The sequence below is a fragment of the Streptomyces sp. NPDC021019 genome (assembly GCF_044333295.1).
In the GTDB taxonomy this organism is placed as follows: Bacteria; Actinomycetota; Actinomycetes; order Streptomycetales; family Streptomycetaceae; genus Streptomyces.
Window position 1 is genome coordinate 56,520 of the sequence record NZ_JBIRQR010000004.1, and the last position, 55,406, is coordinate 111,925.

Below are 55,406 nucleotides of genomic sequence, written 5' to 3' on the forward strand. Positions count from 1 at the left end.
TCTGGATGATCTACGACCAGTCCGGATCGCTGCTGACGATCTTCGCGGACAACAAGACGGACCGCTTCATCGGCGGCTGGGAGTTCCCGGCCTCCTGGCTGCAGTCGGTCAACCCCGCACTGGTCATCATCCTGGCCCCGATCTTCGCCACGATCTGGGTCAAGCTGGCCACGCGCAACCGTGAGCCCAGCACGCCGATGAAGTTCGCGCTGGCGATGCTCCTCATCGGCGGCTCGTTCGGCATCATGGGCCTGGCGGGCGCGGCCGCGGCGAACAGCGAGACCGGCAAGGTCACCGTCTTCTGGCTGCTCGCCGTCTACCTGGCGCAGACCATGGGTGAGATGTGCCTCTCCCCGGTCGGCCTCTCGCTGTCCACGAAGCTGGCGCCGAAGATGTTCATGGGCCAGATCATGGGCCTGTGGTTCCTGGCCACGTCGACGGGCAACGCCCTGAACGGCTGGACCACGAAGCTCAACGCCCCGCTGGGCGACGCCGCGTACTACACGCTGCAAGGGGTCGTGGCCGTCGCGGCGGGTATCGCCTTCATCGTGGCGGGACGCAAGATCCGCGCTCTCATGGGCAACGTCAAGTAGCTGCCCTGTTCCCGCTCGGGACCCGACAGCGGTGATGCGAGCACGTTCTGACCATGAGCGGGGCCCCACCCGGAGGAGTGCTCTCCGGGTGGGGCCCCGCTCGTGGTCCTGGCTCGTGGTCCTGGCTCGTGGTCCTGGCTCGTGGTCCCGGCTCGTGGGCTCCGCTCGTGGGCTCCGCTCGTGGGCTCCGCTCGTGGTCCCGGCTCAGCGGGCTCCGCGCAGCCTCCGCCACGGGGTGAACGTGAACACCGCGCCGCCCAGCAGGATCGCCGTGCCGGCGACCAGGCCGAGCGCCCTCAGCGCGCCGTCGTCCTCGGCCCCGGTGGCGGCCAGGCCGCCGCCGGAGTCCGTGCCGCCGCCGGACGCCGCGGCTCCGCCGGAGTCCGCCGCGCCGCCGCTCCCGCTGCCTCCGGACGCGCCGCCCGGCTGGGCGGAGGTGTCCAGCTCCAGGGAGACGGCCACGCCCGCGGGCGGTGTGCAGGTGGTCTTCGTACCGGCGGCCATCACGGTGAGGACGCCGGGGCTGAGCGTCGACCTGCCGCTCGCACCGGGCTTGTACGTGCCGGTGAGGTCGGGGATCTCGATCGGGGCGCCGGTCTTGATGACCTCCTTGTTCACCGGCCCTTCGACCTTGACCGTGCCCTTGTCCGCCCCGCCGAGCCCGACGTCCATGGACGGCTTCACCTGGCCCGCCGGGATGTCGATCGGGCTGTCCATCACGGACTTGCTGAACTCCACCGTCAGGTCGTAGTCGCCGCCGCTCTTCCTGGCGCTGATCCTGACCGGTGAGGTGGCGTTCTTGTCCCCGATCGGGGTCTTGCACGCGTAGGCGACGGACACCTCCTTGCCGGGGAAGTCGGTCTCCCCGCCCCCGCCGCCGGTGCTGCCGCCGGACGCGGCGCCCCCGGTGTCCGCGCCGCCGTCCGAGCCGCCCGACGTCGTGCCGCCGGACGTGGTTCCTCCGGACGTGGTTCCTCCGGTGTCGGCGCCGCCGGAGGAGGTGCCTCCGGCGTCCGTGCCGCCGCTGTCCGCACCTCCTGATGTCGCGCCTCCGGAGGTCGTGCCGCCCGTGGTGGAGCCGCCGCCCTCGGTGACCTTGATCGTGGCGCCCGCCCGCACCTCTTCCTGCGGCGCGCACTTGGTGTCCGTGGAGATCGGCTTGGACACGTTGATGGCGTACGCGCCCGGCGTCAGGGTGATCTCCCCCGCGGTCTCCAGCTTGAGCGTGCCCTTCATGTCGGGCAGCACCATGGGGCTGTTCTTGGGAATCGGCGGGTTCTTCCGCGGGCCCTCCAGCCTCAGTTCGCCGCTCGCCGAACCGCCCAGGGTGACGGTCCCGGTCGGCTTGACGGTGTCCGCTCCCAGATCCAGCACGTCCGGGTTCTTGGACGCGGCCTCGACCGTCTTCCAGACGATCTCGATCTCGTCGCCCACCTTCGCCTCGGCCGGAGCGGTCAGCTCCGCCTTCGTGTTGCCCTGCACCGCGGGCAGTCCCGAGATCGGCGGCGGAACGCACTCCGTCGCGTAACTGACCTCGGCGGCCCGGGCCGGACTCGCGGCCATCAGGATGCCCGCGCCGCCGAGCATCAGCGCGACTCCGGCCGCGCTCATCCTCCGTTGCGTGCTCACGTTTGTCCCTTCGTCGTAGGTCGGGGTCGGTTCTCGGACGGTGCGGAATCCGGGGTGAACCACGGCAGCACGGCCGTGGTCGCGTCTGTGGTCGGGTCCGTGGTCGTGGCGGCGTTCGTGGTCGCTTCAGTGGTCGCGCCCGGGGCCGTGATCGCGTCCCGGCCCGCGCCCGCGCCGGTGCGCCCGCGCCGCTTCGGCCTCCGTCGCGTGGCCGGCGTACGCGTACGGTGCGAGCCGGCGGGCCGCGGCCGGACCTTGTCCACGACCGCCATGCCGATACGGAAGACGGCCGCCGGGACGACCAGGCAGAGCAGGACCCAGAAGAGCGTGACCCCCCAGGGGCGGCCGACCCCCCACGGCTGTTCGGCCAGCACCTTCTGCCCGTAGCGCAGGGACACCTGGTAGTCGCCGTGCGCGCCCGCCGACAGTTCGACCGGCAACTCGATCCGCGCCTTGACGCCCGGGGCGACCGTGCCGCGCCACCGGCGCTCCTCCCACTGCGGCGCGTAGACGCCGTGCGCGGTGCCGATCTCGAAGACGGGGTCCTTGACGGGCGCGGAGCCGAGATTGCCCACGGTGAAGACGAGCCGGCGGGCCGGCGGGGCCCCGAACCAGGTGAGCAGGGAACTGTCGCCCTCCAGGCGGGTGGTGGCCAGCACCGCGAGCTTCCCGTCGCCGGTCTGTTCCGGCAGGTCCGCCGTGGGGTGGCCCGCCACCGTGAACACCGCGTCGGCCAGCGCCTGTTCACCGGTCACCGTGGCGACGTGCACCACGCAGGGGCACGGCTTCGGTGGCTCCGTGACCGGCAGCTTCTTGCTGAAGGCACCCTTCTCGTCGGTCGTGACGGCGCGGCCGTCGGCGTTGGCACAGGCATTGGTGCCGCCGACCACACCCCGCTCCGGCGCGGACTGACCGCAGATCAGCAGCATCAGCAACGCCTGGGCGCGCCAGCCGCTGCCGCTGACGGTGATCTCTCCGCCCTTGCCCGCCTCCTTCTTGGACAGGCTGACGGTGGGATCGCCGGCGGCCGCCCGAGCGCCCGGCGCCGTCAGGACGGACAGGGCGGGCAGGAGGGCCAGGAGAGCGGCCGCCAGGAGCAGGAGGACGGGCGACGCGGTGCGCCGGGAGGCCCGGGGGCCGGGCTGCCGCGTCACGATTCCGCTCCCGCCTTCACCAGGGGGCCTGCCGTCACCGGGGGCCCCGCCTTCACCGAGGGCCTCGTCCCTGTCAGCGGTCGCCCGCCGTCGGCTGTTTCCGCGGCCGCCGGTCCGGGGCCGCCCCGCCGGGTGCGTCGCCGTCGGTACGCGGCGGAGCCGAGCAGGGCCAGGCCGCCGAGGACCAGCAGTCCGGCACCGACGGCCGGGGCCACCGGGATGTACGTCGCCGACGCCTCGGCCTCGCCCCGGGCACCCCCCGGCGCGGTGACCGTCAGCCGTACGGTGACCGCGTCCAGGGCCGGGGCGTCGGGCCAGGGTTCGGCCCGCTCCACCCTCCGGCCGGGGGCCAGCTCCAGCGGCAGGGGGCGTTCCGGGCGGTCCAGCAGGGTGCCGAACATCCCGTCGGCACGTACCGCGAGCCGGGGCTCCAGCATCGCGTTGCCCCGGTTGACCAGGGCGTACCGGATGGTCCCGTCGGATATCTCGACGTCCTCGACGGTGAGCGCCGCCAGCGTCGGACCGCCGATCCGGACCCGGACCGGTACGCGGATCTCCTCGTCCCCGTCGTCGGCCACCACCTCCCCGGAAGCGTCGCCGGGCACCGCGGCGGGCGGCACCGTGAGGGCGAGCGGCACCTCGGCGCGGGTCCGGGGCGGGACGGTGACGGTGTCCGCGGCGAACCCGATCCAGGCGCCGGCCCGGCCGTCGCCCCGGAGCCGTACGGTCAGCGGGGCGCGGCCCGAGTTGCTCACCGCGAGACGGTCCTGGAGGGCCGTGCCGGGGGTGCCCTCCAGATAGACGTACGGCCTGGCGTCCCGGCCGGCGCCCGGGCCGGCGGGCCTGGCCGTCCAGCCCGCCGGGGCGTCCGCGGCGGTGTCGGCCCGAGCGGCGGTCACGGCCGGGGTGGCGGTGCCGGCCGGGGCGTCCGCGGCGGCCGGAAGCGGGGGGAGCGCGCACAGTTGCGCGGCGAGCACCGACGCGAGGACGAGCAGCGCCCGGCGGAGGCGCGGGGTGAGTGGCGACATGGGGCGGCTCCTCTGCCTTCCGGCGGCGATGCTGCGCTGGACCGTGCCGGTCTCAGCCCGTGGTGCCGGTCTCAGCCCGTGGCGCGCTGTCCTCGCCGGGTCAGCCAGAGCACTCCGGCCGCCCCGCTCAGCAGCACGGTGCCGCCGAGCGTGCCGAGCGCCGCCGCCGAGTCCAGCGGGCCGGTGCGGGGCAGCTCACCACCACCCGAAGCGCCGCCGGTCGAACCGCCGGTGGACGCGCCGCCCGTCGAACCGCCGTCGGTGGAGCCGCCGTCCGGTGAGGCGCCCGCCCCCTGGACGTCGAGTTCGAGGGAGGGGCCGGGGCTGTTCTTCGGCGTACAGGTGGTGGTCGTACCGAGGGCCTTGATGGTGAGGACCCCGGCGGTGAAGGTGACCTTGCCGCTCTTCTTCGGGGTGTACGTGCCCGACAGGTCGCTGATCTTGATCGGAGCGTTGGCCGGAATCGCCTCGCTGTTCGCCGGGCCTGCGACCTGGACCTTCCCCTGCTCCGCGCCGCCCAGTTCGATCACGGCGCTCGGGTTCATGGCCCCCTTGCCCAGCTCTACCGGGCTGGAGGAGACTCCCTTCCGGAAGGACATGGTGAGTTCGTAGCCGTCGCCGCTCTTCACGCCCTTGATATCGATGGGCGAGACCGCCCCCTTGGGCCCGATGGGCGTCACGCACTGGTAGTTGACGTCCACGACCTCGGCGTGCGCGGCGGGCGCGCCCGCGACCACGATCGAGCCCGCCAGCGCAGCCGCCAGCGCGAGAGTGGTCCGCTTCTGGTTCGACACCTCGTGTTCCCCTCATGCCGGACGCCGCCGCGCGCCACGCCCCTTACGGACGCACATTACTGACGGCACATCAGATTTGGCGCCCAAGGTACGCCCGGGGCCTGATGGAGGGAAGACAAAGAGCGCGCCGATCCGGCGCGCTCTTCGCGGTGCGGGTGAGAGGCACGCCCGAGGCGTACCGGTGGGGTGTACGGACGAGAAGTGCGGGGCCCGGCTAGGCGGGGGCGGCGAGCTCCGCCCAGACGGTCTTGCCGGGTGCGTCCGGGGTGCGCAGGACACCCCAGTCGAGGCAGAGGCGCTGCACGATGAACATGCCGTGCCCACCGGGCCGGCCGGCGCGGTGCGGCGTACGGGGGGCGGGCTGACCGGCTCCCCGGTCGACGACCTCCACTCGCAGGACCTTGGGTGTGTGGCCGATCCGGAGCTCCTCGGGGCCCTCCGCGTGCAGACAGGCGTTCGTCACCAGCTCGGAGACGACCAGCAGGACGTCCTCGGCGGCGGCCCTGCGGTCCGCGGTGGACGCCGGGAGCCAGCCCCAGTCCTGGAGCGCCTGCCGGGCGAAGTCACGGGCCATCGGGACGATGCCGCTGGCCTGTGCGAGTGAGAGGGTGCGCCACTGCCGCTCGGCCGGAGCGGGCGTGGCCGCGCCCGCTCCGTCCGGATCGCGACCGAGGTCGCCCGGCGGATGCTGCCGGGTGGTGCCCATCAGCGCTTCACCTCACCGATTCGCCATGTCGCCATGTCGCCTTCGAACAGATAGTGATCAGTTACCGAGTGTGCCGGAGCCTTCGCGCGGCGCCGCCGGGGTGTCTCCTGCCCTGCCGTGTCGCAACAACACACACTTGAGGCACACGATCGCGCGACACAGCCGACATCGGGGACGCCCGCGGTCGCGCACTCATGCCGGTTCAGTTGACCAGGGCCTCTTCGAGCGTGGCGTGGACGGTGAAGACCGCCTCCGCGCCGGTGATCTCGAACACCCTCGCCACTACGGGCAGCATTCCGGCCAGATGAACCCCTCCGCCGACCGCCTCCGCCTTGAGGCGGGCGCCGAGCAGGACGTTCAGTCCGGTGGAATCGCAGAAATCCAGCCGGGAGCAGTCGACCACCAGACGTGACCGCCCCTGCTCGACCGCACGCTCCAGGGGCTCGCGCAGCAGATCGGCGGTGTGGTGGTCGAGCTCACCCACCGGCGTCACGATCTCGCTGCGCCCCTCGGTCCGGGCCTCGACCTGAAGTCGACCCCGGTTAGCACTGCCGACCGTCCCGCGGTCCATGCCTGTCCCTCTTCGCCGTTCGTCACTGTGCGCGTCACTGCCTGTGCGGCTGTATGCATAGCTGCCGCCGACGTGCCTAAAACAGTACGCGTTCCGTTCGCCACGCGGTAGTCGGAGACCTCAACAAACCGGACATATGGCGGCATTTGGCGCTTGTCACTGCTGGCCACGACCGGGTATGGGTAGAGGGACACCAGAAACACGACCGGCTTTGGAGGCGCCGCTTCACCGCAGGAACACGTAGGGGCATCGGCAGCCATATGCCGAGAACGATGGAGGAGACCCATGTCACCCCGGCTCGACGAAGCGCGTACCCACAACGCGCCGTCGGCATGTCCTCAGGGACCGACCAATTCCGACTCCCCCGCCGCGAGCGCCGTTCCCGGCCCGCGCACCAGCAGCACCGGCACCACCGGCACCACCGGCACCACCTCAGACTTCTCCGGCGCGGTCGGCGAGGGACTCGAAGGACTTCCCGAGATCCCGCCCTACGCCGAAGTGGGCGCTCTCGACGCCAGGGCCCTGTCGAAGACGCTCTTCGAGCGGCTGGAGTCCCTCGACGAGGGCACGCACGAGTACAGCTACGTCCGCAACACCCTCGTCGAGCTCAACCTCGCGCTCGTCAAGTTCGCCGCCTCCCGGTTCCGCTCCCGCAGCGAGCCGATGGAGGACATCGTCCAGGTCGGCACCATCGGCCTGATCAAGGCGATCGACCGGTTCGAGCTGAGCCGCGGCGTGGAGTTCCCCACGTTCGCGATGCCGACGATCGTCGGCGAGATCAAGCGCTTCTTCCGTGACACCAGTTGGTCCGTGCGTGTACCGCGCCGGCTCCAGGAGCTGCGGCTCGACCTGGCGAAGGCCGGCGACGAGCTCTCCCAGCAGCTGGACCGCGCGCCCACCGTGGCGGAGCTGTCCGAGCGCCTCGGCATCAGCCCGGAGGAGGTCGTCGAGGGCATGTCCGCGAGCAACGCGTACACCGCGAGCTCGCTGGACGCCAAGCCCGAGGAGGACGACAACGAGGGCGCCCTCGCGGACCGCATCGGCTACGAGGACCACGGTCTCGAAGGAATCGAGTACGTCGAGTCGCTGAAGCCGCTGATCGCGTCGCTGCCCTCCAGGGACCGGATGATCCTCTCGCTCCGCTTCGTCAGCAACATGACGCAGTCGGAGATCGGCGAGGAGCTGAACATCTCGCAGATGCACGTGTCCCGGCTGCTCTCCAGGACGCTGGCCAAGCTCCGCAAGGGACTGACCGTGGAGGAGTGACTCCGACGCGGCCCGCAGTCCTCCCAAGGGGCTCCACGGCCGTTCGAGCAGCACCGCGGAAGGACCCGCCCCGGATGCCGGGAGCGGGTCCTTCCGCGTGCGGAGGCGCAGTGCCGGTGCCGGTGCCGGTTGCGAGCCCGCCCCGGGTGCTCGCTTGCCCCGGGTGCTCGCCTGCCCCGGGTGCGGCTGACGAGCCGATCCTCAGGTCGCCAGGCTCCGGGTGAGTTCGCGCACCTGCTGGCGCAGCGCGGCCGTCCACTCCTTCGCATGGGGTCCCGCGATCTTGAGGTGATCGCTCTCGGCACTCTCGGCGGCCCGCCAGTCCACCTCGATGTTCGCCTTCTCGGCCAGGGCCAGCACCGTGGCGACGAACCCTTGGGAGAGGGTGGCCATGACGGCGTGCCTCGTGACGCCGTGCCAGGCGAGCAGAGCGTCGGCGTACGCCGCGAATGCGCTGGGGTCGATCTGGCACTCGTCGGCCTCCATGGGGCCGATGCCGGCTGCCAGACCCAATTCGGCTTGATAAAGGGCTACCTGACGTGTGAACAGCTGAGATGCGCCGTTCGACGGGTTCCACAGGGTTCGGTCACCCATTTTGTAGTACTGACTCACGTCACCCTCTCGCTGGCCACCGGGCCGACCTTACGGCTCGTCAGGCCCCCACGGAAGGCGAGCCGGGGCCCGCTCCCGTGGAGCGTTCGATCATGAACGCGTCCCGGCCCCGGCCCCCCGGGGCGCCGTCACACCACCCGCTGTCCGCTCCGCCAGACCGCGCGGACCAGCGGGACGCCCGGGCGGTAGGCGAGGTGGACGTGGCTCGGAGCGTCGAGGAGGACCAGGTCGGCGCGGGCGCCGGGGGTGATCCGGCCGATGTCGGTACGTCGCAGGGCGGCGGCCCCGCCGGCGGTGGCGGACCAGATGGCCTCGTCCGGGGTCATCCCCATGTCCCGCACGGCCACCGCGACGCAGAACGGCATGGACGAGGTGAACGACGAGCCGGGGTTGCAGTCCGTGGAGAGCGCGACGGTGGCTCCGGCGTCGAGGAGGCGGCGGGCGTCGGGCCAGGTGGCGCGGGTGGAGAACTCCGCGCCCGGGAGCAGCGTGGCCACCGTGTCGCCCTGGCCGAGCGCGTCGACGTCCGCGTCGGTGAGGTGGGTGCAGTGGTCGGCCGACGCCGCGTCGAGCTCGACGGCGAGCTGGACGCCGGGGCCGTACGTCAGCTGGTTGGCGTGGATCCGGGGGTGCAGCCCCTTGGCGCGGCCCGCCGTGAGGATGGCGCGGGCCTGGTCGCCGTCGAAGGCGCCCTGCTCGCAGAACACGTCGATCCAGCGGGCGTGCGGGGCGCAGGCCTCCAGCATCGGGCCGGTGACCAGGTCGACGTACCCGGCGGGGTCGTCGGCGTAGTCGGGGGAGACGATGTGGGCTCCGAGGTAGGTGACCTCGTCGGTGTGGCGGGCCGCGACCCGCACGGCGCGGGCCTCGTCCTCGACGGTGAGGCCGTAGCCGGACTTGGTCTCGAAGGTGGTGGTGCCCTGGCTCAGGGCTTCGGCGAGGTAGCGGGCGACGTTGGCGGAGAGCTCCTCGTCGGAGGCGGCCCGGGTGGCGGCGACGGTGGTGCGGATGCCACCGGCGCGGTAGGGCCGCCCGGACATGCGGGCGTTGAACTCCTGGGTGCGGTCGCCCGCGAAGACCAGGTGGGAGTGGGAGTCGACGAAGCCCGGGATCACCGCGCGGCCGGCCGCGTCGAGGACGTTGTCAGTGGCGGGTGCTTTGCTGGATTCACCGGTCCAGACGATGCGGTCGCCGTCGATGACGACAGCCGCGTCCTGGATCAGGCCCAGGGGGGTCCCGTTGCCGAGGGAGGGGTCATTGGTGACCAGACTGGCGATGTGGGTGACGGCGGTGGTCGTCATCTGGAGAGTGTTCTCCTTGCGTTCCGGGGGTCCGGTTCCGGTTCTGCGGGCGGGTTCCGGTCCGGTTCTGCGGGCGGGGTCTCGGGCGGGCCCGAGGGCTCGGGCGGGGTCCGGTTCCGGTTCTGCGGGCGGGTTCCGGTCCGGGGGCTCGGGCGGGCCCGGGGTCAGTGGTGCAGGGCGGCCACGGCCTCGGCGAGCGCCCGGGGCACGTCCTCGATCCGGGTGTGACGGCCGTCCCGGACGATGTGCCGGCCCGCCACGACCGTGTGCCGCACATCAGCGGCGGAGGCGGCGAATACGGCGGTCTCCGCTGCCAGTCGGGGCACCGGCCCGGCCGTCCTGACGGAGTCCAGGGCGACGGTGGTCAGATCGGCGGGGGCACCCGGCTCCAGCACGCCCGCGTCGGGGCGCCCGAGCGCGGCGTGCCCGTCGGCGGAGGCGGCCCGGAGCAGGGCGGCCGCCGTCCAGTGGCCCCGGATGTGCGTGCGCAGCCGCTCGTTGAGCTCCATCGCGCGCGCCTCCTCGAAGAGGTCGATCACGGCGTGGCTGTCGCTGCCCAGCGAGAGCGGCGAGCCCGCCTTCTGGAGGGCGGCGGCGGGGCCGATGCCGTCGGCCAGGTCGCGTTCGGTGGTGGGGCACATACAGGTGCCGGTGGCCGAGGAGCCGAGCAGCTCGATGTCCGCCTCGGTCAGGTGCGTGTTGTGGATGCCGGTGGTGCGCGGGCCGAGGACCCCGTGGTCGGCCAGCAGCCGGGTGGGGGTGCGGCCGTGGGCGGCCCGGCAGGCGTCGTTCTCCGCCGTCTGCTCGGAGAGGTGGACGTGGAGCGGGGCGTTCCGCTCATCGGCCCACCGCACGACGGTGGCCAGCTGTCCGGCCGGGACCGCCCGGACGGAGTGGACGGCCGCGCCGATGAGGGTGTGGTCGTCGCCCTTGAGGAGGGAGGCGCGCTCCGCCCAGGCCTCGGCGGTGGTGTCGGAGAAGCGCAGCTGGTGCCGGTTGGGCTTCTCGCCGAATCCGGCGGCGAGATAGGCGGTGTCCAGCAGGGTGATCCGGATCCCGGCCTCGGCGGCGGCCGCGATCAGCGCTTCGCCCATGGCGTTCGGGTTGGCGTAGGGGGTGCCGCCGGGGGCGTGGTGCAGATAGTGGAATTCGCCGACGGAGGTGATACCGGCCAGGGCCATTTCGGCGTACGTGGCGCGGGCCAGGTCGAAGTAGGTGTCCGGGGTGAGCCGGGAGGCCGTCCGGTACATCAGCTCGCGCCAGGTCCAGAAGGTGCCCGAGCCGACCTGGACGGTGGCGCGCAGGGCCCGGTGGAAGGCGTGGGAGTGGGTGTTGGCGAGGCCGGGGAGGGTCAGGCCGCGCAGCACGGTCGCGCCGGGCGGCGGGGTCTCGACCCCGGTCCTGATCCCGGCGACGCGGCCGTCCGCGACGTCCAGGGTGACGCCCGGCTCGACGTGGGTGCCGAGCCAGGCGTGGTCCATCCAGTACGTCGCGGTGACGGGTGCGCCCGTCGTCCGGTGTGTCAGCTGCACGCGAGACCTTCCAGTACGTCGGCGAGTGCCTCGACGCCGGCCGCGCAGTCGTCCTCGGTGGCGTGCTCGGCGGGTGAGTGCGAGATGCCGGTGGGGTTGCGTACGAAGAGCATGGCGGTGGGCGCCGAGGCGGACAAAATACCCGCATCGTGGCCCGCGCCGGTGCCGAGGACGGGCAGGGGACGCCCCGTGTCGCCGCTCGCCTCCAGGATCTTGCCGAGCTCGTCGCGCAGGGCGTGCTCGAATGCGACGACGGGCGTGAACGACTCGCGGACGACGTCGAGGTCGATCCCGGCCCGCTCGGCGTACTCCCGGGCGGCCCGCTCGATTCCGGTGACGACGGCGTCGAGGGTGGCCTGGTCGGCGGCGCGGGAGTCGAGCCAGCCGCGTACGAGGGAGGGGATGGCGTTGACGCCGTTGGGCTCGACCGCGATCTTGCCGAAGGTGGCGAGGGCGCCGGTCAGTTCGGCCTCGCGGCGGGCGGCGAGGACGGTCTCGGCGTACGTGAGCATCGGGTCGCGGCGGTCGGCGAGGCGGGTGGTGCCCGCGTGGTTGGCCTCGCCCCGGAAGTCGAACCGCCAGCGGCCGTGCGGCCAGATGGCGGAGGCGATGCCGACGGGGTCGCCGGTCAGGTCGAGGGCGCGGCCCTGCTCGACGTGGAGTTCGACGAAGGCGCCGATCCGGGCGAGCCGTTCCGGGTCGGGGCCGATAACCCCGGGGTCGTATCCGGCGGCTTCCATGGCGGCGGGCAGGGTGGTCCCGTCCGCGTCGCGCAGCCGGTGGGCGTCGGCGACGGCGAGCTGTCCGGCTGCGAGCCGGGACCCGACGCAGGCCAGGCCGAAGCGGGCGCCCTCCTCGTCACCGAAGTTGGTGATCGCCAGCGGACGGGTGAACTCCACTCCCCTGCGGTGGAGTTCGTCGAGCGCGGCGAAGGAGGACACCACACCGAGCGGGCCGTCGAAGGCGCCGCCGTCCGGGACGGAGTCCAGGTGGGACCCGGTGACGACGGCGTCCCCGGCCAGGGGGTCGCCGAGCCAGGCCCACTGGTTGCCGTTGCGGTCGGCCTCGTACGCGAGACCGCGTGCCTCGGCCTGCGCGCGGAACCAGGCCCGGCAGTCGAGGTCCGCCGGCGACCAGGCGTAGCGCCGGTAACCGCCGCTGTCGGAGTGGCGTCCGACGGTGGCCAGCTCCCGCCACATCGAGAGGAAGGAGTCACCCGCGCGCCACTGCTCCCCCGAGGTACCGGGAGCGGTGGCGGGCTCGCCCCCGGGCGCGCCGGGGTTGTTCTCGGACATGCCGGGGTTGTCTCCGGGCCTGCCGGACGGCATCAGTTGCCCTCCGTCATGGGGACGCGTACGCCCTGGTCGGCTGCGACGTTCTCGGCGATGTCGTACCCGGCGTCCACGTGGCGGATGACGCCCATGCCCGGGTCGTTCGTCAGCACGCGGCGGATCTTCTCGCCCGCGAGCTTCGTGCCGTCCGCGACGGAGACCTGGCCCGCGTGGATGGAGCGGCCCATGCCGACGCCGCCGCCGTGGTGGAGGGAGACCCAGGAGGCGCCGGAGGCGACGTTGACCATGGCGTTGAGCAGCGGCCAGTCGGCGATGGCGTCGGAGCCGTCGAGCATGGCCTCGGTCTCGCGGTACGGGGAGGCGACCGAGCCGCAGTCCAGGTGGTCGCGGCCGATGGCCAGCGGGGCGGCCAGCTCGCCGCTCGCGACCATGTCGTTGAAGCGCTCGCCGGCCTTGTCGCGCTCGCCGTAGCCGAGCCAGCAGATGCGGGCGGGCAGGCCCTGGAAGTGGACGCGCTCGCCGGCCATCTTGATCCAGCGGTGCAGCGACTCGTTCTCCGGGAACAGCTCCAGCATCGCCTTGTCGGTCTTGTGGATGTCGGAGGCCTCGCCGGAGAGCGCGGCCCACCGGAAGGGGCCCTTGCCCTCGCAGAAGAGGGGGCGGATGTAGGCGGGGACGAAGCCGGGGAAGTCGAAGGCGCGGTCGTACCCGGCGAGCTGGGCCTCGCCGCGGATGGAGTTGCCGTAGTCGAAGACCTCGGCGCCGGCGTCCATGAAGCCGACCATGGCCTCGACGTGGCGGGCCATCGACTCGCGGGCGCGCCGGGTGAAGTCGGCGGGCTTGTCGGCGGCGAGACCTGCCATGTCGTCGAAGTCGACGCCGAGCGGCAGGTAGGCCAGCGGGTCGTGGGCGCTGGTCTGGTCGGTGACGATGTCGATGGGCGCGCTCTCGGCGAGCATCCGGGGCAGCAGTTCGGCGGCGTTGCCGAGGAGGCCGATGGAGAGCGGGCGGCGGGCGTCGCGGGCCTCGACGGCGAGCTGGAGGGCGTGCTCCAGGCTGTCGGCCCTCACGTCCAGGAAGCGGTGCTCGATCCGGCGCTCGATGGCGCGCGGGTCGCAGTCGATACAGATGGCGACGCCGTCGTTCATGGTCACGGCGAGCGGCTGGGCGCCGCCCATGCCGCCGAGTCCGGCGGTCAGGGTGATCGTCCCGGCCAGCGTCCCGCCGAACTTCTTCGCGGCGACGGCGGCGAAGGTCTCGTAGGTGCCCTGGAGGATGCCCTGGGTGCCGATGTAGATCCAGGACCCGGCGGTCATCTGGCCGTACATGGTGAGCCCGAGCGCCTCCAGGCGGCGGAACTCCTCCCAGTTGGCCCAGTCGCCGACCAGGTTGGAGTTGGCGATGAGCACGCGGGGCGCCCACTCGTGGGTCTGCATGACGCCGACCGGCCGCCCGGACTGGACGAGCATCGTCTCGTCCTGCTTGAGCGTCCGAAGGGTGCGGACCATCGCGTCGAACGAGCGCCAGTCGCGGGCGGCCTTCCCGGTGCCGCCGTAGACGACGAGCTTGTCGGGGTGCTCGGCGACCTCGGGGTCGAGGTTGTTCTGGAGCATCCGCAGGGCGGCTTCCTGCTGCCATCCCAGGGCGGTCAGCGCGCTGCCGCGCGGTGCCCGTACGGGGCGGGGTCCTGACATGGCGGTGCCTCCTCGCGACGGTGAAAATCTATTCACATCCTGATGCTCTGAATAGTCGTAGTCAACAGGTGCGGTTCGCGTCGCGGCCGGGAACAGGTTCTGCCAGTGATGCGCGGCATGGACCGGAGGCGTCGATGAGCACTGCCGAATCCCCCACGACCGGCGATCCCACGAACCCCGGAGGATCGCCGCCGCTCAAGCGCGCCCTCGGCACCAAGCTGCTGATCCTCTTCGTCATCGGCGACATCCTGGGCACCGGCATCTACGCGACCACCGGGAACGTGGCGGGCAAGGTCGGCGGCGCGCTGTGGCTGCCGTTCGCGATCGGTTTCGCCGTCGCCCTGCTGACGGCGGCCTCGTACGTGGAACTCGTCGGCAAGTACCCGAAGGCCGCCGGGGCCGCGCTCTACACCCAGAAGGCGTTCAAGGTCCCCTTCCTGACCTTCGTCGTGGCCTTCATGGTGATGTGCTCGGGCCTCTCCTCGGCGAGCGCGGCGGCGCGGGCGTTCAGCGGCGACTACCTGGGGGAGTTCACCGACGCGGTGCCGCCGACCCTGATCGCGATCCTGTTCGTCCTCGCCCTCGCCGCGATCAACCTCCGTGGGGTCGCCGAGTCGGTGAAGGCGAACGTCGTCCTGACCCTGGTCGAGGTCAGCGGACTCGCGGTGATCCTCGCGATCGGCGCGTACGCCGTGTTCAGCGGCGACGGCGAGCCCTCCCGGCTGACCCAGATCGAGACCGGCGGCACCGGGTACGCCCTGCTCACCGGGGTGCTCGGCGCCACCGCGCTGGGCTTCTTCGCCTTCGTAGGCTTCGAGGACTCGGTCAACATGGCCGAGGAGACCAAGAACCCCGCCCGCGCCTTCCCCCGCGCGATCTTCATCGGGGTGGGCATCACCGGCACCGTCTACGTCCTGGTCGCCCTGGTCTCCTCGCTCCTGGTCGACTCCCGCACCCTGGCGGGCTCCAGCGGCCCGCTGCTGGAGGTGGTGAAGGCCGGGGGCGTCGACTTCCCGCCGAAACTCTTCGCGCTGATCGCCCTGTTCGCCGTCACCAACTCGGCGCTGATCAACATCATGATGGCCTCGCGGCTCTGCTACGGCATGGCCAACGAGCGCATCCTGCCGCCCGCGATGGGCAAGGTGCTGGCCGGCCGCCGCACCCCCTGGGTCGGGATCGTCTTCGTCTCCCTCCTGGCCATCGGCCTGGTCTCCACCGGCGAGATCGAAGGGCTCGGCGACACCACCTCGTTCCTGCTGCTCTGCGTCTTCGCCGTCGTCAACATCGCCGTGCTGGTGCTCCGCAAGGACCGGGTGGGCCACCACCACTTCCGTACCCCGACGGCGCTTCCGGTGCTCGGCGCGCTCACCTCGCTGGTCCTGGCGAGCCCGCTGGCCGACCGGGGCTCCGATGTGTACGTCCGGGCCGGGGTCCTGCTGCTGATCGGGATCGGACTGTGGGTGGTCAACAAGGCGGTGATGACGGCCCGCGAGAAGTCGGGCGCCGTGGGCGCCTGACGGGACGACGACGAGGCCCCCGCCACCGCGTTCCGGCCGCTCCTTTACACCGCGAGCCGCATGTACCAAAGGAAAATGCCAGAACCTCCACCGGCCGTAAGCACGTTGCGTAGCCTCTGCGTTACAGCCGTACGCCACGTCGGGAGGGGAGATCCGCGTGCCCGGAATCGACGAGTGCCTGCTCGAAGTCATGAGGCTGCCCGGCGCCCGGGGCGCCTCGGTGGTCGACTGGACGAGCGGTCTCGCGCTCGGCACCATCGGGGAATCCCCCAACGGCGACCACGAGGCGACCGCCGCGGAGACGGCGGAGGTCGCCCGGATGACCGCCGAGCAGCCGGCCTTCGCCCACCTCGCCCCGGACGGCGGCACGGAGCACCCCGGACAGGCGCCGAGCACCCCCGTCGAGGACGTCATCGTCACCGCCCATGGCGGGTACCACCTGCTCCGGTTCGTCGAGACGGCCTTCGACAGCAGCGTCTTCCTGCATCTGTGGCTGGACCGCTCCGAGGGCAATCTCGCGCTCGCCCGGATGCGCCTGGGCGAGCTGGCCGAGCGCCTGGTGCTGGCATGAGCGCGATAGCCGCCGACCCCGACGCCCCCGGCACGGAGCGGCTCCCGGTGCTCTCCCCGATGCTCCAGCGCCTCGCCGCCGAGCGCGCCACCGGCGCCCTGATGCGCGACCGCGGCACGCTCTATCTCGCCGACGGCCAGGTGGTGCACGCCGAGAGTCCCGCCACCCCCGGCATCGATGTCCTGCTCACCGCCGGCGGGACCCTGCGGCACGAGGGGTGGTGGGACGCCGTGGCCCAGGCCGGGGCGCACCGCCGGGTCGGCCGCTACCTCGTCGACAGCGGTCATGTGCCGGGCGGCGCCCTGGAGTTGTGCCATCTCGGCGCGCTGTACGACGCCGCGTTCTTCGCACTCGCCCCGACCGGGACGCCCGCCCGCTTCCGCTACGGGGTCGCGCACTGGATCGGTCCGGTGCGGCCGGTCCCGGTGGCCGCCGTGGAACGCGAGACGCTGCGCAGACGGGAGTTCCTGGACCGGATCTGGCCCGACCCCGCCTGCGACGGAGCGCCACTGCTGCGGACGGCGGCGCGTCCGTCCGACGCTCCGGTACCGGCCCGGCAGCGCCGGCTCCTGGAGCTGGCCGACGGGGTCCGTACGGCCTCGGACATCGCGCAGGCACTGGGCCGTTCGGCGTTCCACATCCTGGTCGACCTGCGGCGCCTCGCGGCAGCCGGCCTGGTGGAGGCGGTCCGCGCGCAGCCCCTTCCGGCCTCGTCCGCACCCGGCCGGATCACGCTCCCCGAGGTGACCGCCGACCCCGACATCCGCCTGCTGCGCCGGCTCCGAGACGCATTGGAGGCCCTGTGATACGCGCGCTCAGACAGCGTGCCGGGAGGAGACAGCTGATGGTGCCCGAGGCCGAAGTGCGTGATGTCCTCGTCGAGCTCCAGCGGTTACGCGCCCGGGTCCCGCTGCTCTCCGGGGCGCTGGCCGCCTCCACCGACGGCCTGGTCCTGGCCCACGACACCCCGGGCGTCGAGGCGGAGGGCGTCGCCGCCCTCACCGCGGCCGCCCTCGGCGTCTCCATCCGGATGACCGACGCCACCGGCCGGGGCGGCTTCCGCGAACTGCTGGTCCGCGGCGACAGGGGCTACATCGCCACCTACGCCGCGGGCTCCTCCGCCGTCCTGACCCTGCTGGCCGAGGACCGCATCAACGTCGGCCGGCTCCATCTGGAGGGACGCCGCGCGGGCGCCCGTATCGGCGAACTCGTCGACGCCGCGCTGCCACGCGCGGAGCGCCCCGCCCCCACCGCACCCCCGCGCCCCGCCACCGCGCCCGGCCGCACCCTGCCGCAACGCCCCACATAGGCGGCCCGCCCCCACCCGCAGCGTCACCACCACCCCCGGGACTCACGCCATCACGCAGAAGCCCGCGCACCGGCCCGCACAGCGGCCACCACAGAAACGGACCCGGTCACCGCGACCGGCCAGGGAAAGGAAACGAGCCTCCATGGCGAACACCGAAGCGGCACTGAAGGAAGCGATGAGCTCGATCGAGGGCGCCACGGGTGTCGCCCTCGTCGACTACACGAGCGGGATGGCCCTGGGCACGCTCGGCGGCGGCAAGGACTTCAACCTGGAGGTCGCCGCCGCGGGCAACACCGACGTGGTCCGCGCCAAGCTCCGCACCATGGAGCACCTGGGCATCAAGGACGAGATCGAGGACATCCTGATCACGCTCGGCACCCAGTACCACCTGATCCGGCTGCTCAAGACCCGTGGCAACAACGGCCTGTTCCTGTACCTGGTGCTGGACGCGAGCCGGGCGAACCTGGCGATGGCCCGCCACCAGCTGAAGAAGATCGAGGCGGGCCTGGAGGTCTGATCCCGGAACGGTCCGACCTCTGCGAGGTCTTCGGTTCGGTCCTCAGGAGGTCGCGCCTCACCGGCGGCGACGCCGCGCCCCGCCCGGCGCGGCGTCCCCGGCCTCCGGCCCCGTCGCCCGGAACGCCTTCACCCGCTTGCCCACCGGACCCCCGTGCCCGGTCCAGTCGGTGCGCACCCAGTACAGGACGTCCTCACGGCGCTCCCGCTGTCCGATGCGCACGGCCTTCAGCCACAGGCCCGCACCCGCCCCGGCGAGCAGCAGCCCGCCGGCCCCCGGCAGCGCGAACGAGGACGCCACCGCGACGACGAACGCTCCCAGCAGCCACCATCTGCGCCCGCGCCGCCACATCCGTACGGTCACGGCCCGGTCCTGAAGGAAGTCGCCCCGCCCGGCGCGGGAGGCGCTCCGGGCCAGTTCCGCGTACCGCTTCCCGCGCGCCAGGGCCACGGCGGCCGCGGTGACGATGAAGAGCGCCGCCCCGGCCAGCAGCCCGATCCGACGCCCGGTCAGCCCCGGCACGAACGCCCCCGCCCCAGCGGCCACCAGACCCGCCCACCACAGTGGCGCCGCCCCTGCCCGTACGGTCACGGCCACTCTCGCCAGCGACTGCCCACCGCGTCCCACGTCCCTACCCCTCTCACTCCGCGACGCCGCGAACCCGTGTTCCCGGTTTCCGCGATCCATGATCCGGCGCGCCGCCGATGCCGCGGCGCTTCTGGGCGCGGAGATTAACCGCCGCAGATGAGCGATGCCTGAGAAAATCCGCGAGAGGGCCGGACGCGGACCTTCACTCCACGAACAGACCGCGCGCCGCCGCCCGGGCGTCGAACTCCTCCAACCGGGCCTGGGCGTCGGGGAGTCCGTCGCACATCGCCTCCAGCAGCACCCGGCCGAGCAGCATCGGCGCGCAGACGGTGTCGAAGGAGAGCCCGGAGCCGATCGCCGCCGGGAGCAGCAGATCGCTGTGCTTGGCGACGGGCGCGAACGCGGAGTCGGCGACCGTCACCACGGTCAGCCCCTGGTCCCGGGCGTACGCGAGCGCGTCCACGCTCTCCTTGGAGTGGCGCGGCAGTGCGAAGCACATCAGGACGGTGGCCCCGGCCCGGCGGGCGGAGTCGATCCGGTCGGGCAGCATGCTGCCGCCCTCGTCGAGGACCCGGACGTCAGGGTGCACCTTGGCGGCGAAGTAGCCGAAGCCGCGCGCCTGCGAGGAGGCGGCGCGCAGCCCCAGCACCGGCAGCGGCCGGGAGCCGGCGAGCAGCCGGCCGGCCCGCTCGACGGGCGCGGGGTCGGCGAGCACGTCACAGAGGTGCTGGAGGTTCTCGATCTCGGCGCGGACGGCCTGCTGGTACTCGTTGTACGTCTCCCCCGGGTCCTCCTGCTCCCCGTCGGCGGGCGCGACCTCGCGCAGGTGCCTGCGCAGCGCCGGGTAGCCGTCGAAGCCGAGGGCGACGGCGAAGCGGGTGACGGAGGGCTGGCTGACCCCGGCCAGCTCGGCCAGCTCGACGCTGGAGAGGAACGGCGCGTCGGCGGCCCGGCGGACCATGCAGTGCGCGATACGCCGCTGGGTGGGCGTGAGCCGGTGGCCCTCGAAGAGCCGCTGCAACCGTGCGGCGGGGCTGCTCCCACTCATGCCTGTCCCCTTGCTGGATCCGTCGCGCCACGACCGGCGCCGACCGTTCTATTCAGCCAGGAAGGTCGCTGTATGTCCATATGCAGGAGCGGGGCGGGGTCAGGACGGCGCGGTGCCGACAGGGGGGTTAACCCCACGAAAGCTGGGGGCTAGCCCCACTGCGGGCGGGGATCCGGCTCCGTACCGTCGTAGGCATGGAAGCCCGTGACCACGAGCTCAAGAAGGAGCTCGCCGCCACCCTCCAGGCCCGCGGCGAGCTGGGCGCGGAGTACGAGACCGCGCTCATCGACTCGTTCCTGGAGAAGGTCGAGCAGCGGCTCGACACCACGCTCGACCGCCGGGTCCGCCGTCAGCTCGCCGAGCAGCAGATGTCCGTCGCCCGGGGGGCACGTCCGGCGGAGCCGTGGGGTTTCGGGGATCGGCACGGGCTGGGGATCGTCTCGCTGATCCTGGCCATTCCGCTGTCCGCGATCGGCGTCGCGAACGCCGGGATCGAGGGGCTGGTGGTGGCCTGGCTCGGCATCGTCGGGGTCAACGCGTTCCAGGCGGCGCGGGGCGGCGGCCTGTTCCGCCGCCGGGAGGAACGCGCGCCGTCCGACTGGAGGGACTGAGCGCCGCCACGATCGTCCACGACGGCACGAGCCTCCCGGAGCGTGACCGGGGCCCGGGCATGACAGCGCGGCCGGGCCCACGGGGAGTCCGGCCGCGCTGTCGTCTGCGAAGTCCGCGAAGTCCGCAAAGTCCGCAAAGTCTGTCGCGGGGACCGCCGCACCCCCGGTCGCCCGGGGGGCGGGACGACGGCGGTCCCCGCGAGGGACGCGGTCCGGGTCAGGGCCGGTTGCCCGCATCCGGGCGACGGTGGAGGTCCGGGAGCCGCTCCGTAGTCCGGTGTCGCCGTTCTGAGTGTCGGCGGGTTTCCCTGCCGACACCCATCAATATGCCGGAGCCGTGTTAAGCGGGTGCTGCGCGGACGTGACGCGCTCGTACCGTTCTCGCGAAGGCCCGCCGCTATCGCGAAGGCCGCCGCCTGCCCGTCAGGGGCCGCGACCCGGCCTGCTCCCGGCCCGTCAGGTGGCCGCGGCCCTGCCCCTGCTTCCGGCCCGTCAGGCCTTCGTCGTGCCCGCGTCCTTGGCGAGGAATGCCAGCAGGTCCTGCCTGCTCACGACACCCTTGGGCTTGCCCTCGACGAGCACGATCGCCGCGTCGGCCCCGTCCGCGCCACTGAGCACGGCCATCAGGTCCTCGACCGGTTCGCCGGAGCCGACCTGCGGCAGCGGCGCCGACATGTGCTTCTCCAGCGGGTCGGTCAGCGAGGCGCGCTGGGTGAACAGCGCGTCCAGCAGCTGCCGCTCCACGACGGATCCGATGACCTCGGCGGCCATCACGTCCGGGTGACCGGCGCCCGGCTTCACGATCGGCATCTGGGAGACGCCGTACTCGCGGAGCACCTCGATGGCCTCGCCGACCGTCTCCTCCGGGTGCATGTGGACCAGGGAGGGCATCGGGCCCTCCTTGAAGTCCAGGACCGCGCCGACGTTGGCGGAGGTACCGGTGTTCTCCAGGAAGCCGTAGTCGGCCATCCACTCATCGTTGAAAATCTTGCTCAGGTAGCCGCGCCCGCTGTCGGGGAGCAGCACCACGACGACGTCCTCGGGGCCGAGCCGCCGGGCGACCTCCAGGGCCCCGACGACCGCCATGCCGCAGGAGCCGCCGACGAGCAGCCCCTCCTCCTTGGCGAGCCTCCGCGTCATCTGGAAGGAGTCCTTGTCGGACACCGCGACGATCTCGTCGGTGACGGTGCGGTCGTACGCGCTGGGCCAGAAGTCCTCGCCGACGCCCTCGACCAGATACGGCCGCCCGGAGCCGCCGGAGTAGACCGAGCCCTCCGGGTCCGCGCCGATGACCTGCACCGCGCCCTCGCTGACCTCCTTGAGGTAGCGCCCGGTGCCGCTGATCGTGCCGCCGGTGCCGACGCCCGCGACGAAGTGGGTGATCTTCCCCTCCGTCTGCTCCCACAGTTCGGGACCGGTGGTCTCGTAGTGCGAGCGCGGGTTGTTCGGGTTGGAGTACTGGTCGGGCTTCCAGGCGCCCGGCGTCTCGGTGACCAGCCGGTCGGAGACGTTGTAGTACGAGTCCGGGTGCTCGGGGTCAACGGCGGTGGGGCAGACGACGACCTCCGCGCCGTACGCGCGCAGCACGTTGATCTTGTCCGTGGACACCTTGTCCGGGCAGACGAAGATGCACTTGTAGCCCTTCTGCTGGGCGACGATGGCGAGGCCGACCCCTGTGTTGCCGCTGGTCGGCTCGACGATCGTGCCGCCGGGCTTCAGCTCCCCGCTCTGCTCGGCCGCCTCGATCATGCGCAGCGCGATGCGGTCCTTCACCGACCCGCCGGGGTTGAAGTACTCGACCTTGGCCAGGACCGTCGCCTGGATACCTGTCGTGACGTTGCGCAGCCTCACCAGCGGGGTGTTGCCGACAAGACTGATCATCGAATCGTGGAATTGCACCGTGTACTCCGGGATCTCCGAGATGGTCCGGCCCAGAGTATGCGTACAGGCCCCACTCTGCGTACGGGAAGGAGTACACCGAGCCCCCGGCGGGGCAAGTAGGTACGTGTACGGCTGTACGGCGAGGAGGAGGTGGACCGGACTGTGTCGAGAGCAAGGGTGGCACGGCGGATCGCGGCGGGCGCGGCCTACGGCGGTGGCAGCATCGGGTTGATCGGTGCGGCCGCCGTGGGCGTGTTCCTGGCGGAGGTCCAGCTCGCGAAGAGGCAGGTGGGCGGCGGGGCGGCTCCGGTCCCGCCGAGCGCGGACGGGCGGTACGGAGTGGCGTTCGCCGGGCCGAACGACGCGATGCGGCTCGGGATGCTCGGGGACTCGACGGCCGCCGGCCAGGGCGTGCGGCGGGCCGGGCAGACCCCGGGCGCGCTGCTGGCCTCGGGGCTCGCGGCGGTGGCCGAGCGACCGGTGGACCTGCGGAACGTGGCCCTGCCGGGGGCCAGGTCGGACGATCTGGAGCGGCAGGTGTCGCTGCTGCTGGCCGACCCGGCACGCGTCCCGGACGTCTGCGTGATCATGATCGGGGCGAACGACGTCACGCACCGGATGCCCGCCACCCAGTCGGTGCGCTGTCTGACGACGGCGGTGCGCAGGCTGCGGACGGCGGGGGCGGAGGTGGTCGTCGGGACCTGCCCGGACCTGGGCACGATCGAACCGGTCTACCAGCCGTTGCGCTGGGTGGCCCGGCGGGTGAGCCGGCAGTTGGCGGCCGCGCAGACCATCGGCGCGGTGGAGCAGGGCGGGCGCACGGTGTCGCTGGGCGATCTGCTGGGCCCCGAGTTCGCGGCCAACCCGCGCGAGCTGTTCGGTCCGGACAACTACCACCCCTCCGCCGAGGGCTACGCCACGGCGGCCATGGCGGTGCTGCCCACGCTGTGCGCGGTGCTGGGCCTGTGGCCGGAGACCGACCGCCTGGACGGCGCACGCCGCGAGGACATCCTCCCGGTGGCGAAGGCCGCGTCCCAGGCGGCCCGGGAGGCCGGTACGGAGGTCACGGGGGCGCGCGCTCCCTGGGCCCTCCTCAAGCACCGTCGGCGGCGGCGTCTGCCCGCCTCCACGGAGCCCACCCCGCACCCGCACCCGGACGCCGCCCACGGGCACGCGTAGGGGGCGTCGCCACCCGGCAGGACTTCGCAGGACACCGGCAGGGCATCTGAGCAAGCGCTTAGAAAAGAGTTCCGCATCACACGGCCTGCCGGGTGACCCCGACGATACGTCCGGGTAACTTCCAGAGGAGTTCCGTCCGTCCACACAGCCTTCCAGCCCCTTGGAGCCGCGTGATGCCCGAAGCCGTGATCGTCTCTGCCGCCCGTTCGCCGATCGGCCGCGCCTTCAAGGGGTCCCTCAAGGACCTGCGCTCCGACGACCTGACCGCCACGATCATCCAGACCGCGCTGGCCAAGGTTCCCGAGCTGGACCCGAAGGACATCGACGACCTGATGCTGGGCTGCGGCCTGCCCGGCGGCGAGCAGGGCAACAACCTCGGCCGCATCATCGCCGTGCAGATGGGGATGGACCACCTTCCCGGCTGTACGGTCACCCGCTACTGCTCGTCCTCGCTGCAGACCAGCCGGATGGCGCTGCACGCGATCAAGGCGGGCGAGGGCGACGTCTTCATCTCGGCCGGCGTCGAGATGGTGTCCCGCTTCGCCAAGGGGAACTCCGACAGCCTCCCGGACACGCACAACCCGCTCTTCGCCGACGCCGAGGCCCGCACCGCCGCCCGCGCCGAGGAGTCCGGCGCGAGCTGGCACGACCCGCGCGAGGACGGCCTCGTGCCGGACGCGTACATCTCGATGGGGCAGACGGCGGAGAACCTGGCCCGGTCCAAGGGCGTCACCCGCCAGGAGATGGACGAGTTCGGCGTACGGTCGCAGAACCTCGCCGAGGAAGCCCTGAAGAACGGCTTCTGGGAGCGGGAGATCACCCCGGTCACCACTCCCGACGGCACCGTGGTCGCCAAGGACGACGGCCCGCGCGCGGGCGTCACCATGGAGGGTGTGCAGGGGCTGAAGCCGGTCTTCCGCCCCGACGGCCTGGTCACCGCGGGCAACTGCTGCCCGCTCAACGACGGCGCCGCGGCCCTGGTGATCATGTCCGACACCAAGGCGCGCGAGCTGGGCCTGACCCCGCTGGCCCGGATCGTCTCCACCGGCGTGTCCGGTCTCTCCCCCGAGATCATGGGGTACGGCCCGGTGGAGGCCAGCAGGCAGGCGCTGAAGCGGGCCGGCCTGACCATCGACGACATCGACCTCGCCGAGATCAACGAGGCGTTCGCCGCCCAGGTCATCCCCTCCTACCGGGACCTCGGCCTGCCGCTGGACAAGGTCAACGTCAACGGCGGCGCGATCGCCGTCGGCCACCCCTTCGGCATGACCGGCGCCCGCATCACCGGCACGCTGATCAACAGCCTCCAGTTCCACGACAAGCAGTGGGGCCTGGAGACGATGTGCGTGGGCGGCGGCCAGGGCATGGCGATGGTGATCGAGCGGCTGAGCTGAGCCGCAGCGGAGGGTAGGGGTCGTGCGAGGTACGAGTGCGGCACCTGCCCGCAGCGGAGGCGAAGCTCAGCGCGACCACCAGCACGAGCGGCTGAGCTGAGCCGCAGCGGAGGGTAGGGGTCGTGCGAGGTACGAAGGCGGCACCTGCCCGCAGCGGAGGCGAAGCTCAGCGCGTCCACCAGCACGAGCGGCTGAGCTGAGCCGCAGCGGAGGGTAGGGGTCGTGCGAGGTACGAGTGCGGCGCCTGCCCGCACCGGAACCCTGGCCCCGCTCCCGTGCAGCGGGCGTTTCGAACCCCACCGAGCTCCGACCGTGACCGAATCTCCCCCAGGATGTGATCTGCACCCCGGGGGAGAATCGTTTCCGCAGGTCAGCGCCGATATGGGACTAAACATAGGACCGAAAGACCTGTCCATTTCGTGACGTAATGCACTGACAGCACGTACCGGTACAGGCCAAGCTGATGTAGGAAGTCGGGGGTATCGATAGAAACCGGGAGTATGTCAGTGAGCGCCATGTCATTTGCCCTGTTGCTGACCACCGCCGCTGCCACGGCCGTCGGCGCCGCCGCACTGCACGCCGCTCACGGGCTGCGCAAGCAGGTCGCGGCGCTGCGCACGGAGCTGGCCGCCGGTCACGACCTCCATGCTTCCGTGCCGCCACAGAGCCGCGGTACGGCCACTCCCGCCGAGGAGATACGCGCGGCCGTCGCCGAAGCGCTCGCCGAGGAGCGCGAGCGCGAGCTGGCCGAGGCGCGCGCTTTCTGGGCCGCCCAGGAGGCCCGTGACGCCGCCGACGCCCCGTCCCTGCTGGGCGGCCTGTCCGGCCTCGGCGACGACGCCCCGTACTACCTGCCCCGGCAGGCCGACTTCGCCGGTCTGGAGTCGATGGACCTCGAAGCGGCCGAGGCGATGGAGGAGCTCGCGGAGCTGAGCGAGCGGACCCTCGCGGAGCACGAGGTCGGCGAGCTGACCGACCTCCCGGAGATCGCGGAGTTCCCCGAGGACTCCCCCGAGCTGGCCGCCGCACGCCGCCGCCACCCCTCGCACCCGGACTTCATCCCCGTACAGACACCGGTGGTCACCGACCACGAGCGCACCGTGCACCGGCTGGAGGAGCTGGCCGACACGGCGACCGAGCTGACCGACGTACGGCCCGGCCCGCTGGGCACGCTCGACGTGTACGTCTTCGCCGACGGCACCACGCTCTGCATGACCCCCGGTCACCGCGAGACCGCCGAGCGCCTCGCCGACGCTCTGCGGGCCGGCCGGCAGCCGGTGCTGCTGGGCGGTTCGGGAGTCTCGGGCGCCTACGCGCTGACCTTCTCCTGCGGCGAGGACAACGTGTACATCCTCGCCGACCGCGTCATCGCCTCGCTCTGACCGCCGGGCGCGGGCCCCTCGCACGCATCACGCGAACGCCCGCGCCGCCGCTTCCCCGACATACCGCACGGCCTCGTCCAGCTCCTGGGACGGGGCCGTTTCCAGTGCCACGGCCAGGTCCCGCCCGGCGACGGCGAGTTGGTCGCCCACGGCGAACATCCCGGCGTCCGGCAGCTCACGCGGCTCGGCGTCCGGGTTCTCCAGGCGCTGGGCCCGGTCGGCGAGTTCGCGGGCCGCGGCCAGCGCCTCGGCGGCCGCACCGCGCTGGAGGCGGCTCTGCGGGGCCGAGCGCAGCCGGTCGGCGAAACGGTCCACGGCCAGGATCAGGGGCGTCGTATCGAGCACCCGGCCGACCCTACGCGGCCCTCCCGCCCGGCTGCCAACGCCGCGGGGCCGCACGGAACGCGGAACGGCCCGCAGGCACGATGCCTGCGGGCCGTTCCGGTGTCGCGGGTACTGCGGGTGTTACGGGTGCTCGCCGGACGGTCAGTCGTCGCCGCTGAGGATCGCGACCAGGCGCAGCATCTCGATGTAGATCCACACCAGGGTCACGGTGAGGCCGAAGGCCGCCAGCCAGGACTCCTCGCGCGGTGCGCCGTACGCGATGCCGTCCTCGACCTGCTTGAAGTTCAGGGCGAGGATGCACGCGCCGATGACGATGGCCACGATGCCGAAGATGATGCCGAGCGCACCGCTGCGGAAGCCGAGGCCGTCACCGCCGCCGAAGACGGCGAACAGGAGGTTGACCATCATCAGCAGCGAGAAGCCGATGGCGGCCGCCATCACGAAGCCGTAGAAGCGGCGCGTGACCCGGATCAGTCCGGTCCGGTAGGCGATCAGCACACCGGCGAAGACCGCCATGGTGCCGATCACCGCCTGCATCGCGGCGCCGGGAGCCCAGTAGACACTGACGATGTTGCTGATGACGCCGAGGAAGACACCCTCGAACGCCGCGTACGTCAGGATCAGCGGCGGCGAGGGCCGGCGCTTGAACGAGTTCACCAGCGACAGCACGAAGCCGATGATCGCGGCGCCGATGGCGACGCCGATCGCCGTGCCGACGTTCGCCTCGTCGACCGGCAACGTCCACCAGGCGGCGGTCGCGGCGACGATCACGGTGCCGAGCGTCATCGCCGTACGCGTCACCACGTCGTCGATGGTCATCACGTCGGGACGGGCGGGCGCCTGCGGGGCGCCCTGGATGTCCGTCTGCGCGTAGGGGTTGGTGGCGTACGGGTTGGCGGCGGTGCCCTGCGCGTACGGGTTGCCCGTCGCGGGGGCCCCGGCCTGCGGCGTCGCGTTGAAGCCCGCGTGGCCGTTGTCGCGGCTGAACCCCCGTCGCGAGAAGACCGGGTTGCTGCTCCTCATCTCACTCCTCCATGGCCACACTGCGTGGCCTTGCCACAAGAGTAATGGGTAGGCAAAAGAATCACCCTAGTGCCAGGGGAGGATCTTTGCGGCAGCCCGGAGTGGCGGCCGCCGAGCGCCTGGGAGAGCTGCCGTGCGGGCCGGGATGACCTATCCGGACGCCGGTCACTGCCTGGGCCGTACGGGTCACGCACAGTGCGGCGCGTGGTGCCCGGAGCCGGACTCGAACCCGCACCGCCTTGACCCTCTGACCTGCGAAAACGCCAGGACCAGCCAATATCCATCCCCGACCGGACCCAGCCAGGGGCAACCAGGGGCAACCAGGGGGAGCCAGCCGGGCCCCGTGCGCCAATTGGCGCACGGGTTGGCGCACGGGTTGGCGCACCCTCAGCACGACGAAGGCCCGGCAGTGATCTGCCGGGCCCGACCGCGTCACCGGTCAGCCCAAGGGCCGCAGAATGAACACGCGCACGGCGTTCTCCGGCGCCCCGTCCTCCTCGTCGTAGTCATCGCTTCTGGCGATCTCCTCAGACGTCGGGTAGGCGTCCCCGCTGTGGCCGGTAAGCGCCTCGTACATCCCCACCCCGCCGCCCGCCAGCGGCGAGTACCCGTTGGCCTCGGAATCCCGCTGGAGGATCACCGGGGTGTCGCCAGGGAGGTCACTGAACTTCTCCAGGAGCGCCCGCAGCGTAGCCAGGGTCAGGGGGTGGAACTCGTCGTCCTCGGAGTCCGGGACGGGGGTGTCGGTCGTCATGCGGCGACACTAGCGACCGCCCCGACCCCCCGTACGCCAAAGGCCCGGCAGTCACCCGCCGGGCCTCCGGGAGCAGCCGGGCGCAGGGTCAGCGGCGAGCGGTCACCAGGAGCGTCCCGATGTGCCCGGCCTCCGGCGCGTCGAGGACCCGGGCGTCGACGTCGCGGAACCCCGCCCGCTCCAGCAGCCCGGTCCACCGGCGCGGCGTGTAGCTGTACCGGTAGGTGTAGAGCGCCCTGCCGGCGAACCCGCCCTTGTACATGCCCTGCGGCCCGTACGCCCCGGGGATCGCCGGAGGGTGGGAGAACGCGAGGACCCCGCCCGGCCGGAGCCGCGCGGCGACGAGCGGGAGCAGCCGGGCCGGGTCGGTGAACCACACCGCGCCGAAGATCGAGTAGATGGCGTCATAGGTCTCGGTGTCCGCGGCGAGGGTCTCCAGCACCTCCCCACAGACGAAGTCGGCCCCGGTGCCGGCCCACCTCTCCGTCACCTTCTTCACCATGACCGGCGACAGGTCGACGCCCGTCGCCTTCACCCCGCGCCCAGCCAGGAAGGCGAGCGCCCGGCCCGTGCCGCAACCGATCTCCAGCGCGGTCCCCGGATCACCCAGGAGCTCCGGCCCCGGTCCGTGCCCGGCGTACTGCGTCCAGCAGAAGACCGGCTGCATGTCGTCCTTGAACGCGCTGCCGGCATACGTATCCCACAGCTCGGTCTCGGCTGCGATGTCGTGTCGTGCGGGCACAGTGCCTCTCTCGATGCGTTGACGGGGAAGGCCCCTGCCCTCCGCACGGGCGGAGGACAGGGGCCAGCGTAGGGGGACCGAAGTCCCGGATCAGTGGCTGTCGGGTGCCTTGCTGTCACACGGCGAGCAGCTCGCCCCGTCGATCGCCCACAGCTCGGCGTCGACGTCCCAGCCGTCGGCCGCGAGGAAGTCCGCGGTACGCAGGCACAGGCCGTCAGACCGCCGCTGGATGAACGGGGCGTGATGCTTGTACCGGCCGCCGTTGTGGACCTTGCAGAGCGCGAAGTACACCGGGGTGTCGAGGATCAGCTGATGCACCCCGATGTCGACCAGCTTCCCGACGCCCAGGTGGACGTCCGGGTTCTCCATCGCGCACACCGTGTACGCCACGGCCTGGCCGAGGATCCTCTCCGCCATGTTCCGGACCATGGTGTTGTCGCGGAGCAGGAGGGCGATCTCCCGCTCCCACAGCGGGCCGCCGTCCGCGACGTTGATCGTGAGGTGCTCGATGTGCGGCGCCAGTGCGTTGAGGATCTGTTCCGGATCGCTGGTACGGGCGAGGGTGGGCGGCTGAGCTGCGATGGTCATCCTGTCCTCCGTCGATCGTCGAGTCGTGCGATGCAACCCGCGCCCCGGCCGACCGGGGTACGGGGGTCTGTTGGACCCCGTCAGTTCGGGGAGGGGAGCCGGTAGACGAGGAACTCCGCGGCCCCGTCCTCCGGCCCCCACGGGCGCGCACGTGTGCGGATGTGGAGACCTCCGTCGCTCAAGGCCCGGCGCAGGCGGGGGATGCACTGGCGCCAGTGGTCCGCGGCCCCGTCGGGCAGTACAACGGCTGCCGGCCACCACGTCACCCATGCACACCGGTCGGCCTCGGGAGGCCACACCATCTGAGTGATGGGACGCACGCCGACCCGGCCGAACCGTGAACTCCGGTCTTCCTCCCACGAACGCCACCCCACCTTGCGCAGCGCGTGATTGACGACGTCCTCCGGAGACCGATCGGGGTACCGCCAAGAGGTCTCCTGGTGGTTCGGCGGCACCGGCCCCGACAGCGCCCACGCCGTATCGGCGGGCGTCTCCCTCGGCGGCACCCCGTCGGGCATCCGGTAGACGAGGAACTCAGCGCCAGGGTGGTGGTGGGGCGAGGACCAGCGGCTCGGTTCCACGACGTACCCCAGGGACTCCAGGGCGCGGGCGGTCGCGACGATCCGCTCCCGCCAGTGCTCCAGCGCCCCGGCCGGCAGCGTCCGCTTCTGGTAGCCGCGCCGCATCGACGCGTCCGGCGACCAGTCCACCGTGACGCACAGCTCTGCACCGTTGGGCCAGGCGGCTTCGGTGAGCACGTAGGCGCGGCACACCCCGATGTCCTCCGGCAGCACGTGCCGAGCGGTGCGCTGACCGTTCTCCGATACCCCGTGCACCCAGCTCTCGCCGAGACCCAGCTGAACGAGGTGGTAGTTCACCAGCGCTCGCCCGCTGTGCGGGTCGGCCGGATCGTAGACGGGCTCGGTCGGCGCGGGGGTGGGCTGCTGAGCTGCCATGGTCATCCTGTCCTCTATCGAAAGTCGAGTCGTGCGGTCCTGCGTCAGACCGTGCCGGCCACCTTCTCGAGTGCGGCCACACTGGCCGGCACGTCGTGGCCCAGTCGGACCCGCAGGTGCGGCATCACGGCCAGGCGCGCGGACACCTCATCCCGTGCGCTGCGCCGACCGCCTCCGTCCACGCCCCGGGCGAGCTCGAAGACGTCGGGGTAGCGGTCCTCCGTGACCCCCGACACGAAGTCGTCCTCACCCAGCCCGAGGAGGTGCGTGACGTCGCTGACGGAGGGCGACGCGTCCGCCTCGACCCGGGGAAAGAGGAGACCGGCCACGTTTCCGCCCGTCGCGAGCTCGACGCCGAACAGCTCCGGGAACTGGTCAGGCCACACCTGGACCTTCCGCTCCCGCCGCCGGTCGTCCTCCCACAGCGGCGCGAAGTCACCCGCGAGGAGCGACTCCGTCACGCTGTCGTGCTGCGTCGGATGGAAGCTCCCGCCCTCCTGCAGGTGGCCGCGCGCCGCCGCCCCCCAGCCGAGAGCGTCGACCAGGCCAAGACCAAGAGCAGCCGCGGCGGGCCACGGCACCACCTCGACGCCCCGGTCACCGGTCGGCCGGGCCAGCACCCGGTCGTTGGCGAGGAGCTGCCACCCGGCCGACGCCAGCAGCATCGCGGTCGCCGTCTTCCCCGCCCCCTTCCCCCCGAACGCGAGGAGCGTCGCCCCGTCCTCCGGACGCACGACAGCGGACGCGTGCAAGACCACCCAGCCGTTCCGCAGCAGCTGACCCCGGATCACCTCACGGGCCATCCGTGCGGCTGCGACCGCCAGCTCCATCCCCCCGATACTGCTCAGCTCGACGCGACCCGTCGATGGGCTGGAGCGGTATGCAATCGCCTCGTCCGGCGACGTCGCGATGATGTCGTCCTCGTCCCGGGCGACCAGCATCAGGTTTCCCGCGTACTCCACCCCTTTGGTATGCCGGCCGTCGTGGACCTGGAGGGTGAGCTGCGCGTATTCCGACGGGTCGACAACCGCGACGACAACCGGCCCCGCGCCCGCCGACGATGCCTCAACCGAGGACACGTCCCACCACTGCCCGAAGTACCGGGCCGTCCAGTCCGTCACCTCCCCCCGGCTGCTCAGAACGGTGACGGCCGCCGAAGCAGCCTCAAGCCGGACAGCGCTGATCATGCGTCGTTCCCTTCGATAGATGTAGGCGTCGCCGAGTGCCGGCCCGCTCGCAGCGGGTTCCATGCCGTCTGGTCGAACTCGCCGAAAATGGCATCGAGCAGCCCGGCCCCCGTCATCGATCCGATGAGGAGACCGCTCACCCGGTCCAGGACCGTCGCGATCCGCCGCGCGTGCCGCACCACCTGCTCTTGGTGAGCCGTCACCGGGTAGTCGGCCGGCACGCTCAGGCACGTGGCGAGGAGAGCCGCGGTATCCATCAGCCACAGGACCATGACCTCCCGGACCTGATCGAGCCGCTCCCCCCGGGGCAGCGCACCGAAGTAGCTGTCCAGCGTGGACGCCACGCCCTGCGTGATCTGCTGCTCCGCGCGGAGCTCGTGATGGCACAGCCCCAGCAGCAGCGCCCGCCCGATCAGCTTCGCGACGTCCGGCTCCGGCCCCGCCGCCCACTGGAGCGCAGGGCTGATGAACGTCATACGGGCACCCGACAGAAACACGTGCTCCGGCTTCAAGTCCCCGTACACGGCGACCCGTTGCCGGGGGCGGAGGGCGGTCGTGAGCCGGATCAGCCGCCGCACGGCGTTGGCGACGAGATCGACGATGACCAGCCGCTCATGCTCCGGGAGCTCCCGGTCCCGCCCCAGGTCGGCCACGAACCCCGCCGCGGACGGCCCCTTGAACTGGTGCAGGAACACGTCGACGATCGACCGCTCGTTGATCGGCCACGCCCGCTTTATGTACTTCGCCCCCGCCTCACCGTGCAGTTCCGGCAGCGACAACAGGACGGAGTCCAGTAAGGGCCCCGTGTCCCACGGGCGGAGGTTGATCTCCTCCGCGACCGTCATCCCCGACAGCGCCCGGGTCAGCAGCACCCCGGCCCGGAAATCGACGGCCTCGCACACCCGGGGCCGCCCGAGCTGCCGGAGGAACTCCAGCTGCTGGAACTCTCGCCTCGTCAGCAGGTCGGCGCTCCTGGTGTACGGGAGCTGCGCCTCCAGGACGTCGTCCCACGTCCCGCGCGCACCGCGCAGGACCGACGCCATGGGCGTGCTCAGCCACCCGTACTTGGCGAACAGTTCCTCGCCGTCGACCGTCACCGGGCAGACGTACGACGTGAGGCTGGGGACCTGCGCCCCCAGGACGGCGCCACGGCCCGGCCATAGGTCGTCGACCGTGAGGGTGATCGCCCTCCGGCTCGCCTCGTATAACTCCTCTGCGCGCACCACTGCGTCACCGCTCGTGGTCAGCGTCATCAACCGCTCCATCCGAAGTGTTCAGGTGCCGGCAGCGCGCACGGCGCAGCCGGGTCAGGCCGAGTTGTCGATGCCGAGACAGAGCGCCGTGAGGAGCGACGCCAACGCCACCCAGTACAGGACCTGCGCCTTGCGCTCACTCATCGGGCTTGACCTCCTGGCCGAGATCGGCCCACACGCGCTTGCCCCACGGCAAGGGGTCGACGCCCCACCGGCCGCAGCTCAGCGTCTCCACGATGTCCAGGCCCCGCCCGGACTCCGCATCGTCATCAGCCGCGCGCACTGCCGGCCGGTCGCGCGACAGGTCCACCACGGCGACCCGGACCCGCCCCTGCCCCAGCCTCGTCACGGTCACCCGGACAGAGTCCCGCCGGGCGTGCAGCACCGAGTTCGTCAGCAGCTCGCTCACGACCAGCTCGGCCGCGTCCTGGACGCCGGGCAGCCCCCACACGTCCAGCGCCAGGCGCACCATGCGCCGCGCGCACTGAGCAGACGCGGCGACCCTCGGCAGCGTCTCGGTGTACGCGGGCATCGGACCCGCTCCGGTCTCGATCACGATGAGCGCCCCGATCCGTCTGGATGAGCGTCTGCGGACCGCCGGGGCCGACGCCCCCGGCACGGCCACGCGCGAAAGGGTCTCCAGCATCACGGCCGCTTCCCCAACGTGCCGGTGAGGACACCGTGGCCGTGCCTGCTCAGGGTGGCGAGCGCCCCCGGATCACACAGCTCCCCGGGGCCCTCCGGAGGCGTCAGCCACCACGCAGGCCCATGATCCGGGCTGGTGTTGTTCGGGGCCGGCACGTCCAGCGTGGCCTGGGGCCTGTGCGCCACCGAGCCGGGCACGTTCCACTCCATGGCCACGGACGCCGGGACCAGGGCGACGTATCCGGCCTCGCGGCCGAACTGCTGCTTGGCGTAATAGATGGGCCCACCGCGCAGACCCACCGGCAGGCGAGCGGCGCACCTCTCCGGCTCGTTGTCCAGGAGGAGCGCGGCGTGCATCACGGAGGCTTGGACGATGATCGCGCCGAAGCGTGGACCGGGCGTCAGGAACGTGGTGCCGCGGTCGATCCAGTCCAGGCGCGCACGCCTGGCCGACGGGGCCGCGTCCAACAGCCAGTGCCCTGACGCGATCATGCGCTCCGCCACCGTCGCCTGGAGGCCCACGATCGCAGCCCTGGTCGTGTCACCTGTGTTCGTCATACGTCAACTCCCCTAGCTGTGCCGTTACTTGACTCTCGCGCCGCGCCCCTCCGGCCCCTCATATGGCGAGGTCGTGGGAGGCAACGGCCGCGATCAGCAAGCCGACGAACGCAAGGAAGCCGAAGCACGAAGGGCTCGACAGCGTCGCGAGGCAGCCCGGCCCTTCGCTGGACGGAGCACCACCGGCAGACTCCTCGTCCCGCGGGCGCGCCGTCACGGCGCGATCCGGGACACGCGGACCGGCAGGTGAAGGGGGCGGATCAGTCGCGTGGCTCGTCATCGCTCAGCACTCCCCGGAAGGGTCGTCTCGATGGGCAACGGGTGCGCGTTGGCTCTCCCATCTACGAGCCAACTCCCCCCCAACCGAGCGCGCCGGACCTTCCAGCGGACTTTGCGCCGGACTTTTCAGCCCGACCGGTCTTTCCATCCGCCCGAAAGTCGCTACCGTCGGATGTATTCAGATCACTGGAGGTGACGGGTGCCAGCGCTGACGCCCTTCGAGCACGCCTGTCTCCTACACCGATGGGACAAGCCGGCTGACTTTCTGCGCGCCTTCCAGGCCACCGCCGACGTCCTCGCCGAGCCGGTGACGCTGACGGACCGGCAGTTACGCCGGTGGCGCCTCCCCGCTCCTCCCGCGCCCCGTGCGCGCGCCTGGAGGGTCTTGCACGCCATGTTCGGGTTCTGTCCGAGCCAACTCGGCTTCCCCGGGCCCCCGCCAGGTGTCACCGTGGGGGGTGTACTGCACCCCGCTCAGAGAGGACCCTCCGACGTGGACCGACGCGCTTTCCTCAGCGACGCCGCTGGTGTAGCCGCAGCCGCAGTGAGCAGGCCCGCCCACGTGCGACCGCTGAGCCCGACCGGCCAGAGCCGCGCCATCGGCACCACGCACCTCCTCGAACTCCGCACCGGCCTCCGCAGCCTCTTCCAGCTCGACGACGCGTACGGAGGGGGCGACGTCCGGTCCCTGTCCGTAAGACACCTCCGCAGGGTCCGCCGCGTCATCAACACGGGCACGTACCCCGAGACGATCGGCCGGCAGCTCCAGCTCCTGGCTGGTGAGATCGCCGAACACTGCGGCTGGCTGTACTACGACGCCGACGAGCAGGACAACGCACGCCGCTACTGGGGCGAGGCACTGACCGCCGCCACGATGCTCCGGGACCCCAACCTGGAGATCCTCGTGTTCTCCTCCATGTCCCTCCAGGCGTGCCACGAGGGCCGACCCCGCGACGGCCTCGACCTCGCGCGAGCAGCCCAGGAACGCGCCACGCTCCTCGGCTCACCCGTCCTCCAGTCCCTCATCGCCGTCAGGGAGACCCGCGCCCTGGCCCTGCTCGGTGACGAGAAGGCCGCGGGGAGCCGCCTCTCCTACGCGATGAAGCTGGGCGACCAGTCCGGTCGCGGTCGCCCCTCCCCGGAGTGGGCCAAGTTCCACGGCGCGGCAGAGCTGGGCTACGCACAGGGGTCGCTCTACACCGAACTCGGCCACCACCACCGCGCATCGGACTTCCTCCGCGCCGCCCTGGCCCACCAGGACGCCAACTACGGACGCAACCGCGCGCTCTACCGGATCACCCTGGCCAAGAGCCTCATCAACGCCGGAGAGATCGACGAGGGCGCGGCCCACGCGGTCGGCAGCCTGGAGCACCTGGAAGAGGTCGAGTCCGGGCGGGTCCTGCGGATCCTCAACGAGGTGACCGACGCCCTCACTGTTGTCGATGCCCGCTCCGCCCGGCAGGCTGCTGAGGAGCTGACCGAGTATGCGGAGATGAAGGAGGCTGCGTGAAGCCCACCGACGTGACGTTCGAGCGGTACGAGGCGGAGGAGGCCGCGGAGCAGATCGACGCGTTCCTGCCGGCATACGAGGAGGTCTATGCCGAACCCCCGTACAGCGAGGGTCCGAGCGACGTCGCGCAGTTCCTCGACCACTACGTGGTCCACGCGAAGCGCCCGGGGATGCGCCTGGTCCTCGCCCGCGACGGACACCAGGTCATCGGCTTCACCTACGGGTACTTCCTGCCGGCCGACACCGGGTGGTGGGCGAACGTCGACCAGCCGCTCGCCGACGACTTCACCCACGAGGACGGCACCCGCACCTTCGTCATCCTCGAACTCGCCGTCCGCGCGCCCTGGCGCCGTCGCGGGATTGCGGCCGGTCTGCACGCGCAGCTCCTTGAGGGCCTGGACGTCGAGCGGGTGACCCTCACCGTCCGGCCCGAGCCGGAAGCCGCCCCCGCCCAGGCCGCGTACGCAGCGTGGGGGTACGAAGCGGTCGGCACGTCCCACCCGTGGGAAGAGGCCCCGTTCTACACGGCGATGGTCCGCCCCCTCACCGCCGACCGGAGCGCGGCCTCCACGTCCTGACCGGCAGAAACACGAAGGCGCCCCGCTCAGTGAGCGGGGCGCCGTCGCGTGGGCCCGAGTAGCAGCAGCTTGCTCTGGACAAGGGCCACCATACGCCCCAGAACGGACCGCCCCCGGGCGCCATCGAGCCCGGCCGCAGGGGGGGGTGTGCGGCCGGGCTCGGGATGGGTTACCGCGTGGGGCGCGGTCCGCTCAGTGTGCCCCACCCGCCGGGTCCTCCGCGTGCACTTCGCGAAGATGCTCCCGAAACGCGTGCTCCAGGGCCTCCCGCTGCGCCGCGGCCCTGGACTCCGCCCCGGCGCTGATCGCCGCGGACAGGTCGGCAGGCGTGAAGTCCACCGGCAGGATCAGCGGCCCCACAGGTTCGGTGCCCACGCTCATCTCGACACCCCACCCGCAGCCCTTCCGCTGACACTCCCACCGGGCAACCCCACACCACCCCACCCCCGGCTCGTGCGGGAAGACCGCCATCGGGATCAGCGACGGCGGAGGCGGAGGCGCGGCCTGAGCGGCCTTCTGCGCGGCGAGCAGCGCCGCCCAGTCCTCCGCGACCGACCCGAACCGCAGCGACGCCACAACGTCGTCCAGCTCCGTATCCAGCACCCTTGCACTCCTCGCGTCCGCCCCGGGATCGGGACGCACAGCATGGCACTACGGGTGCCCCGCTCCCGGAGCCGTGGGAGCGGGACACCCGGTCCTAGCCCCCCGCCGGAGGCGGCCCGGCCGGGCCGTCGCACTCCGGCCACAGCCGGACCATCCTCCGGTTGACCTGGTCGACCGCATCCCGCAACGAGCCGCCCTCGTCCGGATACAGCTCCTGCTCGATCCCGCCCAGCCGCTCCATCACCCCCGGCCGCGCCGCGACCCCGGGCCGATCCGGCTGTCCGTACCAGTCATCCATGAACTGATCGACCCGCTCCCAGGTCCGGCCCACCGACCGGAGGAACCGCCACAGCACGGCGACCAGCCCCGACAACCCGGCCAGCGCGCCCGCCCACAACAGGACCGTCTCCGCCTCCGGCATCGCTACCGTCACCGCCACCGCCTCCCCGCCACCACGTCGAAGCCGTGCCGCAGCGCCAGCGCCGACACCGACGCCATGGCCGGCATCCCGTCAGCAGCCTGCCCAGGCGCCCGCCCCCGGTACCCCAACGACTCCTGCCACCGGGAGTAGGCCAGCACCGTCGCCGTCCCGAAGTGCCCGTCCGCGTACGGCCTCGACAACAGGCCCTCGTCGACCAGGGCGACCTCGACGACCAGCGCCCCCGGATACGACACGGGCGCACCGACCCGGCCCGGATCTCTGCGCGCCGCCGCCTGGAGCCGTGCCAGGTCGACCACCGGCCGCCGCGGTGCCGGAGGCGTCGGCGGTACCCGCACCCCGAGCCGACCCGCGACACGGGCCCGCATCGCGTCCATCCCGAACCCCACCGGATCCGGCTTCCCCGGCTGCCACTCCCGATGACCCAGCACCGAGCCGGCACCCCACCCGTGCGCACGGCACACCGCCGCCGCCGCCCGCTCGATCGCCCGCAGCTGCACGTCCGGCCACGGGTCGCGCCCATCGCCCAGGTTTTCGCACTCGAAGCCCCAGAAGGCGCGGTTGCCGTCGACCGTCGCCTCGTCGTCGACCGGGAGCTTCGTCTCGGCGGTCACCGCGCGGAGGACGTCCGGATCACCCAGGCCCGCGTGGTTCGCGCGCCCGTACCCGACCAGGTGCACCCCGCCGTCCTTGGCGATCACCCCATGGCACAGCGGTCCGGGCAGACCCGCGTACCCGTCACGGCAGATACGGACGGTCTCCGCCGTCCCCCGGGTCACGGTGTGATGGATCATCACCCCGTGCACTCCGCCCCACGGGCCGACCCTGTTGCGGTGCCGCGTACGCCACCCCTCGACCTCGTGCACGACCAGGCCCTCATCGAGGAGCGCCTTTAGCAGCCGGTCCGCCGGCAGCGGTGTGGCCATCAGATGTCCTCCGCCCGGCCGCTGAGCGCGGCCACGATCGCCCCGAACAGGGTGTCCTTCTGCCGCTGCTCCGGTGGGAGCTCCGTGTACGGCACGAGACACGGATGCGTCCGCGCCGCCCCGTCCTTCACCACCCCGTACGTCCAGCCGTCCGCCCGCTTGAACTCCACCCAGCTCTCATGCAGCTCCTCCGCGCTCGCCCCCCGCAGCGCCAGCTGCACACCCTCCAGCGCCGTGTCCCGCTGCCACTCCGGAGCCTCGTCCCACGGGGGCGAGACGACAGGGTCTCCGGTCGCCATCTGCCAGGCCCTGTTGGCGTCGTGGCAGACGCGGGCAATCTGCTCGTCGAGCTCCGCGCGCCCGCCCATCAGACCCGGTCCGGCCAGTGCCACGTACCGCCCCGGCGCTCGTCGGGCGCCAGAGAGCAGCCCACCCCGCCCGGCTGGTACAGGAAGTTCCCGCCCTCCGCGAGCGACCGGTGCAGGGTCCCCGTCGGGTTCTGGACGTTGAGCCCGACCTGATGCGGCTCCTCGACGTTGACCTCCGACATGATCGCCGCCCGGCACACGGCGACGTACGCCTGTGTCCCGTCGGCGCGTACCGGTGTGCCGTGGCTGACGTAGTGGACCATCCGGCCGACCGCGGGGGTCGGCAGGGGCTCAGGCAAGGTGACCGGAGCAGGGGACTCGGCGGGCTCAGGCATCACGACCTCCATCAGGAAAGGGACCGTCCGGATACCGTCCGGACACGACTACGGATGCCGTCCGGACGCCATCCGGACGAAGCCGGACCACCGGCTGTGACCTGCGCGGACACCATCCGGATACCGTCACAACTCGTCCGCGACGGCCGGGCCCGAGTAGCCCGACAGGCGCCGGGCGATCGGCTCCGGCACCGCGACCAGGAGCAGCGCCGTGTACGCGACGTGCGCCTCCTCCTGCTCCCGCGCGGCGACCTCCGCGAACTCCGCCTCGTTCGCCTTCTCGACCGCGGCGACACCCGCCTCGTACACCTCCCGCGACACCTCGTGCGCGTCCTCCGGGACCGGAGGGAAGACGGTGTCCTCGCCCCCCTCGAAGGTCTGCGCGGAGTAGGCCCCGGACGGGTACCGGAAGAACCTCGTGGTGATCACGTCGTCCCCTTCACAGGATGAACACGTAGGCCCGCACGGACCACTGGACCCGGGTGTACCTGGCGCCCCCGCTGCCGTCCTGGAGGAAGATGTCGAAGTCGAGGTTCTCGATCGCCCCGGCCGCGATGTTGACGCGCCCGGTTTTCGCTGTCTGGACGTGGACCCGGTTGCCCTGCGCCGGTCCGCCGTTCCACACCTTCGCCATCTCGTCCGACCCTCCGGCCAGACCCATCGCGTACGCAGCTCCGGCACTGGCCGGCAGGTTGAAGTCGATGTCAATGTCGGCGTTGACGAGGGCGATCGCAGGCCGGCACGGGTCGCCTTGCAGCGGCAGCAGCCGGGACACGATCAGCGTCTGTTCGTCGGGCACGAGCGTCGCCGCGTTGCTCTCGTTGTCGAACAGGGCCGTGTAGTACATCCGGCCGCGCGGCTCGGAGCGCAGCGCCCCCGAGGAATCGCAGTACACCCGGCCCGCGTTCGACCCCAGGTCACACGGATACGTCCACGGATCGACCTCGACCGTCAGGGGCGTCCCGGCGGCACCGGTACCGGATAGGCCACATGCCGTCTGGACGGTCGCGTTGCCCTCGGACCCGATGACGTACGGATTGTCGGGCCGACCCGCGCCCGTGACGGTGACGTTCGTCCCGGCGGTGATCACGCAATTGCAGACGTCACCGCATCCACATCTGGCCACAGGCACCCCGATATCGGAGGATCGGCCCGGCCCACAACCAGCAGCGACAGCCAGTCTATGCCGCAGCCCACGCCTCGCCCCGGCGGTCGCGGAGCCCTATCCGTACAGCTCGATGATCACGGTGCCGTTCGCCCCCTCGGTACCGTTTACGGACGCTCCGTTGAAGGAGAACGCGCCGCCGGCACCGGCCCCCCAGCCACGGGTGCCGCCGCCGACGCCGGTCGTTGTCCGGCCGAATCCACCGAAACCAAGCATGGAGTCACCGCCCCGGCCCGACATGCCCTGCGACGCCGAGATGCGGATAGCTCCCTCACCGGCACCGCCACCGATCGCGAACTGACCGGCCCCCGACCCGGCCCCGGAGATCCCGTTGGCCGTCACGTTCGTCGTCCCGCTCAGCGTGTTCGCGGATCCACCGGCACCGCCGAAGGCCGTGACGATCCCACCGAAGGAGCTGTTCCCGCCCGCTCCGCCCGCATTGTTCCCGACACCAGCCGCACCGCCGTCCCCGACGACCACGGTCTCCACCGCGCCCAGGGTGCCGACCTCCAGGAGGCTTTCGGAGTACCCGCCTGCAGCAGCACCCGGCCGCGGGATCGACTCCCCAGGGTCGGAGTCAGCACCACCCGACCCGCCGCCGGCACCCTGGACCTTCACCTTGATCCGGGCCAACCACGGGTAGTCGGAAGCCCGGAACTGGCTGGCGCCCGGCGTCCGGAAGTACAGGGTCTGACGGAGCCCCATCGTCCCGGGATTCAGGCACAGCTCACCCTCGGCGGAGACATTAAAGTATTCTCCGCAAGCACAAACAGCGGCCAGGGTACTCACCTCTTCGGTCAGCAGTGAGCCCGGCCCAAAACCAGCGACTACCCAGCAGGGTAGCCGCCGGTTCGGCCATCCTCACAGTGCCGTGACGCGCCACCACGCCTTGCCGAGCTTGATGTTCGACACCTGCGAGCGAGAGATCCCGAACTCTGCCGCGAGGGCGAGCTGACTCTCACCAGCCCGCGCGCGGAGGCAGATCTCCCGCACCTGCTCCTCCTTCAACTTGTGGTTCCCGTGGTTCTCACCATGGGCGCTGCGGTCGGACTCGACCATGTCGACCATGTTGGACGTGTGGTCGCCGAGGTAGAGGTGGCGGATGTTGGCGCAGCCCTCGTCTCCCTGGTGGCACGTGTGCAGGATGTGAGCCTCTCCGGCGGCCCCGTGGGCGATCGTCCAGACCGCGCGCGAAGCCGTCATCGGTTCCCCGTCGAGGGTCACCGTCAGTCGGCCACCCTTCGGGTTGGCGATCATCACGCAGTCGTCCGCCGTGGACGCGGCGGCGGCGGCCAGGAGCTGCTGCACCTCGCCGTGCGGGCGCTGCTCAACGACTACGGCGAGAGGGTCGCCGTGGCGCTCGTAGCGGGTGTGGTGCTTCTTGCACCAGACGTCGGTCTTCAGCTGGTGCGTCGCGGTGTCCGTGCACTGAGCGTCGTTCTCGACGATGCTGCACAGCACGGTCCGGACGCGCGGGACCTTGTAGCGGGCGGCGTTCCGGCACTTCGTGGAGCAGAGCGTGGCGTCCTTCCGGGTGCTCGTCAGGTCCTCGCCGCACACGATGCACTCGCGCTTGGGCAGGGGCGTCTTCGGGGTGGCGGCGCGGCGGGCCTTGATGTAGCAGGCTCCGCACTTCCCCGCGGTCTTCACGGGCCTCGGGCATCCAGCGGTGGCGCAGCCTGCCGGCGTGGTCTGGGGTGCGGTGGCCGTGGGGTCGCCCCACCGGTTCCACCGCTTCCAGTGCTTGTCGCACCAGCCGCGCGCCTTGGGCGGGTCGTCGCAGCCGTCGACGGCGCAGGGGCCGTCGACGCGGGGGCGGAGGGTAGTGCCGGTGTCGCCGTGGCGTTGCCAGCGGGCGTAGTGCTGGTGGCACCAGCCGCGTACGGCGGTGGGCTTGGTGCAGCCGTCGACGGCGCACGTATCCTGTTTCACGTCATGCCTCTCACGAAGGTGTGACCGTGCCCCGGACGGTGACAGCCGTTGCGGGGCTTTAGTCCAACTCTAGGCGATCACAGCCGATTTGGGCCGCTTGCCGGGGTCGCGGTGACATGGACGTCGACACCGGCCCCGACCGGGGAAGACGGCATCAGCACCTCCAGGCGCAGCACCGGGCGGGATCTCCACACCCGGACCGTCACCCCGGCCGCGGTGACCTCTTCCAGGACAACGGTCAGCGCGGCCCCGTCCTCGCGGCCACCGGCCGCCAGAGCGCTGATCACCGGCGGTGCGAGGAGGGGCGTCTCCCACGTCCAGGACGCACGGCCGTCGCCCCCGGTCGTCACCACCGCCGCGAGGACCGTCGTGCCCGGCTCCCCCCGGGGGCCCGGCTTCCCCCGCTCCCCGCGCTCCCCCCGCTCCCCAGCAGGCGCCGCCCTGCTCCGCCCCTGACGGGCCGTCGTCGCCGCTCTGGACTGCCGGCCAAGCTCCCGCAGAACCCCGCCCAAAGGGTTGCCCTGCGCCCGGTGCGGGGCCGATCCTCGTGCCGCCATCGTCACGCTCCTGTCGGGGTGAGCTGGACCGCGACCGCTTCGCCGTCGCCGTCCTCGGTGACCTTCACCGCCAAGATCTTGAGCGCCTGGCTGATGTCCCGGCACGTCGCCTTGGTGGTCACGTCGACGCACCAGCCGGGCACCAGCGACGGCACGTCGACCGCGGCGTCCGGCGACAGCGTCGTCTGCTGGGAGTCCAGGAAGATCGGCGACGGGTAGTTCGCCCCGTACCGGGACCGGGCCGCGCCCGTCGCCGACGCGGTGTCGAGAATCGATGTCGCCTCGACGGTCTGTTCCAGCAGCCCGTAATACGGGTCGGTGCCGCCCCACTCCCCCTTGACGTCGTCCTTGCCGTGGACGATCCACCGCGTCGCGAGCGCCGCCCCGTCCTCCGTGATCGACAGCCCGTCGGGAAAGTCCTCGTCGGTCAGCGCCCCCACCCTGGCCGAGTAGTTCTCAGGGAGGATCAGGATCCGGCTGCCGACCGCGGTGAAGTCGAGCCCAGTCTCCGCCAGGTCGCGGAGATGGTCACCGGTCTGCCCGACGTCGACCTCGTACTCCCTGGATCCCCGGATACGGGTCGGCTCGATGATCTCCACCGTGTGGCCCGGGTCGTCCGGCGCGAACCCGTCGTCGATCAACCACTTCGCGATCTCCGCGAGCTCGTCGTCCGCGAACTGGACGTCAGCGTGCGGGACCCTGCGGTCGAGCCACGCGAGGACGTCGTACGCCTTGATCTCCACCCCGGCCGCCGTCCACTTCGGCGTGACGATGGGCCCCTCCCACACAGGCCGGCCGTTCCGCGACAAGGCCAGCTTGTGGCGCCAGGACCGCACCCGGGCGAGCGAGGCGCAGCAGTCCCCATCGGGGTGGACGAGAATCCGCGCGCTGCTGATGTTGTCCAGGACCCTCGTCCACTCCACCTCGACCAGGACGTCAGCGGACGAGATGACCGCCCCGTCCCGGTCGATGATCTGCGCCTGATGCGTCCCGCAGCCGACAGCCATGTACAGCCCTTCCTAGTAGCCGCGCCCGGAGACGCTGATCGCCACCGTGGCGTCCTCCGCCGCGGGGACCAGGGCGTCAGCGGCGATCTCCACGCAGTACCGGTCACACGTCAGGAGCTGCACCGACAACGGCCCCCCACCGCGCCCGTAGACGTCCGGAGCGCTCTCGCAGGTCCCCGAGCACTCGACCGTCGCCCGGCCCGTCTGCCCGTCGACGGTGACCGTCCCCCCTGCCGGCACGAACGCGATCTCGTACACGCTGTGCGGCGAACACCGCGCGTACTCCGCGACCTCCTCGCACGTCATGCCGACCATGTCCGCGGTCCGCTCGTAGAACGTGACCGTCACCCGCCGCAGGTCACGGCTCCCCGCGAACACGGTGATCGTCGGCGCCTGCCCGAACCACATCGGCGACGTCGCCAGGTCGAGGGAGTAATACTCCTGATGAACCGCCAGGGCCGTGCACGCGCAGGTGTCCGGGAGCGGCGGCACCGGCGGCGTCGGCGTCCGACAGCCCGGATCGGAGCAGAGCGCTTCCTCGTCGGGGCACGGCGCGAACCGGCAAGCCTTCTCACACGGCGCGAGCCTGTGCTCCTCCAGTGCCGGCCAGGCGACGTCGCACGCCCCGTCAGTGAGCTCCGCGACGACCGACCCGGGCGGGCACGCCTCCCCGGGCTCCAGGCACACAGGAGGCGCAGGAGGCTCCGCCCCGGGCTGGTGGATGCACCAGACGATGCACTCCGTGCCGTCGTCCGTCGGGACCGGCGCCTCCAGGACCCGCACCTGGTCGGTCCACATCCACGGGCTTGCCGCGACCAGTACGAACTCCACGGTCAACAAGTCCGCGCCGCTGCTCTGGCAGCCGCTCCCGGACGCACAGCCGTCGCCCCGCCGGGCGATGACGTTCGGCCCGTCGACCAGGGCGACGCGCCGGAGCGTACGGCGATGCCTCGCGGCGAACGCCTCCGGAGTCGTCACCGCCCCGGGGCAGCAGTTGAACAGAGTCATGCAGTCGCCCCCGCAGCCGGCACCCGTACAGCCCTCCAGCGCCTGCCCCAGCCAGTTCAGCCCGTAGTCGACTCCACAGCACGACGACCCGAGGAGGAGCGCCGTCACCGTGATCGTCCGCGCCAGGACCCGCGACGGCCCCAGGGCGGCACCCCCGGTCACCGCGGCCGTGACGGTCCTCGCCCGCGGGTTGGAGTCGAGACCCTCGACGGACAGCACCATCAGCCCGGCGAACTCCGCGCTCTCCGGCACGTCCGGGTCGTACCAGGGGGCCCCGTCCACGGCCGGGGAAACGTACGGCTCGTCGCCGACGAGGGCCGCGTCGAACGTGTCGCAGCCGCACGCCGAGACGCTGCTCAGCGGACTGCCAACCGACTCCAGATAGGCGGCCAATCTCGCATGGTTGGCGATCTCCGTACCGCCCAGGTCGAGGTACCACTCCAGCATCAGCGCGCCCCTGCCGTCATCCGAAAGCCCCGTCCAGAACCATCCGGTTCATCACCCGTGTCGCCGTCATGTGCGCATCGCCGACCTCGTTGATCGTCCAATGGTTGGTGACCTGCGGGGCCGCCCCGCCCCCGCCGCCCTTCGGCCCCTTCACGCCCGCGCTGAGGATGTCGAGGAGACCCGACTCCTTCGCGAGCTGCCGGGCCCGTGCCGGCCGGGTCAGCGGGATCACGACCTCCGGCCCGGCCTCGCCGATGAGGGCCGCTGTAGGCCCGGTGACGATCCCGCCGTCTGCGAAGGGCAGCAAAGACCGGACGCTGGAGGGCAGACCCGCCTTGACCTTGCCGATGATCTGCGACCCAATGTCGCCCAGCGATCCGACGATCCGCGCACCCAGGCCCCGGAACCGCTCGACGATGCTGTCAATCATCGAGTTCACCGCACCCAGCGCCGACGTCTTCGCAGAGTTGAAAGCACCGGTCACCGCGGACCGCATCCGGTCCAGTGCCGCACCTGCCCGCTCGGGCAGATTCCGGAAGAAGTTGATGACGGACGTTCCAAACGAGGTGACGTTCGCGATCGCCGCCGTCTTCGCCGAGTTGAACGCATTCACGACGCTGGTCCGCAGCCTCTCCAGAGCCGCCCCGGCCCGGCCCGGCAGCGCCACGAAGTAGGCGATGGTCGAGTTGATCCACCCCGTGACCGTGGCCGTCGCCGAGTTGAAAGCGGACGTGAAAGCGTTGATCAGGTACTCGCCCAGGGAGAGCAGGGCGTTAGCGATGTCGCCGGGCATGTCGGTGAACGCGTAGATGATGCCGGCCAGCAGCGTGAGCAGCACGATGATCAGGCCCGCGATGGCCGAGGTGAACGCGTCGATCAGGATGCCGGGCAGCGCGAGGAGGGCCGCGAGGATCTGGCCAGGGAGCGCGACGAAGAAGTTGACGACCGCAGTGAACCCGGTGCTCACCGCCGTGGAGATCGACGTGAACAGCGTCGTGAAGAACGTGCCGATCGTCGTGCCGAGCGACGTCAGGGCCCCCACGATCAGGCCCGGCAGGTTCGTGATGAACGTGATCGCGCTGGTCAGCCCGGTGATCAGCCCGGTGATGGTCGACACCACGAGGTTGATGATCGGGACGACCGTGTTGATGATCAGCCACGATGCGAATGCCGCCCCGAACTGGAGGAGCGGGGCCAGAAGCCCGATGATCATCACGTTCAGGGGGGCCAGTGCCTCGACCAGCCCCACGATCGGCTCGATCAGCGGGACCAGCGCCTCGACGACCGCGTTGAAGGAGCTGATCAGCGACGGCAGGATCGGGAGGAGCGCACCGACCAGCGCAGTGATCACCGGAGTCACCGCGGCGACGATCCGGACCAGGGCGGCGGCCAAAGTGTCCAGGACCGGGGCCAGGCCCTGGATGACCTGCGCGAGCGCCTGGCCGATCCCCGTAGCCAGCGGCGAGAGCGCCGTGACGAGCTGGACGAACGCGGCGGCGATCGGCGGAAGGATCGGGAGCAGCGCCCCCACCAGCGCCTCAATGATCGGCGAGAACGCGGCGGCCAGCGTCGTCAGGACCGGGGCCAACGCTGTGGCCAGCACAGAGACGAGCTGACCGGCCAGCGGCAGCAGCGGGGCCAGCGCGGTGATGACCTGCGCGATCGACGCCCCCAGAGGACCAAGGCTCGGGCCGATCAGGGCGAGCCCTTCGGCGAGGGCGGCGCCCACGACCTGGAGGCTCGGAGCGATCGCAGCCAGCGCCGGGCCCAGGGCGGTGATGACCCCGACGATCGCCGGACCGATCGTCGAGAAGACGGGCGCCAGGGCAGGGGCGATCGCACCGATCTGCGTCACCAACGCCCCAAAGATTGGGCCGAGTTGAGCGGCGACCGTCGCGAGCGTCCCGAAGATGTTGGAGATCGCCGTCTGGCCGGCAGCCGAGTTGACGAAGGCTGCGAAGCTGCGGGTGATCTCCTGGATGTTGGCGAGGAACCCGCCGCCGGAGACCTGAGCCGCCGAGAAGACGCCCGAGAGGATCGAGCCGATGTTGCCGAGGATGTCGCCGAGCTGCGCGAAGACCGTCAGCGCCTGGTCGACCCACCGCACCGCGTCCCCGCCCGACGCGATGCGCTGGAGGAACGACCCGAACCGCTCCCCGAGGCTGGAGATCCCCGACGCCAACCGGGCGCCGAAAGCGTCAGAGATGACCGCGGCGACCTGGAGGAACCCGGCCGTCAGCTTGTTCGTGGTGTTCGCGAGACCGCCGACCGCCGCCTCAGCGCCGCCGAGGATGCTCTCGACGTTCGAGACGCCCTGAGCTCCCTGGAGGTAGCCGGTCACCCCACGGGCCGCGCGCCCCCACTCGGAGGAGATCGCCGACAGCCCCGACTTGAGGGGGCCACCCAGGGCGCTCGCGACCTTGGTGATCTCCCCTTCGAGCTGGGAGAAGAAGGCGTCCTGCACCGACTCGCGCAGCGCCTCGAACGCGGGCTTGAGCGCGCGGACTTCCCTGGCCGCGGACTGGGCTGCCGGCGAGAGGTTCTCCAGGGACTTGGTGAACTCCTCAGCGGTGCCGGTCAGGGCCGCGCCGAACGCCTCGCTGACGCCCTGGAGGGCGAGCTTGAGCGCCCCCATGGCGGCCTGAAACCCGAGGATGACGGCCGGGAGCGCGGCGAGGATCCCAACGGCCGGGGCAAGGGCGGCCACGAGACCGATAACCCCGGTCGCCGCGGAGGACGCGGCGATGCCGATAGCGCCCAGCTTGAGCAGCCCTCCGAGCGCGCCGACCACCCGGCCCGCGATACCGCCCAGGCTCGACAGGGCGGAGGACAGGCGCCCGGTGTCGACGTCCGCGTTGACCGTTACGTCCGGCGGGTTGTGCCCACGGATACGGTCGTCGAGGTCGGACAGGTCCGGGACGACCCGGATCGACACCTCAGACCCGGCAAGCGCGGCCTGGACGGCAGCGACGAACCCCGTGGTGTCGGGGGCGACCAGGATGTTGATGCTCTGGAGCGACCGCAGGCCGGCCAGGAGCGCCGAATCGAAACGGCGCAGGTCCGGGAGGACAGTGACCGACACCGACGTGGCGTCAAGACCGCGCTGAATGTTCCGGCGGATCGCCGCACCGACGGTGCGCGTCGAGCGGTCGAGCGCGCGCTGGATCCGCAGACCCAGGTCACGGGCTTCGCCGACGGCTTCGCTGTCATCCAGGACGATGCGAATCGTCCCGGTGCCGTAGTCCTCGTCCTCGGCCACGGGGCAACCTCGCGAGAGCGATGAGTTGCCCGGCCCAGAACCAGCAGCGACCCCAGACTAGCCGCTGCGCCTGCCCGTGACCTGCGCGTCCTGCGCCGCCAGCTGCCTGGTGAGCGCCTGCGCCTGAGCAGCCGTCATCGCCCCGGGCATCCGCGGCTTCTGCCCGCCCGGAGCCCGGTAGCCCTTCGGTGGCGCGTACAGCTTCGCCCGGTTCCGCGCCCGCTCCGCGTCGTCCTCCGCCGCCTGGTCCATCGCGGACTCAGCGGCATTGAGCATCGTCGACAGCGGCCAGGTATGGAGGTCTACCCCCTGGAGCGCGAGCCCGCCCTCCCAGGATTCCCAGGACTCCGCGATGCTTGCGCAGAGCCGCCAGACGACGTAGGAGGGCGCTTCGCTCCACCGCCGTACAGCTCGACGGCGAACTCCAGCAGCTCGACCATGATCCGGTCAGGCAGGGGCAGGGACACGCTCACCACGGCCGCGCCGTCGCCCGCGCTCTCCGCCGCGTCGGCCGCCTCCGCCGGGCTGCCGTACGAACCGAGGGTCTCCCCGCCGGCACGGACCTCCCACTGCGCGAAGACCTTCGCCGACTCCGGAAGCATCAGGTTCGCGAGGAAGACACGGAGCTCGTCGACGACTTGGCGGAGGACCGCCGGTTCTGCTGCGGTGAGGTCGCCGTCGACGCCGGCAGCGCGCTGCGTGGTCCGCAGCCGCTCATAGGCGTCGAGGAACTGGTCGCCCATGACCTCCGGCTGAAACAGCAAGGTGTGCTCACCGATCGCGGCCTCGTGAGGCTCGACGTTGAGCGCGAAACTCTTCTTCACGGGGTGGCTCCTCGTGGTGCTGCTCTCGCGTCCGGCCCACAACCAGCGACGTACGCGAAGGGTAAGGCACCGGGCGGAACCTCCGATGTTGCTCAAATCGGGTTCGGCCGGGCGAACCGGGAGGCATCATCACGCCATGACCACTCCACGGCGCGACCGCCGCCGCAACCAGACCAGCACCTCAAGCCCGGCCCAGGCCCCCCGCCGGGACGACAGCTTCACCTACGTCGACACGTCCCCCTCGTACAGCTCGCCGTCGTCGTCCTGCGACTCCAGCAGCTCCGGGAGCTCCTCGTCCGACTCCGGCTCATCCAGTTGTGGCGGAGGCGGGGGCGGGGGCGGGGGCGAGTAGCGGACTACGCTGCACCCTGGGTGCGCCGGATCGAGCCGGCACGATGGTGCCCCCGGCCAGCAGGCCGGGGGCACCGTCGCATTCAGGCGCCCATGCGCAGGGCACGGCCCAAGAAGTCGTTGGCCCTGGTGCCCGGGTGGTTCACCTTCGCCGCGAAGATCACGTCCCCGTCGATGACGAACCGCAGCACCTTCTTACGGCGCGGCCGGATGACGTGCGGCCGGGTGCCGTCGAGGACGAACCTCGTCGCGGGGTGGTCGCAGACGATGACGCCCTGGAGGCCGCGCGGCCCGTCGACCACCTTCCACGACACGAAGTTGCCCATGCTCCCCGGGGCCTCCCGCTCCGCGATCCGGGCGGTGCGCTCCGTCCGCGTCGCGAGACGCCGGGCCACCACCCCGTTACGGAGGCGCAGCGACCGGGCGATACGCCCCGGATCGATCCTCACCTCAACAGGCATCGCACACCCCTCTCCAGGCCCTTCACGGGGCCACCTCTTCCGGGCACCCGCAGCCCGCCAGGGCCACGGTCGCCCGCTGCTCCAGCCCGACGCAACCGCCCTCCGGACCGAGGACCTTCTGCTGCCCCAGCAGGAAGCGACGGCCGCGCGGCCGGACCGGGTCCGTACCGGGCAGGCAGCAGAGCAGCGCGTTGTAGACGGTGACCATGTCGACGTGCAGACGGCGAGCAGCCGCCTCCAGGTCCTCGCACGACGGCGGACACCCGTCGTCGTTCGGCGTCGGCGCGCAGCGGAGCAGCGTGATGACCAGCTCCACCGCGGTGAACGGCGGAGGCGTGCAGCCCTTCACTCCGAACACGGTCCGGGCCTCCGCCGGGAAGGACTCCAGCGTCGCGGAGTAGATCCGGGCGACCGACACGGTGAGCTGCCCGCTGTCCTGGCCGGCAGGGGTACCGCACGGGTCCTCGCACGAGTCCCACGCCGCGAGCCCGGGGATCACACAGGCCCGGCACGGACAGCCCGGCTGACCGGGGATCTGCGCCGACGCGTCGACGAGCGCAGCGCACACGCACCCGAGGACCTGCGACGTCAGGTCGTGGATCGCTTCTGGTCTCAGGGCCACAGCTGCACCCTCGGCCTCCGGTAGTCGGGCGAGTAGACCCGCGAGGCGCTGCTCATCCCGTACGGGTTCACCGCGGACAGCCAGGCGTCGGCGAGGGGCAGCCCGGTCCGCCCCTCCGCGTACACCACCGACGGGTCAGGCATCTCGATCTCAACTCCCTGCCGCACAAGCCGAGTTAGGTTCTTTGCCGCCCGGCACCCGCACGCCCCCGGGCTGCACCCCTTGAGGTAGTGGCACGTGAGCTCTGCCGCCGCCGCGAGCGCACCGGGCGACAGGGGCAGCCCCCACCGGTACGTCACGGTGAACGTGTCCTCGGCGCCGGTCGGGGCCGCCATGTCCTGACACTCCGGCCAGCAGTCGCCATCGAGGCGCACCAGGTTGCCGGGGGCGTCGACCCGGTAACTGGCCTCCGGCAGTACGACACCGCCGACGTCGACGGACACGACGTCATAGACCGGGCCCGGGAGGTACACCTCGCACAGCTCCGTACACGAGCAGTCCGTACGGCACCCGCACGCAGAGGCGTTCCTCCACACCCCGTCGGCCCCGATGTACGGGATCCACGGCCCCGTGCCGGCACCGGCCTGGAAGCTGTAGAACCCGCTGTCGGCGCACTTCTTCCGGCACGGGCGGACCGTCACCGGGCACGGACCCCACCGCCGCCCCGAGAGCGCCCAGAGGATCTCTGACGCCACAGCAGACCAGCGGACGACCTCCGCCTCCTCGACACCGTCCGGGACGTCACAGCACAGCTCCAGCGGCCCCCACGGGTCACACGGGCCCACTTGGATGGGCATCAGCGGCTCCAGTCGTCATGAGCGGAGGAGGGCCGCGCGGGGCGGCCCTCCTCGTCGGGCACAGCGGGTCAGGGCACCGGGACCGGGGTCACGCAGTCCTCGCCGACCGGCGTGTACGTGCAGACCGGCTCAGGCGGCGGAGTCGTCGTCACGAACGTCCGGCGGTGGCACGTCCCGCCCAGCGGCGTGAGGAGCGGCCCCGGCGTCCCCTGAGCGTTCGTCGGCATCACGTCGTACGGGCCGGTGCCCCACCCGCCTCCGGCGCGGCTCGCCCCGGTGAGCTGGAGCGTGACGGCCTCCGCCCCGATCTCCATGTCGCCGAGGAGCCCGTTCGTGATCCAGGGGATCAGGAAGTAGATCCACGATCCGGCGGCGGCGCCCTCGATGTCACAGGCGTCCTCGCTCAGGACCTCCGCCCAGAGCTCCAGGGCGAAGCCGGTGTCACAGGCCACCGAGCAGTCGTCATGACCGATCGGCGTCCCGTCGTACCCGAAGACGACCGGGTTGCCGGTCGTGACCTCGATGAACTCCGGGCTGACGCTGAAGAAGTTGAGCTCGACGTCGTACCCGTTGAACGTCGGGCAGCCGCGCTTGAAGCCACACTGCCGGCCATTCGCAGCCTTGTAGGAAACGTCCTCGCCGTCCTCGATCACCGGGTTCATGGCGAGGGACGCGAAGCAGTCGAAAACGAACCCGCTGTCGTCGCCGCAGAGCGGGCGACCACAGCCGTCCAGGCGAGTCACACGGACGATGTCCGCGTTCGCAATCAGGGGGCAGCCCATCGGGCCCTCCAACGAAAGTTGGTCGGCCCGGCCCAGAACCAGCGGCTCCCCCCAGCATAGCCAGTAGGCGGCCCCCGAACCGGGTCGGACCGGGGGCCCCCACCAGGGGCGTTACTTGCCCTTCGCCTTCGTCCTGGCCGTGCTGCCCGACGGCTTACCGGCCTGCTCCGCGCGCACCTCCGCGAGGGTCCGCACCACCGGGTGCTCCGGCTCCCCGCGGATCTCCTCGTACTCGGCGGCGGTGATCTCCCGGAACTCCTCCGGCGGCGGCAGCAGCCCCCTGGACCGCATCACCGTGGTGTTCGTCGGGTTGGCGTAGTAGCGGCGTTCCATGGCACTCCTATCCCTGGTTGGTCTGGGTGTCGATCGTGGCGTCGGTGACCCACGAGGCGATCGTCACGGACCCCGACACCACGTTGATGGCGGGGTACATCACGGTGAAGGATCCGACCGTGGGGAGGATGTCCCACAGCGTTTCGTTGGCGGTGATGTTCCGGACGACGCGGCGAGCCACACCACCACGGGCCGTCAGCAGCCCCCAGCCGGGACGCACCTGGAGCGGCACCGCGTCCTGCTGGACGACATAGCCGAGCTGGAACACGGCATCCGGGGTGTGCGTGATGTCGAACGTGCCCGTGGCGGTGATCTCGTAGCCCCACCGCCGGCAGTTGTTCCCGATGAAGTTCGGCGGGATGTTGAACTGCTGGTTCGCCGTCGGGTCGATGATCGTCCACCCGCCGGTCGCGGTGATCGGGTCAGCGATCCCTCCGACGAAGTGGTCCACGTAGATGTGGTCCATCGCGGAGTAGTGCTCCGGCGGGGACCAGATCTGCCCCGTGGCCGGGTCACACTTCGTACCCGACTCCGCGACGACGTCACACGCCCAGGGCCAAGCCTCCTGCCCGGCCGCAGGCGCCACGATCAGCGGGTCGCCGACCGCCCCGGTCCCTTCGAGACCGCACCCGGTGACCAGCTCGACGTACAGCCCGTCGGCGCCCGAGCCGATGAGGTTGGCGCCACCGCCCGGAGGCGTCGCGTCCAGGCGCACGGCGGAGGACACCACGTACGGCGTAGCCGGGGCCCCGGTGCCGGTGACCGTGGAGTCGATCGTCGGGGTGTCGAGCGGCTGCACCACCACCGCAGCCGTCGGCGTGTACAGACCTCCGTCCGTGCCGATGATCGTCGTGTTCCCGGCGTCCGCCGAGATCTGCGCCTCCATCACACCCGTGACCGGGTCGTAGTCGAGACCGTCACCCGCCGAGATGCAGCCGCGCACCTGGGCGCACTCCAGGTACAGCCCGTCAGGCCCGGCGTTGATGAGGTTGGTCCCGCCGCCCGGGGGCGTCGCGTCGAGGCGCACCGCCGCCGACACCACGTACGGCGTGGCCGGGGCGCCCGTGCCGGTGACCGTCGCGTCGATGGTCGGCGTATCGAGCGGCTGCACCACCGTGGCCGCGCCGCTCCCGACGAGGAGCCCGCCGTCAGGGGCGATCGTCGCCGTGTTGGCCGGGTCCGTCGACAGCTGCAGCTCCATCACGCCCGTTGCCGGGTCGTAGTCGAGACCGTCACCGGCCGAGATGCAGCCACGGACTCCGGCGCACTCGACGTACAGCCCGTCGGCGCCGGAGCCGATCAGGTTGGTGCCTCCGCCCGGGGGCGTCGCGTCCAGGCGCACGGCGGAGGACACGACATACGGGGTGGCGGGGGCGCCGGTCCCGGTAACCGTGGTGTCGATCGTCGGGGTGTCGAGCGGCTGCACTACCGTGCTCGCTCCGGCCGGCACGAGGAGCCCACCGTCAGGGGCGATCGTGAGGGTGTTCGCCGGGTCGGTGGACAGCTGGGCTTCCATCACCCCGGTGGCCGGGTCATAGTCCAGGCCGTCACCGGCCGAGATGCAGGTCCGCACCTGCGCGCACTCGACGTACAGCCCGTCAGGGCCGGAGCCGATCAGGTTCGTCCCGCCGCCCGGAGGCGTCGCGTCCAGGCGCACCGCCGCCGACACCACGTACGGCGTGGCCGGGGCGCCCGTGCCGGTGATCGTGGCGTCGATCGTCGGCGTATCGAGCGGCTGCACGACCGTGCTCGCCCCGGCCGGCACGAGGACCCCGCCGTCAGGGGCGATCGTGGCCGTGTTCGTCGGGTCCGTCGACAGCTGCACCTCCATCACACCGGTGGCCGGGTCGTAGTCCAGCCCGTCACCGGCCGAGATGCAGCCACGCACCTGGGCGCACTCGACGTACAGCCCGTCGGGCCCGACGCCGATGAGGTTGGTGCCGCCGCCGGGGGGCGTGGCGTCGACCTTGACGTTGGACGTGAGGACGTACGGCGTCGCACCGGACCCGTTACCCGTCAGCGTCTGGTCGACGGTGGCCGTGTCCGGGGCCGTGAGGCCGGTCCCTCCGGTGGAGAGGAGCCCGCCGTCCGGGCCGATGCTGATGATGTTCCCGGCCGCTACGGAGATCTGGGCTTCCATCACCCCCGTCGCCGGGTCGTAGTCCAGGCCGTCACCGGCCGAGATGCAGCCACGGACTCCGGCGCACTCGACGTACAGCCCGTCGGCGTTGCTGCCGATCAAGTTGGTGCCGCCGCCCGGGGGCGTCGCGTCGAGGCGCACCGCGGCGCTGACGACGTACGGAGTCGCCGGGGCCCCGGTGCCGGTGACCGTCGCATCGATCGTCGGGGTATCGAGCGGCTGCACGACCGTGGACCCAGCCGGGGTGTACAGCCCGCCATCAGCGGCGATGCTCGTGGTGTTCCCCGCCACGGCCGAGATCTGGGCCGTCATCACCCCCGTGGCCGGGCTGTAGTCCAGCCCGTCGCCGGCAGAGATGCAGCCCCGCACCTGCGCACACTCGACGTACAGACCCTCCGGCCCGACACCGATCAGGTTGGTGCCTCCGCCCGGGGGCGTCGCGTCCAGCTTCACGTTCGAGGTG

Annotated in this window: 59 protein-coding genes (2 of these 59 cut by a window edge); 14 read left to right on the forward strand and 45 right to left on the reverse strand. The window is 71.7% G+C overall.

The features are described 5' to 3' along the window. Positions 1–593 carry the end of a peptide MFS transporter gene (locus tag ACH4RG_RS22720; RefSeq protein WP_398540054.1) on the forward strand. 907 nt of this gene lie to the left of the window's left edge, so 593 of the gene's 1,500 nt are visible here — the last part of the coding sequence; its start codon lies off the left edge, out of view; its stop codon occupies positions 591–593. Between the two features lie 204 nt (positions 594–797). Here the strand turns inward: ACH4RG_RS22720 and ACH4RG_RS22725 are convergent, their stop codons facing one another. From ACH4RG_RS22725 to ACH4RG_RS22750, 6 genes are all read right to left on the reverse strand, one after another. After that, positions 798–2,204 (reverse strand): hypothetical protein, encoded by a 1,407-nt coding sequence (locus ACH4RG_RS22725; protein WP_398540055.1) that lies wholly within the window; start codon positions 2,202–2,204, stop codon positions 798–800. A gap of 14 nt (positions 2,205–2,218) precedes the next feature. Continuing rightward, positions 2,219–3,376, reverse strand: coding sequence for a hypothetical protein (locus ACH4RG_RS22730; protein WP_398540056.1), 1,158 nt, complete (start codon positions 3,374–3,376; stop codon positions 2,219–2,221). Continuing rightward, a complete protein-coding gene (locus ACH4RG_RS22735; RefSeq protein ID WP_398540057.1) occupies positions 3,373–4,404 on the reverse strand; it encodes a hypothetical protein in 1,032 nt (343 codons plus the stop codon). Before ACH4RG_RS22735 ends, ACH4RG_RS22730 begins: the two co-directional genes overlap by 4 nt. A 71-nt stretch (positions 4,405–4,475) precedes the next feature. Continuing rightward, entirely contained in the window at positions 4,476–5,198 is a 723-nt protein-coding gene (locus ACH4RG_RS22740; RefSeq protein ID WP_398162894.1) for a peptidase, read from the reverse strand. Positions 5,199–5,412: 214 nt separating this feature from the next. Next, positions 5,413–5,904, reverse strand: coding sequence for an ATP-binding protein (locus ACH4RG_RS22745; protein ID WP_397921222.1), 492 nt, complete (start codon positions 5,902–5,904; stop codon positions 5,413–5,415). Between the two features lie 202 nt (positions 5,905–6,106). After that, complete coding sequence (locus tag ACH4RG_RS22750) at positions 6,107–6,475, reverse strand: STAS domain-containing protein (protein WP_397921220.1); 369 nt, start codon at positions 6,473–6,475, stop codon at positions 6,107–6,109. A gap of 285 nt (positions 6,476–6,760) precedes the next feature. Between ACH4RG_RS22750 and ACH4RG_RS22755 the strand changes: the two genes are divergently transcribed. Continuing rightward, positions 6,761–7,741: an RNA polymerase sigma factor SigF gene (locus ACH4RG_RS22755; RefSeq protein ID WP_397921218.1), complete on the forward strand. Its 981-nt coding sequence runs from the start codon at positions 6,761–6,763 to the stop codon at positions 7,739–7,741. A gap of 201 nt (positions 7,742–7,942) precedes the next feature. On the opposite strand, the gene ACH4RG_RS22760 is transcribed toward ACH4RG_RS22755, so the two are convergent. The 5 genes from ACH4RG_RS22760 to hutU all read right to left on the reverse strand — a co-directional run bounded on the left by ACH4RG_RS22760 (position 7,943) and on the right by hutU (position 14,172). Then, the gene (locus ACH4RG_RS22760; protein WP_398163008.1) at positions 7,943–8,335 is read right to left on the reverse strand and encodes a DUF6086 family protein; all 393 of its coding nucleotides are present in this window, start codon (positions 8,333–8,335) and stop codon (positions 7,943–7,945) included. Between the two features lie 146 nt (positions 8,336–8,481). After that, positions 8,482–9,654, reverse strand: a complete 1,173-nt coding sequence (gene hutI / locus ACH4RG_RS22765; RefSeq protein ID WP_398540058.1) for an imidazolonepropionase — start codon at positions 9,652–9,654, stop codon at positions 8,482–8,484. A 164-nt stretch (positions 9,655–9,818) separates the two neighbouring features. Then, on the reverse strand, positions 9,819–11,186 hold the full coding sequence (locus ACH4RG_RS22770) for a formimidoylglutamate deiminase (RefSeq protein WP_397921214.1): 1,368 nt from the start codon (positions 11,184–11,186) through the stop codon (positions 9,819–9,821). Beyond that, positions 11,177–12,481, reverse strand: coding sequence for an allantoate amidohydrolase (locus ACH4RG_RS22775; protein ID WP_397921212.1), 1,305 nt, complete (start codon positions 12,479–12,481; stop codon positions 11,177–11,179). The genes ACH4RG_RS22770 and ACH4RG_RS22775 overlap by 10 nt, the downstream gene beginning before the upstream one ends. A gap of 32 nt (positions 12,482–12,513) precedes the next feature. After that, complete coding sequence (gene hutU / locus ACH4RG_RS22780; RefSeq protein WP_397928239.1) at positions 12,514–14,172, reverse strand: urocanate hydratase; 1,659 nt, start codon at positions 14,170–14,172, stop codon at positions 12,514–12,516. Between the two features lie 134 nt (positions 14,173–14,306). On the opposite strand from hutU, the gene ACH4RG_RS22785 reads away from it, so the two are divergent. The 5 genes from ACH4RG_RS22785 to ACH4RG_RS22805 all read left to right on the forward strand — a co-directional run bounded on the left by ACH4RG_RS22785 (position 14,307) and on the right by ACH4RG_RS22805 (position 18,086). Beyond that, positions 14,307–15,689, forward strand: a complete 1,383-nt coding sequence (locus ACH4RG_RS22785; protein ID WP_398540059.1) for an APC family permease — start codon at positions 14,307–14,309, stop codon at positions 15,687–15,689. 157 nt (positions 15,690–15,846) lie between these two features. Further along, the gene (locus ACH4RG_RS22790) at positions 15,847–16,260 is read left to right on the forward strand and encodes a hypothetical protein (RefSeq protein ID WP_397921206.1); all 414 of its coding nucleotides are present in this window, start codon (positions 15,847–15,849) and stop codon (positions 16,258–16,260) included. Then, positions 16,257–17,066 carry a winged helix-turn-helix domain-containing protein gene (locus tag ACH4RG_RS22795; protein WP_397921204.1) on the forward strand — a complete coding sequence of 270 codons (810 nt, stop codon included), beginning with the start codon at positions 16,257–16,259 and terminating at the stop codon, positions 17,064–17,066. The genes ACH4RG_RS22790 and ACH4RG_RS22795 overlap by 4 nt, the downstream gene beginning before the upstream one ends. 38 nt (positions 17,067–17,104) lie before the next feature. Then, complete coding sequence (locus tag ACH4RG_RS22800; protein ID WP_397921202.1) at positions 17,105–17,569, forward strand: roadblock/LC7 domain-containing protein; 465 nt, start codon at positions 17,105–17,107, stop codon at positions 17,567–17,569. A gap of 142 nt (positions 17,570–17,711) precedes the next feature. Then, positions 17,712–18,086, forward strand: a complete 375-nt coding sequence (locus tag ACH4RG_RS22805) for a hypothetical protein (RefSeq protein WP_397921200.1) — start codon at positions 17,712–17,714, stop codon at positions 18,084–18,086. Between the two features lie 57 nt (positions 18,087–18,143). On the opposite strand, the gene ACH4RG_RS22810 is transcribed toward ACH4RG_RS22805, so the two are convergent. Both ACH4RG_RS22810 and ACH4RG_RS22815 read right to left on the reverse strand, forming a co-directional pair. After that, positions 18,144–18,683 carry a hypothetical protein gene (locus tag ACH4RG_RS22810; RefSeq protein WP_397921759.1) on the reverse strand — a complete coding sequence of 180 codons (540 nt, stop codon included), beginning with the start codon at positions 18,681–18,683 and terminating at the stop codon, positions 18,144–18,146. Between the two features lie 193 nt (positions 18,684–18,876). Then, on the reverse strand, positions 18,877–19,722 hold the full coding sequence (locus ACH4RG_RS22815) for a MurR/RpiR family transcriptional regulator (protein WP_265601214.1): 846 nt from the start codon (positions 19,720–19,722) through the stop codon (positions 18,877–18,879). A gap of 194 nt (positions 19,723–19,916) precedes the next feature. Here ACH4RG_RS22815 and ACH4RG_RS22820 point away from each other — a divergent pair, with 194 nt between their 5' ends. Continuing rightward, positions 19,917–20,333, forward strand: a complete 417-nt coding sequence (locus ACH4RG_RS22820) for a hypothetical protein (RefSeq protein WP_398540060.1) — start codon at positions 19,917–19,919, stop codon at positions 20,331–20,333. A gap of 492 nt (positions 20,334–20,825) precedes the next feature. Here ACH4RG_RS22820 and ACH4RG_RS22825 read toward each other — a convergent pair whose 3' ends face one another. Continuing rightward, on the reverse strand, positions 20,826–22,232 hold the full coding sequence (locus ACH4RG_RS22825; protein ID WP_397921195.1) for a cystathionine beta-synthase: 1,407 nt from the start codon (positions 22,230–22,232) through the stop codon (positions 20,826–20,828). Positions 22,233–22,391: 159 nt separating this feature from the next. On the opposite strand from ACH4RG_RS22825, the gene ACH4RG_RS22830 reads away from it, so the two are divergent. The 3 genes from ACH4RG_RS22830 (at position 22,392) to ACH4RG_RS22840 (ending at position 26,169) form a co-directional block, all read left to right on the forward strand. Continuing rightward, the gene (locus ACH4RG_RS22830) at positions 22,392–23,393 is read left to right on the forward strand and encodes an SGNH/GDSL hydrolase family protein (protein ID WP_397921756.1); all 1,002 of its coding nucleotides are present in this window, start codon (positions 22,392–22,394) and stop codon (positions 23,391–23,393) included. Between the two features lie 173 nt (positions 23,394–23,566). Next, positions 23,567–24,787: an acetyl-CoA C-acetyltransferase gene (locus ACH4RG_RS22835; protein WP_397921193.1), complete on the forward strand. Its 1,221-nt coding sequence runs from the start codon at positions 23,567–23,569 to the stop codon at positions 24,785–24,787. Between the two features lie 515 nt (positions 24,788–25,302). Further along, entirely contained in the window at positions 25,303–26,169 is an 867-nt protein-coding gene (locus ACH4RG_RS22840; protein WP_397921191.1) for a hypothetical protein, read from the forward strand. A 27-nt stretch (positions 26,170–26,196) separates the two neighbouring features. Here the strand turns inward: ACH4RG_RS22840 and ACH4RG_RS22845 are convergent, their stop codons facing one another. From ACH4RG_RS22845 to ACH4RG_RS22890, 10 genes are all read right to left on the reverse strand, one after another. Continuing rightward, entirely contained in the window at positions 26,197–26,514 is a 318-nt protein-coding gene (locus ACH4RG_RS22845) for a hypothetical protein (protein ID WP_397921189.1), read from the reverse strand. 141 nt (positions 26,515–26,655) lie between these two features. Continuing rightward, complete coding sequence (locus ACH4RG_RS22850) at positions 26,656–27,537, reverse strand: Bax inhibitor-1/YccA family protein (RefSeq protein WP_397921187.1); 882 nt, start codon at positions 27,535–27,537, stop codon at positions 26,656–26,658. Between the two features lie 439 nt (positions 27,538–27,976). Next, a complete protein-coding gene (locus ACH4RG_RS22855) occupies positions 27,977–28,291 on the reverse strand; it encodes a hypothetical protein (protein WP_398540061.1) in 315 nt (104 codons plus the stop codon). Positions 28,292–28,379: 88 nt separating this feature from the next. Further along, positions 28,380–29,033, reverse strand: coding sequence for a class I SAM-dependent methyltransferase (locus ACH4RG_RS22860; protein ID WP_398540062.1), 654 nt, complete (start codon positions 29,031–29,033; stop codon positions 28,380–28,382). 90 nt (positions 29,034–29,123) lie between these two features. Continuing rightward, positions 29,124–29,621 carry a hypothetical protein gene (locus tag ACH4RG_RS22865; RefSeq protein ID WP_398540063.1) on the reverse strand — a complete coding sequence of 166 codons (498 nt, stop codon included), beginning with the start codon at positions 29,619–29,621 and terminating at the stop codon, positions 29,124–29,126. A gap of 80 nt (positions 29,622–29,701) precedes the next feature. Next, a complete protein-coding gene (locus ACH4RG_RS22870) occupies positions 29,702–30,577 on the reverse strand; it encodes a hypothetical protein (protein WP_398540064.1) in 876 nt (291 codons plus the stop codon). Positions 30,578–30,621: 44 nt separating this feature from the next. Then, positions 30,622–31,764 carry a hypothetical protein gene (locus tag ACH4RG_RS22875; protein WP_398540065.1) on the reverse strand — a complete coding sequence of 381 codons (1,143 nt, stop codon included), beginning with the start codon at positions 31,762–31,764 and terminating at the stop codon, positions 30,622–30,624. After that, positions 31,761–33,017 (reverse strand): hypothetical protein, encoded by a 1,257-nt coding sequence (locus ACH4RG_RS22880; protein ID WP_398540066.1) that lies wholly within the window; start codon positions 33,015–33,017, stop codon positions 31,761–31,763. Before ACH4RG_RS22880 ends, ACH4RG_RS22875 begins: the two co-directional genes overlap by 4 nt. A 136-nt stretch (positions 33,018–33,153) precedes the next feature. Next, a complete protein-coding gene (locus ACH4RG_RS22885; RefSeq protein WP_398540067.1) occupies positions 33,154–33,663 on the reverse strand; it encodes an ATP-binding protein in 510 nt (169 codons plus the stop codon). Continuing rightward, entirely contained in the window at positions 33,663–34,220 is a 558-nt protein-coding gene (locus tag ACH4RG_RS22890) for a hypothetical protein (RefSeq protein WP_398540068.1), read from the reverse strand. Before ACH4RG_RS22890 ends, ACH4RG_RS22885 begins: the two co-directional genes overlap by 1 nt. 841 nt (positions 34,221–35,061) lie before the next feature. Between ACH4RG_RS22890 and ACH4RG_RS22895 the strand changes: the two genes are divergently transcribed. Together ACH4RG_RS22895 and ACH4RG_RS22900 are read left to right on the forward strand one after the other, a co-directional pair. Beyond that, on the forward strand, positions 35,062–36,009 hold the full coding sequence (locus tag ACH4RG_RS22895) for a hypothetical protein (RefSeq protein WP_398540069.1): 948 nt from the start codon (positions 35,062–35,064) through the stop codon (positions 36,007–36,009). Next, complete coding sequence (locus ACH4RG_RS22900) at positions 36,006–36,587, forward strand: GNAT family N-acetyltransferase (protein WP_398540070.1); 582 nt, start codon at positions 36,006–36,008, stop codon at positions 36,585–36,587. The genes ACH4RG_RS22895 and ACH4RG_RS22900 overlap by 4 nt, the downstream gene beginning before the upstream one ends. Before the next feature lie 192 nt (positions 36,588–36,779). Here ACH4RG_RS22900 and ACH4RG_RS22905 read toward each other — a convergent pair whose 3' ends face one another. From ACH4RG_RS22905 to ACH4RG_RS22975, 15 genes are all read right to left on the reverse strand, one after another. After that, entirely contained in the window at positions 36,780–37,190 is a 411-nt protein-coding gene (locus ACH4RG_RS22905; RefSeq protein ID WP_398540071.1) for a hypothetical protein, read from the reverse strand. A 94-nt stretch (positions 37,191–37,284) separates the two neighbouring features. Continuing rightward, entirely contained in the window at positions 37,285–37,623 is a 339-nt protein-coding gene (locus ACH4RG_RS22910; RefSeq protein ID WP_398540072.1) for a hypothetical protein, read from the reverse strand. Next, on the reverse strand, positions 37,620–38,555 hold the full coding sequence (locus tag ACH4RG_RS22915) for an N-acetylmuramoyl-L-alanine amidase (RefSeq protein WP_398540073.1): 936 nt from the start codon (positions 38,553–38,555) through the stop codon (positions 37,620–37,622). Before ACH4RG_RS22915 ends, ACH4RG_RS22910 begins: the two co-directional genes overlap by 4 nt. Then, positions 38,555–38,947: a RyR domain-containing protein gene (locus tag ACH4RG_RS22920; protein WP_398540074.1), complete on the reverse strand. Its 393-nt coding sequence runs from the start codon at positions 38,945–38,947 to the stop codon at positions 38,555–38,557. Before ACH4RG_RS22920 ends, ACH4RG_RS22915 begins: the two co-directional genes overlap by 1 nt. Continuing rightward, the gene (locus ACH4RG_RS22925) at positions 38,923–39,258 is read right to left on the reverse strand and encodes a hypothetical protein (protein ID WP_398540075.1); all 336 of its coding nucleotides are present in this window, start codon (positions 39,256–39,258) and stop codon (positions 38,923–38,925) included. Before ACH4RG_RS22925 ends, ACH4RG_RS22920 begins: the two co-directional genes overlap by 25 nt. Positions 39,259–39,384: 126 nt before the next feature. Next, positions 39,385–39,687, reverse strand: coding sequence for a hypothetical protein (locus ACH4RG_RS22930; RefSeq protein ID WP_398540076.1), 303 nt, complete (start codon positions 39,685–39,687; stop codon positions 39,385–39,387). 10 nt (positions 39,688–39,697) lie between these two features. Beyond that, positions 39,698–40,348 carry a hypothetical protein gene (locus tag ACH4RG_RS22935; protein ID WP_398540077.1) on the reverse strand — a complete coding sequence of 217 codons (651 nt, stop codon included), beginning with the start codon at positions 40,346–40,348 and terminating at the stop codon, positions 39,698–39,700. Between the two features lie 132 nt (positions 40,349–40,480). Beyond that, positions 40,481–41,212, reverse strand: a complete 732-nt coding sequence (locus ACH4RG_RS22940; protein WP_398540078.1) for a hypothetical protein — start codon at positions 41,210–41,212, stop codon at positions 40,481–40,483. Between the two features lie 72 nt (positions 41,213–41,284). After that, complete coding sequence (locus ACH4RG_RS22945) at positions 41,285–42,355, reverse strand: hypothetical protein (RefSeq protein WP_398540079.1); 1,071 nt, start codon at positions 42,353–42,355, stop codon at positions 41,285–41,287. 77 nt (positions 42,356–42,432) lie between these two features. Beyond that, positions 42,433–42,912: a hypothetical protein gene (locus ACH4RG_RS22950; protein WP_398540080.1), complete on the reverse strand. Its 480-nt coding sequence runs from the start codon at positions 42,910–42,912 to the stop codon at positions 42,433–42,435. 2 nt (positions 42,913–42,914) lie between these two features. Then, positions 42,915–43,919, reverse strand: a complete 1,005-nt coding sequence (locus tag ACH4RG_RS22955; RefSeq protein ID WP_398540081.1) for a hypothetical protein — start codon at positions 43,917–43,919, stop codon at positions 42,915–42,917. A 12-nt stretch (positions 43,920–43,931) separates the two neighbouring features. After that, on the reverse strand, positions 43,932–45,374 hold the full coding sequence (locus ACH4RG_RS22960) for a hypothetical protein (RefSeq protein ID WP_398540082.1): 1,443 nt from the start codon (positions 45,372–45,374) through the stop codon (positions 43,932–43,934). Between the two features lie 16 nt (positions 45,375–45,390). Next, positions 45,391–48,633: a hypothetical protein gene (locus ACH4RG_RS22965; RefSeq protein WP_398540083.1), complete on the reverse strand. Its 3,243-nt coding sequence runs from the start codon at positions 48,631–48,633 to the stop codon at positions 45,391–45,393. A gap of 57 nt (positions 48,634–48,690) precedes the next feature. After that, positions 48,691–48,909 carry a hypothetical protein gene (locus tag ACH4RG_RS22970; RefSeq protein ID WP_398540084.1) on the reverse strand — a complete coding sequence of 73 codons (219 nt, stop codon included), beginning with the start codon at positions 48,907–48,909 and terminating at the stop codon, positions 48,691–48,693. Between the two features lie 26 nt (positions 48,910–48,935). Beyond that, complete coding sequence (locus ACH4RG_RS22975; RefSeq protein WP_398540085.1) at positions 48,936–49,457, reverse strand: hypothetical protein; 522 nt, start codon at positions 49,455–49,457, stop codon at positions 48,936–48,938. A 136-nt stretch (positions 49,458–49,593) separates the two neighbouring features. Between ACH4RG_RS22975 and ACH4RG_RS22980 the strand changes: the two genes are divergently transcribed. Next, entirely contained in the window at positions 49,594–49,809 is a 216-nt protein-coding gene (locus ACH4RG_RS22980) for a hypothetical protein (protein ID WP_398540086.1), read from the forward strand. Between the two features lie 82 nt (positions 49,810–49,891). Here the strand turns inward: ACH4RG_RS22980 and ACH4RG_RS22985 are convergent, their stop codons facing one another. The 6 genes from ACH4RG_RS22985 to ACH4RG_RS23010 all read right to left on the reverse strand — a co-directional run. Then, on the reverse strand, positions 49,892–50,269 hold the full coding sequence (locus ACH4RG_RS22985; RefSeq protein WP_398540087.1) for a hypothetical protein: 378 nt from the start codon (positions 50,267–50,269) through the stop codon (positions 49,892–49,894). A 22-nt stretch (positions 50,270–50,291) separates the two neighbouring features. After that, a complete protein-coding gene (locus ACH4RG_RS22990; RefSeq protein ID WP_398540088.1) occupies positions 50,292–50,891 on the reverse strand; it encodes a hypothetical protein in 600 nt (199 codons plus the stop codon). Further along, the gene (locus ACH4RG_RS22995; RefSeq protein ID WP_398540089.1) at positions 50,882–51,688 is read right to left on the reverse strand and encodes a hypothetical protein; all 807 of its coding nucleotides are present in this window, start codon (positions 51,686–51,688) and stop codon (positions 50,882–50,884) included. Before ACH4RG_RS22995 ends, ACH4RG_RS22990 begins: the two co-directional genes overlap by 10 nt. A gap of 68 nt (positions 51,689–51,756) precedes the next feature. After that, entirely contained in the window at positions 51,757–52,431 is a 675-nt protein-coding gene (locus ACH4RG_RS23000) for a hypothetical protein (RefSeq protein WP_398540090.1), read from the reverse strand. 150 nt (positions 52,432–52,581) lie between these two features. Next, positions 52,582–52,803: a hypothetical protein gene (locus ACH4RG_RS23005; RefSeq protein WP_398540091.1), complete on the reverse strand. Its 222-nt coding sequence runs from the start codon at positions 52,801–52,803 to the stop codon at positions 52,582–52,584. Between the two features lie 7 nt (positions 52,804–52,810). Then, a protein-coding gene (locus tag ACH4RG_RS23010; protein ID WP_398540092.1) for a hypothetical protein crosses the window boundary here: on the reverse strand, positions 52,811–55,406 show its 3' portion. It continues 203 nt past the right edge of the window; only the last 2,596 of its 2,799 coding nucleotides appear in the window; its start codon lies off the right edge, out of view; its stop codon occupies positions 52,811–52,813.

What these genes read in the sequence shown, in the direction of transcription:
- ACH4RG_RS22725 (WP_398540055.1), bottom strand. Translation starts at nt 2,204, where the DNA reads ATGAGCGCGGCCGGAGTCGCGCTGATGCTCGGCGGCGCGGGCATCCTG.
- ACH4RG_RS22735 (WP_398540057.1), bottom strand. Translation starts at nt 4,404, where the DNA reads ATGTCGCCACTCACCCCGCGCCTCCGCCGGGCGCTGCTCGTCCTCGCG.
- ACH4RG_RS22745 (WP_397921222.1), bottom strand. Translation starts at nt 5,904, where the DNA reads ATGGGCACCACCCGGCAGCATCCGCCGGGCGACCTCGGTCGCGATCCG.
- ACH4RG_RS22750 (WP_397921220.1), bottom strand. Translation starts at nt 6,475, where the DNA reads ATGGACCGCGGGACGGTCGGCAGTGCTAACCGGGGTCGACTTCAGGTC.
- ACH4RG_RS22755 (WP_397921218.1), top strand. Translation starts at nt 6,761, where the DNA reads ATGTCACCCCGGCTCGACGAAGCGCGTACCCACAACGCGCCGTCGGCA.
- ACH4RG_RS22760 (WP_398163008.1), bottom strand. Translation starts at nt 8,335, where the DNA reads ATGGGTGACCGAACCCTGTGGAACCCGTCGAACGGCGCATCTCAGCTG.
- hutI (WP_398540058.1), bottom strand. Translation starts at nt 9,654, where the DNA reads ATGACGACCACCGCCGTCACCCACATCGCCAGTCTGGTCACCAATGAC.
- ACH4RG_RS22775 (WP_397921212.1), bottom strand. Translation starts at nt 12,481, where the DNA reads ATGTCCGAGAACAACCCCGGCGCGCCCGGGGGCGAGCCCGCCACCGCT.
- hutU (WP_397928239.1), bottom strand. Translation starts at nt 14,172, where the DNA reads ATGTCAGGACCCCGCCCCGTACGGGCACCGCGCGGCAGCGCGCTGACC.
- ACH4RG_RS22785 (WP_398540059.1), top strand. Translation starts at nt 14,307, where the DNA reads ATGAGCACTGCCGAATCCCCCACGACCGGCGATCCCACGAACCCCGGA.
- ACH4RG_RS22795 (WP_397921204.1), top strand. Translation starts at nt 16,257, where the DNA reads ATGAGCGCGATAGCCGCCGACCCCGACGCCCCCGGCACGGAGCGGCTC.
- ACH4RG_RS22800 (WP_397921202.1), top strand. Translation starts at nt 17,105, where the DNA reads ATGGTGCCCGAGGCCGAAGTGCGTGATGTCCTCGTCGAGCTCCAGCGG.
- ACH4RG_RS22805 (WP_397921200.1), top strand. Translation starts at nt 17,712, where the DNA reads ATGGCGAACACCGAAGCGGCACTGAAGGAAGCGATGAGCTCGATCGAG.
- ACH4RG_RS22815 (WP_265601214.1), bottom strand. Translation starts at nt 19,722, where the DNA reads ATGAGTGGGAGCAGCCCCGCCGCACGGTTGCAGCGGCTCTTCGAGGGC.
- ACH4RG_RS22820 (WP_398540060.1), top strand. Translation starts at nt 19,917, where the DNA reads ATGGAAGCCCGTGACCACGAGCTCAAGAAGGAGCTCGCCGCCACCCTC.
- ACH4RG_RS22835 (WP_397921193.1), top strand. Translation starts at nt 23,567, where the DNA reads ATGCCCGAAGCCGTGATCGTCTCTGCCGCCCGTTCGCCGATCGGCCGC.
- ACH4RG_RS22840 (WP_397921191.1), top strand. Translation starts at nt 25,303, where the DNA reads ATGTCATTTGCCCTGTTGCTGACCACCGCCGCTGCCACGGCCGTCGGC.
- ACH4RG_RS22850 (WP_397921187.1), bottom strand. Translation starts at nt 27,537, where the DNA reads ATGAGGAGCAGCAACCCGGTCTTCTCGCGACGGGGGTTCAGCCGCGAC.
- ACH4RG_RS22855 (WP_398540061.1), bottom strand. Translation starts at nt 28,291, where the DNA reads ATGACGACCGACACCCCCGTCCCGGACTCCGAGGACGACGAGTTCCAC.
- ACH4RG_RS22865 (WP_398540063.1), bottom strand. Translation starts at nt 29,621, where the DNA reads ATGACCATCGCAGCTCAGCCGCCCACCCTCGCCCGTACCAGCGATCCG.
- ACH4RG_RS22870 (WP_398540064.1), bottom strand. Translation starts at nt 30,577, where the DNA reads ATGGCAGCTCAGCAGCCCACCCCCGCGCCGACCGAGCCCGTCTACGAT.
- ACH4RG_RS22875 (WP_398540065.1), bottom strand. Translation starts at nt 31,764, where the DNA reads ATGATCAGCGCTGTCCGGCTTGAGGCTGCTTCGGCGGCCGTCACCGTT.
- ACH4RG_RS22880 (WP_398540066.1), bottom strand. Translation starts at nt 33,017, where the DNA reads ATGACGCTGACCACGAGCGGTGACGCAGTGGTGCGCGCAGAGGAGTTA.
- ACH4RG_RS22885 (WP_398540067.1), bottom strand. Translation starts at nt 33,663, where the DNA reads ATGCTGGAGACCCTTTCGCGCGTGGCCGTGCCGGGGGCGTCGGCCCCG.
- ACH4RG_RS22890 (WP_398540068.1), bottom strand. Translation starts at nt 34,220, where the DNA reads ATGACGAACACAGGTGACACGACCAGGGCTGCGATCGTGGGCCTCCAG.
- ACH4RG_RS22915 (WP_398540073.1), bottom strand. Translation starts at nt 38,555, where the DNA reads ATGGCCACACCGCTGCCGGCGGACCGGCTGCTAAAGGCGCTCCTCGAT.
- ACH4RG_RS22925 (WP_398540075.1), bottom strand. Translation starts at nt 39,258, where the DNA reads ATGCCTGAGCCCGCCGAGTCCCCTGCTCCGGTCACCTTGCCTGAGCCC.
- ACH4RG_RS22950 (WP_398540080.1), bottom strand. Translation starts at nt 42,912, where the DNA reads ATGGCGGCACGAGGATCGGCCCCGCACCGGGCGCAGGGCAACCCTTTG.
- ACH4RG_RS22955 (WP_398540081.1), bottom strand. Translation starts at nt 43,919, where the DNA reads ATGGCTGTCGGCTGCGGGACGCATCAGGCGCAGATCATCGACCGGGAC.
- ACH4RG_RS22960 (WP_398540082.1), bottom strand. Translation starts at nt 45,374, where the DNA reads ATGCTGGAGTGGTACCTCGACCTGGGCGGTACGGAGATCGCCAACCAT.
- ACH4RG_RS22970 (WP_398540084.1), bottom strand. Translation starts at nt 48,909, where the DNA reads ATGCTCAATGCCGCTGAGTCCGCGATGGACCAGGCGGCGGAGGACGAC.
- ACH4RG_RS22980 (WP_398540086.1), top strand. Translation starts at nt 49,594, where the DNA reads ATGACCACTCCACGGCGCGACCGCCGCCGCAACCAGACCAGCACCTCA.
- ACH4RG_RS22985 (WP_398540087.1), bottom strand. Translation starts at nt 50,269, where the DNA reads ATGCCTGTTGAGGTGAGGATCGATCCGGGGCGTATCGCCCGGTCGCTG.
- ACH4RG_RS22995 (WP_398540089.1), bottom strand. Translation starts at nt 51,688, where the DNA reads ATGCCCATCCAAGTGGGCCCGTGTGACCCGTGGGGGCCGCTGGAGCTG.
- ACH4RG_RS23005 (WP_398540091.1), bottom strand. Translation starts at nt 52,803, where the DNA reads ATGGAACGCCGCTACTACGCCAACCCGACGAACACCACGGTGATGCGG.